Here is a 54,188-nt window from a genome sequence, read left to right as displayed (position 1 = left end):
GGTGAACAGGGCGGCGAACCCGCCCGATCCGTCCGAGGTGAAGCTCGACAGTTGAAGGTCCGTATAGTCGTTCCAGAAGACGGCGGCGTTGGCGGTCAGACGACGATCGAACCACGTCGACTTCACCCCGCCCTCATAGGCCCACAGGGTTTCGGGATCGAAGGGCGCGGCGCCCGCCGCATCGTTGGAACGCCCGTCAAAGCCGCCGGATTTGAAGCCCCGGCTGACGCTGACATAGGCCAGGACATCGTCCGACACCTTGTAGTCCAGCCCCAGTTTGGGCGACCAGGAATCCCAGTCCTGGCCGGTGTCGATGTCGGTCAGCAGCAGGCCCGGATCGTTGCGGCCCGGAATGGCCGTCGCGCCCGGATACAGGGTCTGGGTCCGCGCGAAGCTCTTGTCCTCATAGGTGTAGCGCAGGCCGCCGGTCAGGCTGAGACGGGGGGTCAGGTCGTAGGAGGCCTGGCCATAGGCGGCGTAGCTCCTGTTGTGCTGGTCGTTGATCGAGCCTGTGACCAGGCCGATGACCGGACCGACCAGGCCCGAGAAGGTCACGTCGGTCTCGTCGAAATAAAAGACGCCGGCGACGGCGTTCAGTCGATCGCCGGCGTAAGTCAGCTGGAACTCCTGGCTGAACTGGCGCTGGTCCTCGTCCACATAGACGCCGAAGATGCTCAGCGGCGTGGCGTCGAGGTCCAGGTGGGTGGCGTAGTCCATCGTGCGATAGGCCGTGAGGGACTTGAACGACCACGCCTCGTCCAGCGCCCAGTCAGCGGTCAGGGCCGCGCCGAAGGTGTCGAGGTCGTTCCGGTCGCCGAAGTCGGCGTCGACCTTGAACGGGTCGTCCAGTGTGTCGGGATAGAGGCCGAAGACGTTCGTCGCCCGCGCCGGGGTGCGCGACGAATCCGGTCGGTCGCGCGAACCATCCACGTTCAAGCGGAACGACAGGTCGTCGCTGGGCCGATACTCCAGCGAGACGCGGCCGGCGATCTGGTCCTTGTCGCCGTCGTCCCGTCCGGTGAAGGCGTTGTCGGAATAGCCGTCGCGGCGCGCCAGCGAGACCGCCGCCTTGCCCAGCAACGTCCCCTCGGCGTTCAGCCCGCCGCCGACGCTCAGCCGCGCCTCGCGCAGGTCATAGTCGCCCACCGTGGCCTCGGCCCGCGCGTTGAAGTCGGCCGTCAGCGGGGTCGAGACGAATTTGACCGCCCCGCCGATGGTGTTGCGGCCGTACAGGGTGCCCTGTGGTCCGCGCAGGACCTCGATCCGGTCCACGTCATAAACCGACAGGAAGGCGCCCTGCGCCCGCCCCAGATAGACGTCGTCCAGATAGATGCCGACGCCCGGATCGGCGAAAGCCAGGCTGTCCACCTGGCCCACGCCGCGCACATAGACGACGGCGTTGGACGCATCCCCCTCGTGCAGGGTCAGGTTGGGAACCGAACCCTGCAGGTCGCCGATGTCGGACGCTTGCAGATTTTCCAGCGTCTGGGCCGACAGGGCGGTGACCGCCACCGGCACGTCCTGCAGCCGCTCGTCGCGGCGGCGCGCGGTGACGACGATGTCATCCACCGTCACAGCCTGGGCCTGGTCGTCGGGCGTCGCCTCCTGCGCCAGCGCCGGGCCGGCGCCCAGGGCAAGCATCAGGCCCAGCGCCGATGCGCCGGCGGACAACAGGGTGCGGCGGCGCGTCTCGCGCGTGTTCAGATGGGTCACGTCTCGATTCCTCCCCGGTCGCCGCTGACGGGCGATCTCGAGGGCGATGACGCCACAGGGGCAGGGCGAGAACCAGCGCAGAGTTGCGCGCGAAACTGTCCGCAAATTCTGCGGCTAACCCAGCGCGGCCTTCACCAGGTCGCGCGTGCGTTGAAGATGGCCGACCATCAGCGCCTCGAGCTTGGGCGTGGGCCGAACCAGGGCGGCGCGGCCGTCGTCTCCGGCGCGTTCCTTGACCAGAAAGCCGTCGTCCACCGCCCGCTTGATCCGCTCCTCGCGCGTGCGATTCGAGCCGCTCTTCATCTGCTGGCAGGCCTGGCTCATCGTCATGGGACGACCGCGCCAGTTGGCGATCATGCACCCGACCAGCAGGTACCAGAACTCCTGGGTGAAATAGCCTGGACGGCTCTCGAAAGTCTCGTCCCAGTCGCGCGCATAGGCCTCCAGCGCATGCGCCCAGCCGATAATATCTTCGTTCGGCGGACCGTCCATATCGCCATCTTCACGGAGTCGCCCAAGAAATCCAGCCTTCCCGATCCAGGATGTCGCGACAGGCGGGGCGGGGGAGCCGGCGCTGGCGAGAAGGAGGATGATTTCTGCGGCGTTGATGCGATCGTCGCTGGCCTGGCCGACGCCAAGTGTCGATCAAACCTTGGCGTTTCAGCTTCGCAAACCCCCGCGAAAACCGAAGCAGTCCAATCCGGTCAAAACACGCTGAGCTGCAAGGCTCGGGAGGCCGTGGCGGACAGAGAGGGATTCATACCTCTGTCCATGGTTGCTCACAGCTGTAAAAATTATCAATAAATACAGTTCTTAATCCGGAATTCGTCTAAGACCGTCCAGGGCTAATCTCCTATAGACAGGAAATTGTTTGGGGCGAGATTTGGGGCGGGGTATGATCTGACATGGCCTCGATCAATCTGCTCACCCATAAGTTCGTCCAAGCCGTCACTGAGCGGGGGAAGCATCGGGACGGTCCCAATCTGTACCTCAGAGTGGGTGACGGTAAGCGATGGGTGTTCATCTACCAGTGGCAAGGGAAGTCGGTGGAGATGGGTCTTGGATCGGCCAGTGAGGTAAGGTTGGCTGAGGTTCGCGAACTGGCGGAAAAGGCGAGGGCGTCTCTGCGGCAGGGGGTAGACCCTAGGTTGGCGCGCAAAACCGTTGCATCAGGCGCGAAGACTTTTTGGGAGGTCTATGAGGCGTACCGGGAGACCAAGGTCGCGGCGCTCTCCAATGCGAAGCACCGTCAGCAATGGACGAACACGTTGACGACGTATGCGGCCCCCTTGAGGGACCAGCCTGTCGATAGCATCACTACCAATGACGTTCTGGCAGTGCTCAAGCCGATCTGGGGCGCCAAGCCTGAAACCGCATCGCGGGTGCGGGGACGTATCGAGGCTGTGCTGGATGCGGCCAAGGTTATGGGGCTGAGGGCTGGCGAGAATCCCGCTACCTGGAAAGGCAACCTGTCCCACCTTTTGCCGGCCCCTAGGAAGCTCGCGCGCGGCCATCATAGGGCGTTGCCGTTCGTGGACGCTCCTGGCTTCATGAGGGCGCTCAGGGGGCGTTCAGGCGTGGCGGCTAAGGCATTGGAGTTCACCGTTCTTACGCTTCTCCGCACGACGGAGGTCATCGGAGCGCGTTGGGACGAAATCGACTGGGAGAAAGCGGTTTGGTCGGTGCCGGCTTGGCGCATGAAGGCGAAAAAGCTGCACCGAGTTCCTCTGACGCTGGAGGCAATTGCCCTGTTGCGTGAGCTACAGCCCCTTGGAGGGGAGTATGTGTTTCCAGGCCAGGAACAGGCGACCCTCTCAACCGCCGCAATGGATGCCGTTCTCAAACGGATGAAGGTTGACGGCACGGTGCATGGTTTTCGCTCAACGTTTCGGGATTGGGCCGGTGAAACTACCGATCATCCGAGGGAGGTTATCGAGGCCGCTTTGGCTCACGAGATCGGCAGTGCTGTTGAGCGAGCCTATCGGCGCGGCGACGCTTTGGAAAAGCGCAGAAGGCTCATGGAGGACTGGGGCGGCTATCTGTACGGGTGATATCACGAGCGCGTGATTGGGTGCGGATGAAAATTGCGCCAAATCTCATGCATATGGCTTTTCCTTTCGCCCTGTGAGGGCTTTTCTCGCCATTGTGGAAGTTATTTTATCTCACTCTTTCTAAAATTTCTGAGGGCGTCTCTAGAGTTATTAGTAAGTACTGGAAATTCAAAGGTGTTGCTGGCGTAGAAATTCTGGATATTTGTCTTGGTCCTGCCGGGCAGCGATGTGTCGCGCGGCTATTTTAAGGACCTGTGATGCCAAACAGAATTCGTTTCAACGTAAGCCTGTACACTCTTTTCAACTCATCTACATATCATGTCGCTCTAAGTGACAATGAATTGTCGTTTGTGTTCGATTGGCTTGAAGATCATCGCTCGAGAACGGCGAATCCTAATCTCAATGATAAGGCGATCCAGCGGCTAGACTGGTTCGCCACGCGCTTTGAAGGGGAGGTCTATATTCCCGAGCGTCACTTGAATCGCTTCTATGAGCAGGTGGAGGCGAACGCTGGGGGTGCAGACTGCTTGAAGGAACCTGTCGCTTCGACGGTTCGGCACATGAAGGCGGCTGAGCGTCATCGGTTGCGGGGCGATCAGATTCAACGCATCCGTCGTCAGCAGCTTCAGGTGGGCGGACAATGAACGAAGCTCATTCCCACAAACTTGCCTACAGTCTTCGCGAGGCGAGCGAGGCCACCAGCCTGAGCCGTTCCACCCTCTACAATCTGGCGAAAGACGGAAAGCTGTCCATTCGCAAGGTTGCAGGCCGGTCCATCATCCTTCGGGACGATATTATGGCTTTGATCGGCCAGTAGTAGGCCGGCTTCGGGGGGAGGGGCAGCGACCTCCTTCTCTCCATGCTTGGGCCTCGCCCAGGTGCTTTCCCGACAGGATCGACTTCAATGATTGGCAGCACGTCCGTGCTTCAGCCGTGGGATGACGCTTGCCCGAACCTCATCGCCTTCTGTGATGCTCTTCGCGAGCGTTTGCGGGAGGTGGATGGGCGGAGGCGCGCTCGCACATCTAGAGACGCCGAAGCTTACGTTCGAACCCTCACCGCATTCGCGGCATCCATTGCAAATGTTGCACTGAGACAAGTTCCGCCTGCTGTGGGCGTTCCTATTAGCTTCAATGAACGGGTCTATATTGGCTCCCAGATCAGCGTCACTGCTCTGAGGACTATCCGTGATGGCTTGGAAGCTCTCGGCTTGGTCCAGGTCACGCGAGGATTTTATGATCGGGAGGGGCGAGGCAAGTCCAAAGCTACCCAACTCCTGCCGACGGCAGAGTTCGCTGAAATGGCCCGACAGTGTGGTCTTCGCGTTTGGGATGTGAACCGTCCGCCTTGCGACGTAATTTGCATCAATCAGGCGGTTCAACCTGTCAGCCCCATGCCGAATGATGTTGCTGCTAGTGGGGAGGTCGTCCGCGCTTTGAACGCGCTGAATGCTCGGCACTCCCTGTCCCTGCCTGATGATGCGGCCCGGCGAGTGATCGCGATTATGGCCGGCGGGCTAGGCAAGGGGGGCTCTCCGATTGCGACCACCGGCTATGACGCATGCGCCATCTACCTCAAGCGCATCTTCAAGTACGACTGGCGGCGGGGAGGGAGGCTCTACGGCGGGTTCTGGCAGAGCCTTCCGCGCGAGGAGCGAGCAAATCTGTTGATCGACGGCGAGGCTACGGCTGAACTCGACTATGTAACGCTCCATCCTCGTATCCTGTACGCTGGGGTTGGTAAGGCGTTGGATTTCGATCCTTATTTGGTCCCCGGCTTCGATATTCCGAGGGAAATGGGAAAGAGGACCTTTAACCGGCTTCTGAACGGTTCCTGGGATGCGCGAGTGCTTCATCCTCTGGCGTTTCGTCCCGAAGACCGTGCCTGCTTTTCGTGCAGGGAGCAGTTTCGATCCTATGTCTCGTCAATGAGGGAGGGGTTGTCGGATATTGGGCATTGTCTTGGTTCCGGTCGCGGTTTGGAGCTTCAGCGTCGAGATTCTGAACTCGCCTTGGATGTGATATCTGGGAGTATAGGTATTGGTATCCCTATTTATCCAATCCATGACAGCTTCGTAGTTCGTGTGTGTGATGCAGGACGGGTTAATGTTTTGATGAATGATTCTTTCGAAGGTATGTTTTATCAGCGTGCATATGTAAGGCTCGTATCTTCGTAATGCTGTATATTAACTCATTATGTCTCTTTCCCCCTCCGGGAGGCTTCTCCATTACTAACGGGCGTAAGGTTCGCCACACGAGGTCGAATTTTGGCGCGCGTTCAACCCTAGTCCAGAAAGAGGCGTGGGGGGTGTGATCGCCGAGTTTCAATTCGCCTTGTCATAGCGGCGCATAAAGCCTTGCCATAACGACGAATTGGCAATTCAATGTGGTCGAATGGGGAGGGGTGAAATGACTAGTGTTCTAGAGCGGCTGAACTCGACCAAAAAGACCTCAGGGCGAGATGCTCTGACGATTACATTGCGACCTGCGCATCTGATCGGATGTTTGGCTTTGATAGCTATTGCCGGGGGGGCGTGGGGCCTGGGTATGAGGATGGGGTACGTATACGCGAAGGAAGATGTGGCTTACGTCCTGGAGACGTCGAATCCTTTGGCGGAGAAGGCTCTACCAAAGTGGCGTGCGTGGGCTGATGCGAATGTCGATTACGCGCCGCCAGCCGACCTTGGGATGATCTTCGATCTGACGGAACGTCTAATTCCTGGCACGGGCGGAATGACGACCGGCGATGTTTGGAATGGTTATCAAGAGCGGGTGCGTCGTGTCTTTTTCCAGCGTGAGGTGAAGGCGCTGCCCGTTGCAGGGCCTGCGCCTCGTGCTCCGGATGCTAGCATTGCGCCAGACGCGCATCTTGCTCGGCCAGCGGCTTCTGCTTCAGCTAGAAAACGTTCACCTGAAGCATTGGCAGTCCGAACTAGCGATGAGCCGGCATCAGGCTACTGATCCTAAAACCCTCAATATTTAATAGGGCGGTACGCTTGCGTGATTTCCGCCGATCCTGGGCTTGGAGGCGACCATGCCATTAGCAGATATCACCAGGTACGCAGTGGAAGCGGCTCTCAAGGAGTACGATGCGCTTGGCGGCGAGCAGTTCCTTGCGAGGTATGGGTTTGCGGACGCGAAACGCTACTGGATCGTTTGGGAGGGGCGTCGATACCCGTCTAAGGCCATCGCAGGGGTGGCGCATCGGTTTGTGGGCGGTGAGCAGTTGCTTCCGTCAAGCAGCTTCACTGGCGGTGAGGCGTCTGTAGTTCGCAAGCTTAGACAGTTGGGATTCGAGTTGGATATACTGCCCCGGAATCCCGATTGGAGCCGCGATGAGATTGTCCTCGCGCTCGATCTATATTTCACCAATCCGGACGCCATCCCCGGCAAAGCTAGCAAGGCGATCACCGATCTGTCCGCTCTGCTCAACGCCATGCATGAGGCTATCGGCACTGAAGCGGGCGATACCATCCGAAACCCCAATGGGGTCTACCTCAAGCTCATGAATCTACGGTCGCTTGATCCCGCTTATACGGATCAGGGAAAAGTCGGCATGAAGTCTGGTGGCAAGTTGGAGAGAGTTCTTTGGGTTGAATACGCCGGGCGACGTGCTGAGCTTGCCGTAGATGCCGCAGATATCCGTGAGGCTATCGCCAAGCTAGGGGGAGCGGAGGCTAGGGGGAGTGACCAGGCGGAGCCGTATGAAGGCGAAGAAGGGGGTGTGGTTATCCGGCTCCATCGAAGTTACGAGCGCGATTCACGCCTAATCGCTGAGAAGCGAAAGCAGGCTCAGAAAAATGGCGGGGCGGTGTGCGAGGTCTGTAGCTTCGATTTCGGAGCCAGGTATGGAAGCTTGGGGGCGGACTACATCGAAGTTCACCACACCAAGCCGGTGCATTTGATGAAGCCGGGATCAAAAACGAAACTCGCCGACCTCGCCCTGCTCTGCGCCAATTGTCATCGGATGGCGCACCGCAAACGGACCCCATTGGGGTTGGACGAACTGCGATCTGCGCTCAGGCAACCTTCGGCAGGGTAGGGGGTGTTCAGGCTGAGTCAGCGCCCTCCTTCATCGACGCCGGCTAATCGCATCATGTCGCCTATGCGCGCTCGACGGACTGTGCAGTGAGCAACCACGCGATCATAGGAGCGCCTGCCTGCTCTGCATGAAGCTGTTTGTCCCATGGTTAGACGGCGGAGCGCTTCTCGTGCGGCGCGTCCATTTGGCTCGCGAAGTTCAGGTGCATTGAAGTCGGCTAGCCTGACTTCAACCAACCCGCTGGCTGTCTTTACGCACAGACTATCTCCGTCTCCGACGTATTCCACGCGCCCCTGAAACAACGTTCCTGGCCTTGGCAGAGGGGCTTCGCATGGATCGGCTAGCACAGGGGTCGATAGCGCAGCCATGCCGCCTCCGATGATCGCAGCAGCTAGCAAGCGGATCATGTCCTGGCGGCGTTGGTGAGCCATGCAACGGCCAGTGCCACGATCACCAGCAAGAGCGGGCCTAGGCAGCCCCAGGCCGCTCCATTTCCTACTTTCCAATCGTCCGGCCATTCTTTGTTGCCCATGGCTTCCGTCCAGCTTCTTGGATCAGTTTCAGCCCTAAGGGTTTCAAAGGTGTTCTGCGGCTAGCGCCTGCGGCGTGTATCTAAATCGACCGTTTCCGATACGTCGTGCTTAAGTGTATCGAAAACTAGCTTGACGACAATTTCGATCCAGTATCAAATTCGATACAGAATTCCGATGCAGGAGAAATCTGAATGGCGCGCACTTTCGCTTATTGCCGGGTAAGTACGGCTGATCAGACCACCGAAAACCAAATTCAGGAGATTGTGGGCGCTGGCTTCGCTGTTGATGCCCATCGCATCGTCTGTGAGACCATTTCAGGCTCCGTGGCCGCTATGGAGCGCCCCCAGTTCGCAAAGCTGTCAGACCGGCTTGAGCGGGGCGATCTGCTGATAGTCACCAAGCTGGACCGGCTTGGCCGTAACGCCATGGATGTGCGAGCTACGATCGAGAGGTTGGCTGGCGCAGGGGTGCGAGTCCATTGCCTTGCTCTAGGTGGCGTTGATCTTTGTAGCCCTGCCGGTCGCATGACGATGGGTGTCATTGCCGCTGTCGCCGAGTTTGAGCGCGATCTGTTGGTAGAGCGCACCCAGTCGGGATTGAAGCGAGCCAGGGAGGAAGGAAAGGTCCTAGGTAGGCCAGCATTGCTGTCTGTTGCGCAACAGGAAGAGGTGAGGGCCAAAAGGGCTGCTGGCATCACGCTGGGAAATTTGGCCAAAGAGTACGGCGTGACGCGCTCGGCAATCCAGCGTGTCGAAAAGCGCCTCGTTCGAGGCTAGTTCTGTGGCGTGTCGGCGCATCGAGCGAAGCTTTTGATGGTCGCGACGATAAGTCGGCCCAACGTTGACCTTTGGGTGAACATCGATTGGTATCTGCCCCTCAAGTGAGGGGGGGAGATATGTCCGATAGTGCGACTAGCGTTCTGAATGAGATTTCGGGCGCATTGGACGGGTTGGCAACTCAGGTTGTCAATGCGGTTAATGATGATCGTAGTTTCATGGAGATGTGGGGTTGGAATCTTCCGGCAATAAATTGCTATGAATTTGCCGATCGAATAAGAGGATCTAAACCCGTTATCCAAAATATAGATGTTTCTTCTATAACTGATGTTGATTTGGAGAAGCTTCGAAGAATACCTGGTAGAATTCAATACATACAAGGAAGCTCTGTTCCCAACCTGCCGGGAAGTAGCTCTCTTAATGTATACATCGTAATTGATAGCTTGATCGATAGTATTGAATCTATACTTTATCCATATCAGGCTCCATCATTAAATCTGCAAGCCATCGAAGATAGGAAGCTGCTTCCTGCAAGCCAGTTACGTGTCCTTAGGCGGACTGCGGACGCTATTTCGCGTCTCGATGCCGAGCAGGGCGACCTAGCTGAAAAAGTCGAGGCGATCAGATCGGCGCACCGTGTTGCCGAGGAGCTTCCTGCTGATATTCAAAGTCTTGCTGATGCAAAATCTCAGTACTCTGGCGCTCAGAATGACCTTTTGAGGCTTACTGAGAAGGCTAAATCAAGTCTGAGTGAGATAGATGAGATTAAGCAGAAGCTTGTGTTGTCCGATGAGGAGGCTCGTAATGTTATAGATAGAGCAAACTCCGCATATAGCGCGGCGACAACAATTGGATTGGGCGCAGCTTTCGCTGATAGGGCTGCAAGATTGCACTTTAGCACTCTTGTGCTTGGTGTTGTTTTGTTGGTTGCTCTAGGCGCTGGGGCTTTTATCACGTATATGCGCGTAGAGTTTGTGCATGAACTTATGCGTAATCCTAATGTTAACTACAACGTGTTGTGGTTGAACGTAACGTTTACAGCGCTCAGTGTTTCTGCGCCTGTGTGGTTGGCCTGGTTGTTGACTCGTCAGATTGGTCAGCGTTTCAGGCTCGCGGAAGATTACGGTTATAAGGCCGCCGTAGCTAAGGCGTACGAGGGCTATCGTGCTGAAGCTGCTCAGATTGACGCCGAGTTGACCAAAAAGCTGTTTGGCATTGCGCTGGAAAGGTTGGGGGAAGCGCCCCTTCGCCTTGTCGAGAAAGACAGTCCTGGGTCGCCCGTGCATGAAGCTCAGGGGCCAATCCGCCGCCTTTTAGATAGGCGCAGCTCAACTAGAGAAATCGTTCAGGCCGTCCCTAGCGAGATCATCGGGGCCTGACCGAGAAGGGGCTACCCCTTTGGGTGGCCTCTCAATTTTTGGCCCGTCGAGCGAGAAGCCAGCGATATTTGCAATCGGAGGGAGGGCGCTCGGTCTGCTGGGTTAGATTTTGGGGCGCAATTAGGGGCGGGTTTTGATCAATCTACATCAAGCTATTGAATAAGCGTCAAAACCTAGGCGTCGGTGGCGGACAGAGAGGGATTCGAACCCTCGGTAGGCTTTCACCTACACACGCTTTCCAAGCGTGCGCGATCGACCACTCCGCCACCTGTCCGTTTCCACGACGTCGCCGTGTCGCCGCCGGACGGTCGATCCAGCGGAGGCGAGGCTGATAGAACAGCATGACCCCCTCGGCAAGCGCCCTGTGAGGGCCCATATGGGGGAAAGTCGATTTTGCCCCCGAATTCTGCGAGATTTTTCAGATGCTGTTCCAAAAGACCGCCGAACTGCCGACCGTCGAGACGGCGCTGCCGGGGCGCGAGGCGCCGCTGGCGACTGATGAGACCCATTTCGTCCTGGGCCATGCGCTGAAGGGGCCGCATCCGGACGGGTTCGAGACGGCGGTGTTCGCCATGGGCTGTTTCTGGGGCGTGGAGCGGGTGTTCTGGAAGCTGCCGGGCGTCTGGGTCACGTCGGCGGGCTATGCGGGCGGGATCACGCCCAATCCGACCTATGAGGAGGTCTGCTCGGGCCGGACGGGGCACACCGAGGTGGTGCAGGTCGTGTTTGATCCGAAGGCGATTTCCTACGGCGACCTGCTGAAGGCCTTCTGGGAAAACCACGACCCGACGCAGGGGATGCGTCAGGGCAATGACCAGGGGACGCAGTACCGCTCGGCGATCTACACCTTGAACGCGGCGCAGCAGGCGGAGGCGGAAGCTTCGCGCGACGCCTATCAGGCGGCGCTGACGGCGGCGGGACGGGGGACGATCACGACGGAAATCGAGCCGGCGGGTCCCTATTATTTCGCGGAGGACTATCACCAGGGTTATCTGGCCAAGAACCCGGCCGGCTACTGCGGCATCGGCGGGACCGGCGTGGTCTGCCCGATCGGCGTGGGCGTGGAAGCCTAAGATGGACCGCGCGGGGGTAGGCAGGGTTTGTCTGGCGTTGCCGGGGGCGACACTGGACCATCCGTTCGGCGACGACCACGACGCCTATAAGGTCGGCGGCAAGATGTTCGTCATGGTGGGCGCGACCGGCGGGGTGTCGTTCAAGGTCTCGGACATCGCCTATGAGGTGCTGACCGAGAGCGGCCATGCGCGGCCGGCGCCCTATATGGCGCGCGCCAAGTGGGTGAACCTGCCGCAGATCGACGACTGGGCGGACGAGGAGCTGGCGGACCATATCCGGTCCGCCCACGCCATCATCGTCGGCAAGCTGACGAAGAAGGCGCGGGCCCGAGCTGGGGCTTTAGGCGGGCGAAAACGGCAGAGGGCGGCGTCGCCCCCTCCACCGCTACGCGGTCCCCCTCCCCACAAAGTGGGGAGGAAAGTGTGACTACTTTGCCTTCTGCTCGGCGATCCAGCGGTCCATGCGGGCGTCGAGCAGGGCCAGCGGCAGGGGGCCGTCGACCAGGAGGGCGTCGTGGAAGGTGCGGACGTTGAAGCGGTCGCCCAGTTCGCGTTCGGCCTTCTGACGGATCTGGCGCAGGCGGATTTCGCCGATCTTGTAGGCCGTGGCCTGACCGGGCCAGCCGATGTAGCGCTGCAGTTCGGTTTCGATGTTGTGCGGGGCCAGGGCCGAGTTGTCGCGGAAGCAGGCGCGGGCCTGTTCCGTGGTCCAGCCCAGCCAGTGCAGACCGGTGTCGGCCACCAGGCGGCACGCGCGCCACATCTCGTAGCTGAGGCGGCCGAAGCGCTCGTAGGGCGTGCGATAGATGCCCATCTCCTCGCCCAGGAACTCGGAATAGAGGCCCCAGCCCTCGGTGAAGGCGGTCACGTCGGCGCCGCGACGGTAGTAGGGCTGATCCGCCGCCTCCTGCTGCAAGGCGATCTGCAGGTGGTGGCCGGGGACGGCCTCGTGGACGGTCAGGGCGGGCAGTTCATAGAGCGGGCGCTGGTCCAGCTTGGACGTATTGACGATATAGCCGCCGGCCACGCCGTTCTGCATCGAGCCGGCGTTGTAGCGGCCGGTGGTGTAGGTCTCCTCGATCTCGCGCGGGACGGGGCGCACGCCGTAGGGCAGGCGCGGCAGGGTCCCGAACAGGGCGGGCAGACCGTCGTCGGCGCGCTTGGCGATCTCCGACGCCTTTTCCAGCAGTTGTTCGCGGCTGGTCGCGTAGAATTGCGGATCGGTGCGCAGGAAGTTGAGGAAGCCGGCGAAGTCGCCAGTCCAGCCGGCGGCGCGCATTTCGTCCTGCATCCGGGCGCGGATGCGGGCGACCTCGTCCTGGCCGATCTGATGCACCTGATCCGGGGTCAGGTCGGTGGTCGTGTCGCTGCGGACGAAGAAGGCGTAGAGGTCGCGGCCGCCGGGGCGATGGGTCAGGCCCGGCTCGGCCGGGGCCTTGGGCAGGTAGTCGTCGCGCAGCATGGCCAGCCAGGCCTGACGGCGGGCCGTGATCGGGCCGTCGATCAGGGCGCGAGCGCGCTGGCGCAGAGCCTCCTGATCTGCCGCCGGAATATTGGCGGGCAGGGCGGCGAAGGGCTTCATCAGCACGTCGCCGTCAGGATTCGAGGCCAGGTCGCGCTGAGCCTGGCCCAGGGCGCTTTCGACCACCGATTTCGCCTGGATCAGGCCGGTCGACAGGCCGCGCCGGGCGTTGGCGATGCCGGCGTCGTAATAGGCGGGGGCGGCCTCCAGTCGGGCCAGCCAGGCGTCGGCGTCGGCGCGGCTGGCGATGCGGGTCGAACTGGCGAGATAGGATAGGGTCTGGCCGGGGCCGCCCTCGGAATCGAAGGCCAGGCGCGACGGGTCCAGCCCGATCCGCTCCAGGTCGCGGGCGATCAGATAACGGGTGAAGGCGTGGTTGAGCCGCTGGTCCGTGTCGAGGGCGGCGGGGGCGATGGCGTCGAGCCGGGCCAGCAGGGCCTTGAGCGGGGCCTGACGCGCCAGATCGCCGGCGCGGCTGGGGTCGGGCAGGCGCGACAGGGCGTCACGGTCGCCGTCCATGCCCGAACTGATCGGATCGACGCGGCGCAGATAGGCTTCGTAGTCGGTCAGAACCCCGGCCAGAGCCTCGGCGGCGGGCGTGGCTGCAGCAGCAGCGGGGCGCGTCTGGGCGCTTTCGGCCAAGGCGGGCGTCGCCGCCATGAAGGCCGCCAGAGCCGCCCCGATCAGAAGCCGACCCGTCAGATGATGCTTGTCCATACTGTCCTCCCTCAAGCGGGAGGGAGGAGACAGGCGCGCGGGGCGACGGTCAAGCTGTGTCGGCGGGCCCCAGCCGCCCAGTTTCAGCCGCAGAGGGCGAAGAAACGGTCGATGTTCTGGTCCGAGCCGCGCTGGGCCACGAAGGGCGTGCGGTAGTCGGGGCCGTAGGTCGCCAGCCAGCCCAGCTTGCGGAAGCGCAGGAAGACGGGGTCCGAGGCGCGGGCCAGGGCGGTCAGGTCCAGCCCTTCGTGCATGGCGGAGGGTTCGGCCTTGGCGGGATAGGTTTCTGTGTCGCCGCCAGATTCCAGGGCGATGACGCGCGGATGGCCCTCGGCGACGGTCTGCAGGATTTGCAGGGCGCCGGAACCGGGGCGGCACGACAGGTCCAGAGGCACGTCGTCGGTCTCGGCCATGCCGTAGGACAGGCTGGCCTCCTCGGCGTCCTCGTTCAGGTGCCAGTCGTAGCCGGGCGTGGCGTCCGGCGCGCCGCTGGAGGCGGCGACCAGGTTGGACGCGACCGTCGGCGCGCAGGCGGTGAGCGCAAGCGCCGCGACGGCGGGGGCGATCCAGACGACAGGACGCATGGGAGATCCTAGCCAGTGCAGAGTTCGGCGAACCGGCGCAGCTTGGACAGATTCGCCCGATCAATCTCCATGGACGAAGTCTGCTCTCCGACCGCGACCTGCAGACGTCCATTGGCCAGGAAGGCCGCGAAGACCGGATGGTCAGCGCGCAGGAGGGTCTGGAAATGGCCGCGCCGGGGACGGACTTCGGCGTTGGCGGAGGCGGCGCCCGAGGTGATGGTGGCGAGGCCTTCGGCAGGGGGCGCGCCATAAAGGGTCACGCGAACGATGCTGGAGCCGCGCGCGCATTCCAGGGTCGAGCGCAGGCGCGGGGTGTCGGGAACCTCGTTGGCGAGCACCAGCGGACCGTTGTCGGCGTAGAGCGTCCAGGTCCAGCCCTCGGCTGCGGGCGTGGGCGCGGTCTGAAGCGCCAGGGCCAAGGAGGCCGCCTGCGCAAGCCCGATCAAGGCGGTCATGATTCAGCCCCGGCTGATAGGTTCGGGCGGACTTTGATCAGGCGTGGCTGGAAGTGCAATAGCCGAGGAAGTTCTGGACCAGGCGGCGCTCGGCGCGATTGGCCCTGATCTGCTGGTCGCCGGCCTCGGTCTGAACGGCGATGCGCCCGCTGCGCGCCAGCCCTGTCAGGGCCGTGTCCGTCAGCGGCAGGCGAGACTCGTAGGCCTCGCCGTCGGACAGGGGGTCGATCGGCTGCGGCCCCAGGGCGGCCGGCGTCAGGGCGGGGCTGCGCGGCTGGGCGTCGCCATAGACCACCGCCGTGCGATCGCCGGGCGAGCAGGTCAGCATCAGCGCCACCTGATCGGAATCGGCCAGGCCGTAAGCCAGCTTGGCCATCGAGCCTTCATGCAGCAGGTGCCATCCGGCGAGGCCCTCGCTGGGGGCAGGGGCGCTGGTCAGGGCTTGACCAGCCAGGGCGGCAAGACCCAAGGCGGCGGCGACGGGAAGCAGGGACTTCGACATTACAAATCACTCGCGTTCGACGGAGCAAACGCGGGTCGCTTGTTAAGGGTTCACCGCCCCGCTTGGCCGCGCGCGATTCCGTGAACGCCTGTCGCCGGAATCGCACGCTTCGTTGAACGCCGGTCAGAAGGGGCTGAAGCGCTCCACCAGGGACTGGGCCGCCGGGGTGGCCTGCATCCGGCTGATGTCGCCGCGGCCGCCGTAGCTGATGCGGGCCTCGGCGATCTGGGTGTGGGCGATGGTGTTGGCCGAGGAGATGTCCTCGGGCCGCACGATGCCGGCGACGGTCAGTTCGCGGACCTCGCGGTTGGTGCGCACTTCTTGCCGACCCTGGATGACCATGTTGCCGTTGGGCATGACGGCGGTGACGACGGCGGCGACGGTCAGGCTGACGCGCTCCGAACGGTTGACGCTGCCCGAACCGGCGGCGTTGGCCTCGCCCTCGGTGCCGACCATCTTGGCCGGGTCGAAACCGCCGGGGAAGGCGCGGCCCAGGCTGTTCTCCAGGCCGAAGAAGTTGGTGACGCCGCCCGAGGCGCTGTTGGTGCGGGCGCGCTGGGTCGAGTTCTGGGTCTGGGCGCGGTCGTTGATGTCGATGTTGACGGTCAGGATGTCGCCGACGCGGCGGGCGCGCTGATCGCCGAAGAAGCTGCGGGCGCCGGTGCGCCACAGGCTGTTGGCCGAGGCGGGGGTCGGGGCCGGCAGATAGGCCTGTTCGACCGGGACCAGGGCGGCGGGATAGCCGATGGGGGCCAGTTCCGGCCCCTTCACCGCCTCGATGGCGGTGGAGCAGGCGCCGAGAGACAGGGCGGAGGCGGCGACGGCGAGGATCAGAACTTTACGCATGACAGGATCTCTCTGCGTTCTCAGCGGGCGGCGAACTGTTGCGGATTGGCGCGGGCCGTCTGGGCGGCGGGGCCGGCGACGGCGCGGCCGGGGGCCACGGCCACGGCGTCGATGGTGCGGCCCGACTGGAGGTTCAGCACCGGCACGGCCTCGCCCGCCGAGGCGTTGCGGACGGCCTTGCCGGTGACGGTCAGTTCGACGCCGCCGGCGATGTAGGCCACCTCGACCATGTCGTTGCGGGCGATGACCTGGGGCGAGGCCAGGTCGCGGCTGGTCACGGCCGCGCCGGCGCGCAGGGCGCGCTTGGCCGACAGACCGACGACCTGATCGGCGTCCTGGGGACCGCCGGCCGGGGCCTGGTGCGCCTGGACCGTGGACCAGACCACGTCCTCGGGCTGGACGATGTCGCCGGCGGCCAGGCTGCGGGCGTAGGTCAGGACCTCGACCGTGGCGCCGGGGCGCGAAGCCGCGCTGGCCCCTACGCTGGCGACAGCGGGGCGGGCGGAGGCCTCGGCAGGAACGGCGCCGCCTTCGCGCACCACGATGCGGCGCAGGCCCTGGGGATTGCTCCACTCCAGACCGGCGCGGCGGGCGGCGGCCTGAACCTGGCCGGCCTCGAAGACGACCGTGGCGCCGGCGCGCTGGCCGACCACGACGTTGGCCGCGGCGCCCGCGTCGTCGAACAACTCGCCCAGGGTGACGCGGCCGTCGGCGTCGGTCGGATCGGGCAGCAGGCTGACGGGGCCGGCCAGGGCCGAACCGGCGAAGGCGGCGGCGACGAGCGCCAGGGTCAGGGTGCGGATCATGGCCATGACCTAGCTCTTCACCTGGGCCGAGACGGACAGCATTTCGTCGGCGGTGGAGATGACCTTGGAGTTCATCTCATAGGCGCGCTGGGCGACGATCAGGGCGGTGATCTCGCTGACCGCGTCGACGTTCGAGGCCTCGGTATAGCCCTGCATCAGGGTGCCGTAGCCGGGCTCGCCGGGCGCGCCGACCGTGGCCGGACCCGAGGCGGCGGTCTCGAGCAGCAGGTTGTCGCCGATGGCTTCCAGGCCCGCTTCGTTGAAGAAGTTGGCGATTTCCAGCTGGCCGACGACCTGGGGCGCGGTCTGGCCCTGGGTCGTGACCTGCACCTGGCCCGACTTGGAGATGGAGACGTCGACCATGTCCTGGGGAATGCTGATGGCCGGTTCAACCGCATAGCCGTCGTCCGTGACCAGCTGGCCCTCGCCGTTGACGGTGAAGTTGCCCGCGCGCGTATAGGCCAGCTCGCCCGAGGGCAGAGTGACCTGGAAGTAGCCCTTGCCGTCGATAGCCACGTCGTAAAGGTTGCCGGTGCGGCTGGGGCTGCCCTGTTCGGTGATGCGGTAGACGCTGCCGGCCTTGACGCCCGCGCCGATCTGGATGCCGGTCGGGACGACGGTGCCCTGGGTCGAGGACTGGGCCCCCATGCGCTCGACGTTCTGATACAGCAGGTCCTGGAACTCGGCCCGCTGACGCTTGAAGCCGACCGTGTTCATGTTGGCGATGTTGTTGGAGATGACCTCCACGTTCAGCTGCTGGGCCAGCATCCCGGAGGCGGCGGTTCTGAGAGCGCGCATCGTTCAGCGTTCCTTCTAGCCGACCCGGCCCAGCCGCTCGACCGAGCGGCGCGACAGGTCGTTGGTGTTCTCGATCATCTTGCTGATGCGCTCGTAGGCGCGGCTGATCTCGATGAGGTTGGTGATTTCCAGCAGGGTGTTGACGTTCGACCCTTCCAGCATCCCCTGGCGGATCTGCGCGTCGGGGGCGTCGGTCGGCTGGGTGTTGGAGCTGTTGCGATAAAGGCCGTCGCCGCTCTTTTGCAGCACCGACAGGGCGTCGAAGCGCACGGCGTTCAGGCGGCCGACCGGCAGGCCCTGCTGGCTGATCGTGCCGTCCGCGCCGACGCTGACGGCGCCGCGCTCGGGATCCAGGGTGATCGGGCCGCCGTCGGCGAGGACCGGCAGGCCCTGCTTGGTGGTCAGGACGCCTTCGGCGTTGGTGGTGAAGCCGCCGTCGCGGGTATAGGCGGGGCCGGTCGGCGTCTGCACGGTGAAGAAGGCGCCTTCGCCCTCGATGGCGAAGTCCAGCGAGCGCCCGGTCTGCTTGATCGAGCCTTGGCCGAAGTCGCGGCCCACGCCCTTGTCGAGGACGAAGCTGGCCGACGGGCGGATGTTGTCGTTGCGCGCGCGCTGACCGACCTCGGTCCCGACCATCAGCTGTTCGACCTTGAACCCGGTGGTGTCGGCGTTGGCGACGTTGTTCGCCACGATGTCCAGCTCGCGGCGAAGCGTCATCTGACGGGACAATCCGATGTAGGCGGCGTTTTCCACGAGTGCGGCTCCTTCGCCGATCTCGTCGCAACGACCGTGCCAACAGGGTTAATCCAGTCACAGCGGGCGTTTGAGCTGAATTGGCCCCTGCGGCGCCCGGCAGGATTTGCCGATTGTAAACGCCTCGTTAACCAAAAACGCCGCATCAGGAAGTCTGTGAGGATCGGGGCGACGTGCGGATGCTGAAGCTGAAGCTGGGCAAGAAGAAAGACGCGGCGCCGGAAGGCGACGACGCCAACCTGCCCGCCGTGTCCGAAGGCGAGGGCGCAGAGGGCGAAGGCGCGCCCGCCAAGAAGAAGCTGCCGCTGCTGTTCATCATCATTCCGGCGGCCCTGGTCGTCCTGGGCGGCGGCGGGGCGGCGGCCTTCTTCCTGATGAAGCCCAAGCCGGCTGAAGCCGAAGCCGCCGGCGATCACGGCAAGGCGGAGAAGAAGGACGAAAAGGCCGAGAAGAAGGGCGGCGATCACGGCGGCGGCGGCGAGGGCGGCGAGGCCGACCCGGCGCTGGGCAAGATTTCGGCGGGCCCCGACGGCGTGACCTTCTACACCCTGCCCGACATGATCGTGAACATTCAGTCGGCCGATGGACGCCCGACCAATATGAAGCTGAAGCTGACGCTGGAGATGAAGGACGCCGAGCTGGCGACCCATCTGCAGAGCGAGGCCCCGCGCATGCGGGACATGTTCCAGAGCTTCCTGCGTGAACTGCGTCCCGAGGACCTGGCTGGGTCGGCGGGTTCCTATCAGCTGCGCGCCGAGATCCTGCGCCGGGTCAACCTGGTCGCCGCGCCGGGCAAGGTCGACGCCGTGCTGATCGAAGAAATGCTGGTGCAGTAGGCATGACCGACACCCTGGCGGCCGATAACGAACTGGATCCCTTCGGCGGCGAAGCGGACATGGGCGCGGCCCTGTCCGAGCGCGTGCTGAACCAGGACGAGATCGACAGCCTGCTGGGCTTCGACATGGGCGACGGCGACGACTCCGAACGGAGCGGCATCCGCGCCATCATCAACTCGGCCCTGGTCTCCTACGAGCGCCTGCCGATGCTCGAAATCGTCTTCGACCGCCTGGTGCGGTTGATGACGACCAGTTTGCGGAACTTCACCTCGGACAACGTCGAGGTCAGCCTCGACACCATCAGTTCGATCCGTTTCGGCGACTATCTGAACTCCATCCCGCTGCCGGCCATCCTGGCGGTGTTCCGGGCCGAGGAGCTGGACAACTACGGTCTGCTGACGGTCGATTCCAACCTGATCTATTCGATCGTGGACGTGCTGCTGGGCGGGCGTCGCGGCACGGCGGCGCTGCGGATCGAGGGGCGGCCCTACACCACCATCGAGCGGGTGCTGGTGCAGCGGATGGTCGAGGTCATCCTGAACGACGCCCGCGCCGCCTTCGAGCCGCTGACGCCCGTGCATTTCAATCTGGACCGGCTGGAGACCAATCCGCGCTTCGCCGCCATCGCGCGCCCGGCCAACGCCGCCATCCTGGTCAAGCTGCGCATCGACATGGAAGACCGCGGCGGTCGGGTGGAACTGCTGCTGCCCTATTCGACGCTGGAGCCGATCCGCAAGATGCTGCTGCAGCAGTTCATGGGCGAGAAGTTCGGCCGCGACAACATCTGGGAAGGCCACCTGGCCACCGAGCTGTGGACCACGGAAACCGAGGTCCGCTGCGTCCTGGACGAGCAACAGATCCCCCTGTCCAGGGTGCTGGATCTCAAGGTCGGCGACACCCTGATGCTGAACGCCACGCCGGATTCCGAAGTCTCGGTGCGCGCCGGCTCCATTCCGCTGACGACCGGCAGGATGGGGCGCAAGGGCCAGCATATCGCCGTCCGTGTCGAAGGCCCCATCACCACCGACGCCGCCGCCCGCATCTCCAGGGAGAACAGCTGACATGACCGGCATCATCCTCGACTCCCTCCTCATGCTGCTGCTGGTCGCGGCCATCGGCTACGGCATCAAGCTGGAGAGGAAGCTCAAGGCTCTGCGCGAGGGACAGCTGGCCTTCGCCGGCGCCGTGACCGAGCTGAACGCCGCCGCCGGCCGCGCCGAACAGGCCCTGGCCACCCTGCGCGCCTCGGGCCAGGAGACGGACCTGCTGCACGACCGGATCATCAAGGCCCGCGCCGTGAAGCAGGAGCTGGAAGTGCTGATCGCCCGCGCCCCGGCCGCGCCGCGTCAGGCCGAGCCGCAGCCGGCAGCCCCGGTCGAGGCGCCGCTGGAGCTGAAGGTCCCGGCCTCGGCCGTCGCCCCCCTGCTGGACGACGAGGCCCGCGCCCGCCGCATGGCCTCGCTGATGGAGCGGATCGAGGGCGCGCGCGCCGTGATGAAGGCCCCCGCCGCGCGCCCGACGGCTCCGGCTCCGGCCGCCGCCGACCGCTTCGCCCCGGTGATGCAGGCCCTGGCCGCTAACCATGCTGCGCAACAGAGCCTCAACCGTGCGCGTCGTAGCCTGGACGAAGATCTTTTCGCTGCTTGATCATAAGGGCCCCTATGTCCGAGGCGCGGCCTCGGACGACTTGAGGGGCGAAGTGTCTTTCCAGCCCCTATGCCTGTGCGGCGTTTGAACCGCCTTACCGAGTGCCACCGATGAGCAAGCTGCCCCGCCTTCTGCCCCTGATCGCCATCGCCATCGGCGGGGTCGTGGCCGTGCGCGCGGCGGGCGTGGCGCCGGAACTGTTCCAGGGCGCGACCGCCTGGGCCCAGGAGGCCGTGACGGCCGAGACGCCCGGCGAGGGCGGCGGGGCGGCGGCGGCCAAGCCCGTCCCGGCTGTCTGCGCCCTGACGCCGGAGCAGCTGGCCCAGCAGGCGGGGATTTCGCCGGCTGAACTGCGCATCATCCAGTCCCTGTCCAAGCGCCGCGACGCCCTGGACGCCCGCGACGCCGACTTCGCCACCACCCTGCCGCTGATGGTCGCCGCCGAGCAGAAGCTGGACGCCAAGCTGCAGGCGCTGGAAGCCCTGAAGGGCGAGATCGCGGCCCTGGTCGGCCAGGTCGACGAGAAGGAAAAGGCCGAGAACGACCGTCTGGTCGCCGTCTATTCCGCCATGCGGCCCAAGGAGGCGGCAGCCGTCTTCAACTCCCTGGACGACAGCGTGCGCCTGCCCGTCGCCGCCGCCATGCGGCCCCGGACCCTGGCCGCCATCATGGCCCAGATGCCGCCCGCCGGCGCCCGCGAGCTGACCGAGAAGCTGGCCAAGCGCTTCCAGGCCCAGCAGTTCGCCGCTCGCGCTGCGGCGGCCACGGCCGGCGCTGCGCCTGCGACCCCCGCAGTCGTGCCGACAGCGGCGCCGGCGCCGACCCGCACGGCGGCGCCTGCCGCCGCCACGCCCGCTGCTGCGGCTCCGGCGACCCCGGCCGCCCAACCGGCCGCCCAGCCCGCGCGTCGTCCGACGCCGCGCCCCGCCGCCCAGCGTCCGGCCCCGCGTCCGGCGCCCAAGGCCGCTGCGCCCGCCGCCGCGCCTGCCGAGGCCGGTCCGCGCCCCTATACGCCGCCCGCCGCTGCGGCCGCTCAGCCCGCCGCGCCGCGTCAATCGGTTCAGTAGAACCGCCTCGAGCAAGGGCGCGGTTGGCATAGCGTCCGCGCGCCGCTATTCAGCGCGCTTCGATTTTCGCGAGAGCCCTCCATGTCCGACGCCCTGCCTGACCGCCTTTCGGTCGATCCCGACAGCCCCTTCCACGACGCCGACCTGCTGGCGCGCGGCATCGGCATCCTGTTCAAGGGCGAGGAAAAGACCAACGTCGAGGAATACTGCGTCTCGGAAGGCTGGGTCCGCCTGGCCGTCGGCAACCGCGTCGACCGTCGCGGCAAGGCCCTGACCGTCAAGCTGCAAGGCCCGGTCGAACCCTTCCTCAAGGGCGAGTGAGATTGGCGGGGTCCGAGGCTTTCAGCCTTGGACCTCAACCGCTAGGGTCCCGCCTCATTTTGTGAGTCTGGGAGGCGCTCCATGTCGTTCAACGCCCGTCTGATGGCCGCCAGCGCATTGGCGCTCGGCCTGATCGCCACGCCGGTCCTGGCGCAGGACGCCAAGACCATCCGCGCCGCCGAGCAGGTGCGCGACACGGCGCTGCAAGGCAACATCGCCCTCGACTACGTCACCCAGGTCACGACCCGCTTCGGCGCCCGCCCGGCCGGTTCGCGCTCGGAACAGGCGGCCGCCGACTGGGCCGCCGACTACATGCGCGCCCACGGCTTCCAGAACGTCCGCATCGAACAGTTCCCGCTGGTCGGCTGGGAGCGGGGCGAGGAGAGCGCCGAACTGCTGGGCGCCCGCCCGCAGAAGCTGGTCGCCGCCGCCCTGGGCCATTCGATCGCCACCCCGGCCGAAGGCATCGAGGCTGACGTGGTCTTTTTCGACGGTCTGGACGCCCTGCTGGCCGCGCCCGCCGGCTCGCTGACCGGCAAGATCGCCGTCGTGGACGGCGGCCAGATGGTGCGGATGCAGGACGGCTCGGGCTACGGCTCGCTGTCGCGCGTTCGCGGCGTTGGCCCGACCGAGGCGGCCAAGCGCGGCGCGGTCGCCTTCGTCATGCGTTCGGCCGGTTCGGACGACCACCGGATGCCGCACACGGGCACGACCCGCTATGTCGAGGGCAAGGTGCCGCTGCCGGCCTTTGCCCTCAGCGCGCCTGACGCCGACCAGGTGGCGCGGCTGGTGAAGATGGGCGAGCCGGTGCGGCTGCGCCTGAAATCCACCGCCCACACCTATCAGACCCACAGCCAGAACGTGATCGGCGACATCGTCGGCGCGACCCGTCCGGACGAGATCATCGTCCTGGGTTCGCACATGGACAGCTGGGACCTGGGCACCGGGGCCATTGACGACGCGGCGGGCGGCGCCATCACCCTGGCCGCGGCCAAGCTGATCGCCGAGCAGGGCCGTCCGGCCCGCACCGTGCGCGTGGTCCTCTATGGATCGGAAGAGGTGGCCCAGCCGACCGACACCGGCAACGGCGGCGGCGCCTATGTCCGCAACATCGGCACGGGCGTGGAGAAGCACGTGATCGCCGGCGAGAGCGATTTCGGCGCCGACCGCGTTTACGCCCTGGGCCTGCCGCCCGGCGCGCAGACGACCGACTTCGCTAGGATCGCCGAGCGCGTTCTGCGCCCCCTGGGGGTGCTGCCGGGCGAGGCTGAGCTGTTCGGCGGCGTGGACATCGGGCCTCTGGCGCGCGCGGGCGTGCCGGTCTTCGGCCTGCGTCAGGACGGGACGCGCTATTTCGACCTGCACCACACGGCCGACGACACCCTGGACAAGATCGACCCGGCGCAGATGACCCAGAACGTCGCCGCCTGGGCCGCCCTGGTCCGGCTGATCGCCGATTCCAACGTCGACTTCCGGGCGACGCGCCCCGCCGCCCCGCAGGCGGCGCGTTAAGGGAGCAAGACCGCGAGCGTGGCGAAACTGGTAGACGCAGCAGACTTAAAATCTGCCGACCTCGGTCTTGCGGGTTCGATCCCCGCCGCTCGCACCAACTCTAACGATTTTCTGAGAGGGGACCCCGACCTGCATCGAGAGATGCTGGCGGCGGCCATGCTGCAACGATGAAGAAGCGCCCGCTCAACGAAATCCTTCTGTGGGTCATCCTGGTCATCGGAGCGATCGGCGCTGTGCTGTCGGCTCTGGCCATATTCGCGGCCTTGGGCGTTAGCCTCTATGCGGCTCTGTTTGGCTGATCCTGTCCCTTGTCTTGGCGCCGCTACGCTAGGGGGGTAGTCACCCTGCATCCTGTCGTGTTTCCGGTGTTCAAGATGATCCGCAGCCGTGTTCTGGCCCCGACCCTGGCGCTCGCCCTTCTGGCCGGAGCGGCGCTTCCGGCGATGGCGCAGCAGGCGGCGCAGCCCGTGGCGGCGACCGCTTCGGTCGAGCGCGCGGCGCCGGCCCTGGTCGTCACCCTGGTGGTGGATCAGTTGAGCGCCAACCTGTTCAACCAGTATCGCGGCCAGTTCACCAGCGGGCTGAAGACCCTGGCCGATCAGGGCATGGTGTCGATCAACGGCTATCAGACCCACGGCGTCACCGTGACCTGCGCCGGGCATTCGACCGTCCTGACCGGCGTCCATCCGGCCCGCAGCGGCATTCCCGCCAACGACTGGATCGACACCACGACGGGTCAGGAAGTCTATTGCCTGGCCGCGCCGCAGAACACGCTGGCGCACGGCAAAAACACCGACAACGGCCCGGTCGGCCCGGACCAACTGAAGGCCTCGACCCTGGGCGACTGGCTGAAGGCGGTCAGCCCGCAGAGCCGCGTCTTCGGCATTTCGGGCAAGGATCGCGGGGCCATCAACCTGGCGGGGCACAAGGGCGACGGCGCCTTCTGGCTGACCGAGGGCTTCGGCTTTACCACCTATGTCGAGCCGGGCCAGTCGGCCGAGGCCAGGCTGGCGCCGGTCGCGGCGATCAATGCGCGGATGATCGACCGCTTCAGCCGCAACGCCCCGGTCTGGAACTATCAGCATGAAGGCTGCCGCCGTCTGGAAGGCCAGTGGGTCATCGGCGGCCAGACCTTCAACTCGACCCTGCCGCCGGCGGAAGACACCCTCGAGGGCTCGCCCCTGCTGGACGAGCTGACGCTGGAAGGCGCCGCCGAACTGCTGGACAATCAGCAACTGGGCCGTCGCGGCGTCACCGACATGCTGGGCGTCAGCCTGTCGGCCACCGACCGGATCGGCCACGGCTATGGCACCCAAGGCCCCGAGATGTGCGAGCAGATGCTGCGCCTCGACGCGGCCCTGGGCGTCTTCCTCGACAAGCTGTCGACGGTGCCGGGCGGCGTGGTCGTGGTCCTGACCGCCGACCACGGCGGGTCCGACTTCCCCGAGCGGTCCTCGGTCGAGGGCTATCCCGCCGCGGGCCGCGTGGATCGCGCCCTGATGCCGCGCGTCAATGATGCGCTGAAGGCGCGGTTCAACCTGGACGCCAATCCGCTGGTCTCCTCGGCGGGCGGGCTGATCGTGGTCGGGGCGGACCAGAAGTCGCTGGCCGAGCCGCTGCGCAGCCAGGTTCTGGCCGCCGCCGTCGAGCTGCTGAACGCCGAACCTCAAGTCGCCCTGGCCGTGTCGCGCGACGAACTGCTGGCCGAGCCGGTTCCGGCCTCTAGCAATCCCGAGGAACTGAGCGTGCGTCAGCGCCTGCGTCTGTCGGCGGTGGCCGGGCGCTCGCCCGACATCATGCGCGCCTATCAGCCGGGCTTGACGGGGGCGGGCCGGATCGGCTCGGCCATCTCCAGCCACGGCTCGCCCTGGGACTATGACCGCCGCGTGCCGATCATCTTCTGGCAGCCGGGCGCCCGTGGTCAGGAACGCTTCCTGCCGATGCGCACCATCGACATCGCCCCGACCCTGGCCCACCTGATCGGGGTCAAGCCGGCGGACGACGTGGACGGCCGCTGCATGGACCTGCCGCAGTTCGCAGGCGGCCGTTGCGAGGCGCCCAAGCCATAAACTCGTGTTTCGGGCCGGGGGCGCGGCCTTACGTCACCGGCGTTTCATTGGCACAAGGGGGCAAAGCCTTTGAAATGAGGCGACGGCCCCTAGAGCCACGAGGAAACACATGAACAGAGCCCGCTGTGCGCGCATCGTCGCGACCCTTGGACCCGCGAGCCGTGCGCCGGCGACCGTCAAGGCGTTGGCCCAGGCCGGGGTGGACGTCTTCCGCCTGAACTTCAGCCACGGCTCGCACGAAGACCACGCCGCCGCCTTCAAGGCCGTGCGCGGCGCCGAGATGGCGCTGAAGCGTCCGCTGGGCGTCCTGGCCGACCTGCAGGGGCCGAAGCTGCGGCTGGGCCGCTTCGCCGACGTCGAGATCGCCATCAAGCCGGGCCACAAGATGCGGTTCGACCTGAACCCTGAGCTGGGCGACGAGACGCGGGTGCAGATGCCGCACCCGGAGATCTTCAAGGCGCTGCGCACCGGCATGCTGCTGCTGATCGACGACGGGCGCATCCGCCTGCGGGTCGGCGATCGCACCGACGAATGGGCCGACGTGACGGTCGAAAGCGGCGCCAAGCTGTCCGACCGCAAGGGCGTGGCCGTGCCCGAGGCCGTCATTCCCGTGTCGGCCCTGACGCCCAAGGACCGCGAGGACCTGGCCTTCGCCCTGCGCCTCGGCGTGGACTGGGTGGCCCTCAGTTTCGTGCAGCAGGCCGAGGACATGGCCGAGCTGAAGCGGATCGTGAACGGCAAGGCGGCCTGTATGGCCAAGATCGAAAAGCCCCAGGCCCTGAACGATCTGGAGAGCATACTCGACTACTGCGACGGGGTCATGGTCGCGCGCGGCGATCTGGGCGTCGAGATGGAGCCGGAAGAAGTGCCGGTGGCGCAGAAGAAGATCCTGCGCGCCGCCCGCCAGCGCGGCGTGCCCGCCATCGTCGCCACCCAGATGCTGGAGTCGATGACCAGTTCGCCGGCCCCGACGCGGGCCGAGGCGTCCGACGTGGCCAACGCCGTCTATGAGGGCGCCGACGCTCTGATGCTGTCGGCGGAGACGGCCTCGGGCGACTATCCGATGGAGGCGGTCGCCATCATGAACCGCATCATGGAGCGGGTGGAGCAGGACCCCCTGTGGCCCGGCCTGATGGACGCCGAGCACGCCGGCATGGACATCCACGACGTCGACGCCCTGGTCGCGGCGGCGAGGAAGGCGGCGGAGGCGGCCTCGACCGCCTGCATGGTGGTGTTCACCACCCTGGGCGGCACGGCGCGGCGCATGTCGCGCGAGCGGCCCTTGCAGCCGGTGCTGGCCCTGACGCCCAAGCCCGAGACGGCGCGTCGTCTGGCCCTGGTCTGGGGGCTGGAGCCGCGTCTGGGCGAACAGCCGACCTCGCTGGAAGGCCTGACCGACGACGCGGTCGAAAGCGCCATGATCTATGGGCTGGCCGAGGCCGGTCAGCGCATCCTGATCCTGGCTGGAACGCCTTTCGGCGCGCCGGGGGCCGCGAATCTGTTGCGTCTGGCCCATGCTCCGGCCCATGCTCCGGGAACTGTGAAACGCGGTCGGGGCTGAGGTAGTGATCCTCCCCTGTGCAGCGTCAGCGAAACGGGGGAGGGGGACCGCGCAGCGGTGGAGGGGGCGACCCCGAGACGCAAGCTAGGCTTCCGCCCCCTCCACCATCCTTCGGATGGTCCCCCTCCCCCGCAAAGGGGCGGGGGAGGATCGGAGAACGAATGATCAAATACATCGGCTCAAAGCGTGCGCTTCTGGGCCATGTCACGGGTGCGGTGCGCGCCGCCCTGCCGGACGGCGGGACGGTGTGCGACCTGTTTTCCGGCTCGGCCCGCGTCGGTCACGCCCTGAAGGGGCAAGGGTTCCGCGTCTGGTCGAACGATCACAACGCCTATGCCCACACCCTCGCCACGGCCTATGTCCAGGCCGATCGTGAGCGCTGGGCGGACAAGGCCGAGACGGTTCTGGCCGAGTTGCGGACAGTCACGCCCGAGGCCGGCTGGTTCACCAAGGCCTTCTGCGAGGACGCCCGCTTCTTCCACCCCGACAACGGCGCCCGCATCGACGCCATGCGCGCTCGGATCGAGGCGATGGGGCTGGAGCCGGAGCTGGAGGCTGTGGTTCTGGTCGCCCTGATGGAGGCGGCGGATCGGGTGGACTCAACCGCCGGGCTGCAGATGGCCTATATGAAGCAGTGGGCGCCGCGCGCGTTGAAGCCGCTGGAGTTGCGGTTGCCCGACCTGTTGCCCGGCGTGGCGGCGGGGGCGTGCAAGGCGACGCAAGGCGATGCGGTCGAGATCGCCGATCAGGTCGAGGCGGATCTGGTCTATCTGGACCCGCCCTACAACCAGCATTCCTATCTGGCCAACTACCACTGCTGGGAAAGCCTGGTGCTGTGGGACAAGCCCGAGACCTACGGCGTCGCCAACAAGCGGGTGGACGTGCGGACCCGCAAGAGCCCGTTCAACAGCCGCCCGGGCATCGGCCCGGCCCTGCAGTCCGTGGTCGAGCGGCTTCAGGCGCCCAACCTGATCGTCAGCTTCAACGACGAGGGCTATCTGAGCCGCGACGATCTGACGTCCATGCTGTCGGCGCGCGGCCATGTGCAGGTGGTCGAGATTCCGCGCCCTCGCTACGTCGGCGCCCGCATCGGCATCCACAATCTGAAGGGCGAGAAGGTCGGGGCCGTCGGCCGTCTGCGCAACGTCGAGCACCTGTTCGTCGTGACCCAGAAACCACTGAGCCTGCCCGTCGCCGCCTGACGGGGAACATTCTCGCGGGGGTCGGGTTATCGGCAGCATGAGTATGCCGACCCATCGCCCGTCCCATAAATTGGCGCACCACCGCCGAGCTTCGACCGGACTTCCCAACTGGGCGATCATTCTGGCCGTCGCCGCGGTCGTGGTGGTGATCGGGCTGCTGGTCGGCGGCGCCCTCGGGATTTAGGCGCTTTCCAGCAGGGCCTTGATCGGGCTCCAACTGCGGCGGTGCGCCGGGCAGGGGCCGAGGGTCTTCAGCGCATGCTGGTGGATGGGGGCGTTGTAGCCCTTGTGGCTGGCGAAGCCGTAGCCGGGATAGGTCGTGTCCAGGTCGATCATCAGCCGGTCCCGCGCCGTCTTGGCCAGGATGGAGGCCGCCGCGATGGACAGGGACAGGCTGTCGCCCTTGACCACGGGGGTCACGGCGCAGGGCAGCTTGAAGCGGTAGTTGCCGTCCACCAGGGCCACCGCGGGCTGGACGCCCAGACCCTCAACCGCGCGGCGCATGGCCAGGCCGGTGGCGTGCAGGATGTTCAGTTCTTCGATCTCCTCGACCGTGGCGAAGCCGACGCACCAGGCCAGGGCGCGGGCCTTGATCTCGGGCTCCAGCGCGGCGCGGCGCTTTTCGGTCAGGGCCTTGGAGTCGTCGATGCCGGGCGGCAGGTCGTCGGGGTTGAGGATCACCGCCGCCGCCGAAACCGGCCCGGCCCAGGGACCGCGCCCCGCCTCGTCCACGCCGCAGACGTGGCCGCCGTCGCTGCCTTCGCGCGCCAGAATTTCCAGCGCCAGCGTCGGGAAGGCGCGGACGATCTTGGGGGCGGCGGGTTTAGACGGGCTCATCGCGCGTCAGTGCCACGAACCTCCGCGTGACGGAAGCCGGTCGTCTGGCGGCTGTTGTTGGGTGAGCGGGGGCTAGGCTAACGGCGAGCCATGATCACGGAGCCGATATGCCCGCCGATCGGCAGCAAACGGATTCTCACGCTGGCGGCGCCGCTGAATCCTGCGCGCGTCCGATCCGCAAGCGTGAAAGTCATCCTTACGCCGTTGTCGGTCAAGACCACGGCCAGCTTGCCATCCCTTATGCGGCATTCAGCGGGATCACCGCTGACGACACAGGTGAGCCGGCCATTGGCCTGAGTTGTGATCGTCAACGGAAAGTCGAGTTGCTGACCCCCGTCCTTGGACTTGAATGTGATGCTGAGATCTTGCCGCTCGGCGGGCGTAATCGCCAGGGTCCACGCGCCGAGCACGTCCCGGTTTGTGATGGGCGCCGTGCTTTGAGCGAAGGCTGCACTGCTGACGGCGGCAGCCGTCAGAACAGAAGCCAAGATCGCCTGTCGCTTCGTCATGCCGCCCCCGAACAACAATCTGCCGGCAGCATTGAACAATCACGAAGGAACGGCACGTGAATTATCGGAGAGCTTTGGGCGGTGGTCGGCGCCGCCTCATGGGCCTCACTGCGCAACCTCGGAGTGACGGAAACAGGTCGTCTGGTGGTCGTTGACCATGCCGACCGCCTGCATGAAGGCGTAGACGATCACCGGGCCGCAGAATTTGAAGCCGCGCGCCTTCAGCGCCTTGGCCATGGCGACGCTTTCCGGCGTCTGGGTCGGGGCCTCGCGGAAGTCGGTCCACTGGTTCACCTGGGGTTGGCCGTCGACGAAGGACCAGAGCCAGGCGGAGAAGTCCTCGCCATTGTCCCTCATCTCCAGCCAGAGGCGGGCGCCGTTGATGGCGGCGTCGATCTTGGCGTTTGAGCGGATGATGCGCGGGTCGGCCAGCAGCCGGGCGCGGTCGGCCTCGCCGTAGCGGGCGACGATCTCGGGATCGAAGTTGTCGAAGGCCTCGCGCATGCCCTCGCGCTTTCTCAGGATGGTGATCCAGGCCAGGCCGGCCTGAAATCCGTCCAGCACCAGCTTCTCCCACAGGGCGCGGGCGTCGTACTCGGGCACGCCCCATTCCTCGTCGTGATAGGCGATGTAGAGCGGGTCGGTCACGCCGCACCAGCCGCAGCGGCCTTCGGCTTTGTCGGATTCGGTCATGGAGCGATGTTGCTGGAATGTTCCGGCGGCGCAAGGGGAAAGCCTGCTCCGCTCATCCCGGCGGACGCCGGGATCCAGTGCTTTGGCTGCACGCGCGAGGCTGGAAATCAAAGCGCGTTTTTATACCGTGGTGCCTGAGGTTCTTACTGGATCCCGGCGTCCGCCGGGATGAGCGGGGAAAGAGGGCAAGCAAAAAGGCCCGGCGTCGCCGCCGGGCCTCTCGTCGTGTCGAGTCTGCCGCTTAGAGACGTTCGACCGTGTAGCCGCGCGCCTTCAGCATCTCCACGACGTTGTCCTGATCGGCCAGGTGGGCGACGCCGACGGCGATGAAGGCGGTGCCAGAGCCCTGCAGCATGGTCTCGATCTGGTTGGTCCAGTCGGTGTTGCGCACGATCAGAGCGGCCTGGTGGATTTCCTCGTGGACGTCGCGGGTGTCCATGCGGTTCAGGCGACCGATCTCGGCGGTGTCGCCCTTCAGCCAGGCGGCTACGGTCTGATCCAGATGGGCGACGACGCTGTCGCCGCTGCGGACATAGTTGTTCAGGTAGGCCACCTGGGCCTCTTCGCTCATGCCGGCGATCAGGCGGACCTGACGGTCGGCGGTCTCGAGGCCGTGGATGGTCTTGCCCGCCGTTCGCGCACGATCCACCAGCACCTTGTCGGCGCCCGCCTCGGCGATGAAGCCGGCTTGCATCGGCCCGGACAGGGCGATCACGAAGGCCGCCAGCCAGGGGCGGTAGGCGTCCAGCGCGGCCCCGGTGGCGCCGTTGGCCTGGGCGGCCTTGTCGAAGGCGGCGAAGTCGGCGGCGGACAGGACGGACGACAGGGGGCGATCGGGGCTGGCGCCGTACTGCTGGATCACCGGCACGACGGCGGACTGATCGTCGTGATTGGCGATCTCGACCCAGATGTCCGAGGCGGAGGCGAAGGCGGCGTCCACCCGGTCCGAACCCCAGGCCGTGCCGGGGCGCAAGATGTGGATGGTGCCGAACAGATAGATGGTCGAGTCCTGATCCTTGACGACCCACAGCGGCGGGCCGGCGCCTTCGGCGCGGGGGATGGCGGCGACGGCGGGAGCAGGAGCGGCGGCGTCCTGGGCGTGGGCGGCGCCGGGGAAGGCGGCCAGCGCGGCGCTGGCGGCCAGGGCGGCGCAGGCGCCGATGGCCATGCGCGAGACGTGGTTGGCCGTACGGCCCATGCGGTTGGCGAGGGTCATTGGGTCGTCCTTGGATTGTGGGGTGTTTCGAGAGGCCGATCAGGTCGGCGGCAGCGTCAGCCGGGAGGGCCGGAAGGTCGGATCAGCGGGCGGTCGACACGGCGGTGGCGATGACGGCGGCGGGCTGGGCCTGGCCGAAGGTCGGGACAGCCTCGACCGCCGTGGTGATCAGCAGGGCGCCGCAGAGGCCCAGGGCGAAGCCCGAGAAGCGGTCGACGGCGACGGAGTAGAGTTTGAACATGGGTCTGGTCCTGAAAATGAGATGAGGGGCTTAGCGGGCGGCGATGGAGGCGGGGGGAGCGTCGAACCAGGCGGCGGCCTGGCTGGGGCTGGGGAGGGTCATGACGGCGAGGAAGATCAGCAGGCCCCCGCAGACGCCCAGGGCGAGATCGGAGACGTGTTTGGCCGCTTGGCCCATGCGGTTGGCGCAGGTCATTGGTTAGTCCTTTGAATGTCGGTGTGTTCTTGAGGGGCGGCGGGCGCTGGGCCTGCCGGGATCACTGACCGAAGATGGCTTCGATCGGTCGGCCGAAGAGGCGGGAGATGCGGAAGGCCAGAGGCAGGGAGGGGTCGTAGCGGCCCTTTTCCAGCGCCTGAACGGTTTGACGGGAGACGCCGAGTTGTTCGGCGAGGTCGGCCTGGGTCCAGTTGCGCTCGGCGCGGCAGACCTTGAGGCGGTTCACGAAATCACTGCTCATCGGCGGGCCATCCACCAGCCGCACCAGGCGATGACGTAGCCGACGGCCTGGGCGGCGATAACGGCGAGCGCGCCGACGGCGATCAGGACGGAGTCAGTGTGCGCGACGTCGTGCGGCGGCAACTCTATGCCGGCCAGAGATGCGGCCACGATGCCGGCGCCGCCGATGACAAAACCCAGGTTGCCGCCCCACCACCAGGCCCACTTGTGGGCTTCCTGGGCGGCCTCATCCAGACCGCGCCACCAGTAGAGGCTGTGCAGGGCCAGGAAGACGGCCAGGCCAGCGGCCAGGACGACCACGCCGATCGACGGGGCCTGACCCCAGGCCGCGGGCCAGAAGGGGGTGGCGGCGGTGGCGCTGACGCCGACCGCGGTGAGGGCGCACAGGCCGACCGTCAGGTCGTCCATCTTCTTCTTGGCGGCGGCGGTCGTCTTGGTTGCGGTGTTCATGACAAGCTCCCCTGTCGTTGTGACAAGTGAACTTTACCAACACTGTGTTTTGCGTCAAGCGACTTTTACATCATGACAAGCAGATTTTCCTTTTCGCCGAAATTAGCCTTGAAAATCAGGGATCCAGACGGGCTTTTCGACGCGCACGGGGCGTCCGTTGACGCTCAATTCGCCCTCCAGACGGTCCAGACGCATGAGGGCGATGGCGCGGCCGTCGGCGCCGGTCATGACCTCGCCGGCGCGAAGTTCGCCGTTCAGCACCTCGACGCCGCGCTCGGGGGCGGGGCCGTCGAAGGCGATGGCCATCATACGGTTCTTGATCGTGCCGCGCCGCTTCATGCGCGAGGTGGTCTCCTGACCGATGAAGCAGCCCTTGTGAAAGTCGATGCCGTTCAGCAGGTCGAAGTCGGCCTCGATGGGATAGGTCTTGTCCAGCAGCGTGTCCGCCGTCGGGTCGGGCACGCCCAGGGTCAGACGGTGCGCCTGCCAGTCGGCCTCGGTCGCGTTCGTCTCGCACTGATCGCCCCAGCGGCGCCCGCCCAGGTCGGGCAGGCGGGGGTCGGCGACGAAGCCCTCTAGCGTCTGGTTCCAGGCGACGAAGACGGCGTCGGGGATGGGCATGACCTCGACGCTGGAGCGCAGCTTGTACATCGACAAACGCTGGACCAGGGCGTCGCGCCGCTCAGTTGCGACGTCCAGCACCACCCCGTTCTCCTCGCCCCACAGGAACAGGTCGAACAGCAGCCGACCGGGCGGGGACAAGAGGGCGCCGAAGCGCAGCGCTCCGGGTTCGAGCGTCTCCACGTCCTGCGTCAGCAGATTGTGCAGGAAGGGACGGGCGTCAGGGCCGGTGACGCGGATCAGGGCGCGGCTGTCGAGGCGGGCGATGGACATACGGCCAAGATAGGGAGGGGAGGGCGGCTACACCACCGCATACCGCGCCGTGACGCCGTCCGGCTGGAAGTCGTGCTCGGCCAGCCTGTCCAGCGAGGCGATGACGCGGGCGACGAAGCCTTCGGGATCGCCGTCCTCGATCGCCGGGCGCAGCCAGTCGGTGACGACGGCGCGGGCCGGATAGGTCCCGACCGGGCCGGGCACGCTGAGGGCCACCTCGATCCCTTCGGCGATCCAGCCGGCGACCGTGGCGAAGAAGTCCATGCCGGCCAGGAAGTCCGAGCGGCGCAGGACATAGAGGGTGATCTCGCCCCTATCGACGCCGTCGGGACGGATGATGACGCCGCTGCGGTCGGGCCGCCAGTCGTCGGACAGCTCGACCGCCCGCCACAGGCAGAACCAGACGCGGCAGGTCTGGGGCCGCACCTCATGCACCGAACAACCCGCCCCATCGACGCAATAGCCGCACAACTCGCCCGTCGGCTTGGCCAGTTCGGGCAGGTTCAGCGGGATCACGCGACAGCACTCGACGCAGCCGCCGCAGGTCCGGTCAGGAAGAAGGGGGAGGCTCATGCGCAGGGTGTAGCGCAAGGCGAGCGGAAATGCGCGGGCCGCTCGCCTTGCGCCAACAGAGCGCGAACGTCCGGTTAGGCGAGTTCGGCGTCGGTGACGCTGTCCCGGAATTCGTCAGCCGGAACGAAGGCGGCGCCTTCATGGTCCAGCACCCACATGCCGATGAAGGCGGCGTGCTCCGGGTCGAGATCCTCGTCGATCAGGTCGCCGTCGTAGAGGCCGATATTGCTGTAGTCGAAGTCCAGCAGCAGCTGACCGGCCATGCCGACCATCTCTTCGGCCATGCGGCGCGAGTAGCCCAGGGCTTCGCTGACATCGACGAACTCGTCGGAAAGCGTGTTGACCTCGGCCGCCTCGCTGCCTTCGGTCGCGCTGGTGGTGACGATGGTATAGGCGGGCATGGGCGTCTCTCTTGGAACTGTATCCCCCCACCTAACCCGTTTGCCGACGGGCGCCGCCTAGTTTCTGCAAAACTGAACCGTTCGTGACCGGGGGCATGGCGACGCCCCCTCCGCAAGATCAATCGCGGAGGCCCCGGTCGTTCCTCTTGGTGGCGCGGTAATGCTTCTGCAGGCCCGCGAGGCGACGGCGTTCGGCGTCCTTGGCGACCCGTTCAGCCTTTTCCTCGGCGGCCGCCAGTTCAAGCTTCAGCTTCTGGAAGTGGCCCCAGCGCTCGGGGTCGAGTGCGCCGCTTTCAAGCGCCGCGCGCACGGCGCAACCGGGCTCGTTGGCGTGGCTGCAGTCGTTGAAGCGACAGTCCTGGGGCAGGCGCTCGATGTCGTCAAACACCGTGTCGAGGCCCTCTTCGGCGTCGATCAGACCGACTTCGCGAATGCCGGGCGTGTCGATGATCATCCCGCCGCCAGGCAGGAGGATCAATTGGCGGTGGCTGGTGGTGTGGCGCCCCTGGTCGTCGGCCTCGCGGATGGCCTGGGTCGCCATCCGGTCCTCGTTCAGGAAGGCGTTGACCAGGCTGGACTTGCCCACGCCGGACGAGCCGATGAGCACGCAGGTCTCGCCGGGCTTGACCTGGGCGAGCAGGGCGTCGAGGCCGAGGCCTTGCCGGGCCGAGACCATGAGCACCGGACAGTCTGTCGCCAGGGCCGCGATCTCGGCGACCTGAGCCTGCGGATCATCGCAGAGGTCGGACTTGGTCAGCACCACAACCGGCCGGGCGCCGCTCTGCCATACGGCGGCGAGATAGCGTTGTATCCGGCGAGGGTTGAGGTCGGCGTTCATCGAGGTGACGACAAAGGCGACATCGATATTGGCGGCGATGATCTGCAGCCCGCGCGAGCTGTGCGCCGCTCGACGGATAAAGGCCGTACTCCGCGGCAGGATGGCCTGGATGACGCCGGTGCGTTCCTGCGGGGTCTGCGACAGGGCCACCCAGTCGCCGACAGCGGGGTGGCCGATTTCCTTGGCCTCATGCAGCAGGCGGCCGGAAGCCTTGGCCCGCAGCTCACCCTGATCCGTGACGACCAGATAGCCGTCCCGTTGCTGGAGAACGACGCGCCCGGGCGTGTGGCCGGCGCGCGCGTGCGGCGCAAAAGCCTTCGCCAGCAGGTCAGACCATCCGTATTGCTCGATCAACTCAGACGCATCCCTATCGCGGACAAGCTGGCGCCGACTCGCGTATGAAACTCTCTATGAGGCCGCCGGCCCGCTGCGACCAGCATCCTCGTGACGCTCTCTCATCGCATCTACGCTGAATTCCGTAGAGAATCCCTCTAGGCTTATTTCATGCATGGGCGTTTCCCGATCCTCTATATCGCCGAGGCGGACGCTGAAGAGGCGGTCCTCTCGTCGGGGATGCTCGCCCATCTGGTCGAGGCCATTCCGCACGCCACCTTCACCGTCGTCGGTTCGCCGGCCAGCGCGCCGCTGTTCGCCGACCTGCCGCGGCTGGAGCGGCTGATCGTTCTGGACCGCGACGGGCGCTGGGACTGGATCGCCCTGTGGAACCAGGTGCGCGAGACCAACTGGGGGCTGGTGGTCGACATGCGCGGCTCGACCCTGTCGGGCAAGCTGCGGCGCCAGAAGCGGGCGGTGAAGGGCAAGGTCCTGCCGGACGTGCATCTGGTCGAGCAGGCGGCGCGGGTGCTGCAACTGGACGAGATTCCGGCGCCCAGGCTGTTCGTCGGGCGCGATGCGCAGGAAGCCGCTGACGCCCTGATCCCGCCGGGTACCGGCCCGATCCTGGCCATCGGGCCGGGCGTGGACTGGATCGGCAAGCGTTGGCCCGCCGACCGTTACGCCAAGGTGGCCCTGTCGCTGTTGGGCGAGGACGGGCCTCTGGCCGGCGGGCGGCTGATGATCGTCGGCGAAGAGGCCGACCGCGACGCGGCCCATTCGATCCGCTTCGCCGTCAAGCGCGAGCGGGTCATCGAGCTGCAGGGGCGGCTGACGCGATTGCAGACGGTGGCGGCCCTGTCGCGGGCTGATTTCTATATCGGCGGCGACTCGCTGTGGACCCAGCTGGCGGTGGCGGCGGGCGTGCCGGCGGTGGGCGTGTTCGGTCCTTCGGACGAGGTGCTGCGTCGTCCCTGGACCGGGGTGGCGGTGCGCGGCCCGCGCAGCCTGCAGGAGTTCATCGACCTGGACCCGCGCCTGAACCAGCACATCCAGCACATGATGGACCTGCCCTATGAGCGGGTGCTGAAGGCGTCGAAGAAGCTGCTGGTGCAACTGGCCGACTAGTTCACCCACTATCTCCCTTCCCCCTCGAGGGGGGAAGGGCCGGGGATGGGGGTGTTCGCACGATCTCGCCTGCACAGGCGCATGAGGCGCCTCCTGCTCTTTACCGGGAAGCCGCTTGCCTTCACCCCCACCCAACCCTCCCCCCTCGAGGGGGAGGGCTTTGACGAAGTCCTCCGTCGGCTTGCGCGTTCGGGCGCCCAGCGCGCATAAGCGCCTCGACCTCAGGAGATGCCAATGACCCAGACCTATGACCTGATCGTGCGGGGCGGCGAAGTCGCCAACCATGCGGGACGCGGCAAGGCCGACGTCGGCGTCATCGACGGCCGCATCGCCTTCATCGGCGACCTGTCCCAGGCCTCGGCGGGCGAGGTGTTCGACGCCACCGGCCTGACCGTCCTGCCGGGCGTCATCGACACCCAGGTCCATTTCCGCGAGCCGGGTCTGGAGTGGAAGGAAGATCTGGAGACCGGCAGCCGCGCGGCGGCTCTGGGCGGGGTCGTCGCCGTGTTCGAGATGCCGAACACCAATCCCAACACCACCGATCCCGACACCATGGCCGACAAGCTGGTGCGGGCCAGGGACCGGATGTGGACGGACCACGCCTTCTACGTCGGCGGCACGCATGAGAACGCCGAGCATCTGGCCGATCTGGAGCGTCTGCCGGGCTGCTGCGGGGTCAAGGTCTTCATGGGCGCCTCGACCGGCGACCTGCTGATCGCCGACGACGAGGGGGTGCGCAAGGTCCTGTCGAACGTGCGCCGCCGCGCCACCTTCCACTCCGAGGACGAATACCGACTGGTCGAGCGCCGCAGTCTGGCCCGCACCGGCGACTGGACCAGCCACCCCGAGGTCCGCGACGCCGAGAGCGCCATCATGTCCACGCGCCGTCTGGTCGGACTGGCCAAGGAAACCGGCGCGCGCATCCACGTCCTGCACGTCACGACGCGCGACGAGATGGAGTTCCTGCGCTTCCACAAGGATGTCGCCACCGTCGAGATCACGCCGCAGCACCTGACTCTGGTCGCGCCCGAGGCCTATCAGCGGCTCGGCGCCTATGCCCAGATGAACCCGCCGATCCGCTCGCAGGAGCACGTCGACGCCCTGTGGCTGTGGGGCATGCAACAGGGCGTGGCCGACGTGCTCGGCTCGGACCACGCGCCGCACACCAAGGAAGAGAAGTCCAAGCCCTATCCGGCCTCGCCGTCGGGGATGCCGGGGGTGCAGACCTTGGTGCCGCTGATGCTGACGCACGTCGCCGAGGGCCGTCTGTCGCTGGAACGCTTCATCGACCTGACTTCGGGCGGAGCGCAGCGGGTGTTCGGCACGGCCAACAAGGGACGGATGGCCGTCAGCTATGACGCCGACCTGACCATTGTGGATTTGAAGGCGAAGAAGACCATCACCCACGACCAGCAGGCCAGCCGCTGCGGCTGGACCCCCTTCGACGGCTTCGAGACGACCGGCTGGCCGGTGGCGACCATCGTGCGCGGCCGGGTGGTGATGAAGGACGGTGAACTGATCGGCCAGGCGCATGGCCGTCCGGTGCGGTTCCAGGAGACTCTGGCGGGGTGAGCGCGCCGCGCCCGATACTCGGCCTGATCGGCTTCGGCGCCTTCGGGCGGCTGACGGCGCGACATCTGGCACCCTGGTTCGACATCCTCGCCCACGATCCGGCGGCGAGCGACGGCGAGGGGCTGGCCCGGCTGACGACGCTGGAGGAGGCCGCCGCCTGTCCGGTGGTGGTGCTGGCCGTGCCGGTCGGGGTTCTGGTCGAGACGGTTGCAGCCATCGCGCCGCATGTGACGCCGGACGCCCTGATCCTCGACGTCGGCTCGGTGAAGGTGAAGCCGGCGCAGGTGATGCTGGAGGGGCTGCCCGAAGGCGTTCAGATCGTCGGCACCCATCCCCTGTTCGGCCCGCAGAGCGGCAAGGACGGCATCGCCGGCCTGCGCATCGCCGTCTGCCCGGTGCGCGGCGACAAGGCGGCGTGGCGGGTGGGGGCCTTCTGTCGCAAGGCGTTGGGGCTGAAAGTCTTCGTCGTCACGCCCGAGGATCACGACCGCGAGGCGGCGACGGTGCAGGGCCTGACCCACCTGATCGCCAAGGTCCTGCTGGCCATGGAGCCGCTGCCGACGCGGATGACCACGGCCAGTTTCGAGCGCGTCATGCAGGGCGTCGACATGGTCCGCCACGACAGCGCGGCCGTGTTCCGCGCCATCGAACACGACAACCCCTACGCGGCTGAGGTGCGTCGGCGGTTCTTTGATCTGGCCGAACAGGCAAGGGCGGAGTTGGACGGCTGAGCCTTCCTTCTCCCCTTGAGGGAGAAGGTGGCAGGCGGAGCCTGACGGATGAGGGGTGCGAGGAAGCTGGGTTCGCGGCCGCCTCTTCAACGTTGAGCCGACACCCCTCATCCGGCCCTGACGGGCCACCTTCTCCCTCAAGGGGAGAAGGGGTCCTACTTCAGCACAAACGTCGCCACCGCCTCGACCACGCCGGGGGCCAGCGGCAGGGCCGGGTCCATGTAGGTGGCGACATTGGCGGCGCGCTCGGTCGGCGCGGTTTTCAGCACGTGGTTGACGCCGTCCCAGACGACCAGCTCGGCGCGGGGCTGGGCCGCCTTGATGGCCTCGGCGTCGGTCAGGCTGACCTGAATATCCGTCGTGCCCTGGCCGACGAAGATGGGGCCGTCGTAGGCGGCGGCGAGCTTGGCCGGGTCCAGCGTCAGCCATGAGATCAGGTAGGGCTGGACCGAGGGGCGGAACAGGGCGGCCAGTTCGGCGGGCGGATCGGCCACGGTGCGGCCAGCCTCCAGCTCGGCCAGGACCTCATAGGCGCGGGTCTTCAGGGGTTCGGGCAGGCCTGCCGCCAGTTGCTCGCGCAGCACCACGCCCGCCGGGCGTCCGGCGCCGGACAGAAGGACCAGGCCGCAGACCTTGTTGTCGCCCTCTCCGTTGCGGTTTGGGGCGACGGCGGCTAGGGCGATGAGCGCGCCCTCGCTGTGGCCGATCAGCCAGGCGCAGGGACGGCCCGTCTTCGCCGCCGCCTCGGCGGCCCAGGCGCGGGCGTCGTCGGCATAGGTGCTGAAACGCAGGTCGGCCTCGGCCGGACCCGCCGCCGCGCTCTCGCCGATGCCGCGCTTGTCGATGCGGACCGTGGCGACGCCGCGCTGAGCCAGACCCTCGGCCAGCAGGCGGTAGGGGGCGGCGCGGACGCCGAACTGGGCGCTGTCCCCGTCGCGGTCGGTGGGACCGGAGCCGGGCAGGATGACGGCGGCGACGCGCGTCTGGCCCTCGGGCGTGAGCAGGGCGCCGTGCAGGGGCGCGGGGCTGGAGGCCAGTTCGACGGGCGTCGAAACCGGCGAGAGCAGTAGGGCGGCGGCGAGGGTCAGCATGCTTGTCTCCGTCGTCAGGGTTCAGGGATCAGAAGGGTTGGCGGTCGGGATCGGTGCGCCAGACGCGCCAGCTTTCGAAGATCGACCAGACGGCGGCGATCAGGACGCCGGTGATCATCAGGCTGAAGCCCAGGGGCTGGGGCGCGAAGGGCGCGGCGATCAAGCCCGCCAGACCCAGCCAGAAGAGCAGGCGGCCCGCCAGGCGGTTGGAGCGCTCCCATGCCAGCTTGCTCTTGTAGGTCCACGGCGTGCGGACGCCGACCGCCACATTGGGGCCGACGCGGCCCAGGAAGGCACCGATCGCCAGGAACAGCAGAGCCATGAGCGCCATGTGCAGACCTTGGCTCGGCGGGGTGGCGGTGAGCAGGGGCAGGGCGATCAGGGCCGTGCATCCGGCCAGAGCCAGCAGGCTGACCAGTTGTCCCGCTTGCAGGCTGCGGCGACGGGCGAGGTCTTCGGCCCTGCGCGCGTAGACGGCGCATCCGCCCAGGGTCGCCGCCGCAACGATCGCCAGGAGGCCGACCATCCAGGCGACTTGTTCGCGCGGCGCCCAGCCGTCCGCCTCTCCGGCCAGATTGAAATGGATGGGAATCGGCGTCGTTGGGCCGGCGATTCCGATCCAGACGGCCAGCGACAGTATGGCCGCCGTCAAGGCGATGGAGGCGGCGTCCAGCCAGCCCAGTGCGTTGGTCTTCATGATCTATTCCTCCTCCTCGTCCGTCTTGCCCGTTCCGCTCAGGTCCATGAGGAAGGCCAGGGCTTCCTCCACCGCCGAGATCTCCAGCCGATAGCGGATCGACTGGCCGTCGCGTTCGGTGCTGACCAGTTCGGCCTCCTTCAAGGCGTTGAGATGCCCCGTGACGGTGGGCCAGCTCATGTCGAAGGCGGCGGCGATTTGGCCCGAAGACAGGGGGCCGGACCGCAGCATGGCGATGATGCGGCGCCTCACCGGATGCGACAGGGCTTTGAACAGGCTGTTCATAGGAGAAGAGCTAATTAGTGCTTTGCCTAAATTCAACCCTTGTTCGTCGAAGTCTGCGGCTGGCCCTTCGGAAGGGGCGGAAACTGGTGGTCGACGGCGGGCTGGTCAGGGACTAAGCCTGCCTCGAAATTCCTGAAGGCGGAGCGGACATGAGCGGCACGATTCTGATCACCGGCGCGACGGCGGGCATCGGTCAGGCGGCGGCGCGCCGCTTCGTCGGCGCCGGCTGGAAGGTGGTCGCCACCGGCCGTCGTCAGGATCGTCTGGACGCCCTGGTCGCCGAACTGGGCGCGGACAAGGTCCACGCCGCCGCCTTCGACATGCGCGACGAGGCCGCCATCGACGCGGCGCTGGCGGCCCTGCCCGAAGGCTTCGGCGACATCGACCTGCTGCTGAACAACGCCGGCCTGGCCCTGGGCACGGCCGCGGCCCAGGACGCCGACCTGGATCAGTGGCGGCAGATGATCGACACCAACATCACCGGCCTTGTGACCATCACCCGGCGTCTGTTGCCGCGCCTGATCGCGCGCAAGGGCGCCATCCTGAACATCAGTTCGGTGGCCGCCAACTATCCCTACAAGGGCGGCAACGCCTATGGCGGGACCAAGGCCTTTGTGCGCCAGTTCTCGCTGGGGCTGCGTTCGGACCTGCACGGCACGGGGGTGCGCGTCACCTCGATCGAGCCGGGCATGACCGAGACCGAGTTCACCCTGGTCCGCACCGGCGGCGATCAGGCCGCGTCGGACACCCTCTACGGCGGCGCCCAGCCGATGACCGGCGAGGACATCGCCGAGACCCTGTTCTGGGTCGCCACCCTGCCGGCGCATCTGAACATCAACAGCCTGGAGCTGATGCCGGTCAGCCAGTCCTTCGCCGGCTTCCAGGTGGCGCGCGGCTAGGTTCGCCGCACGCCGGTCGCGTTTTCGGCCGGTTCGCCCTATAGGACGCGGCGATCGCCCGAACCGCCGCGCCCTTGAGGTCATGACGCAACATCCGCCGCACAGACTGTCCGTCGCCCCGATGATGGACTGGACCGACCGCAACTGCCGGGCGTTTCACCGCGCCCTGAGCAGCCGGGCGCTGCTCTATACAGAGATGGTCACGGCCCTGGCGGTGATCCACGGCGACCGCGAGCGGCTGCTGGGCTTTGACGCGGTCGAGCATCCGGTGGCGCTGCAACTGGGCGGGTCGGACCCGGCGCAGCTGGCCGAGGCGGCGCGGATCGGCGAGGCCTACGGCTATGACGAGATCAATCTGAACGTCGGCTGCCCCTCGGATCGGGTGCAGTCGGGCAAGTTCGGCGCCTGCCTGATGCGCGAGCCGGAACTGGTGGCCGACTGCATGGCGGCCATCAAGGGCGCGGTCAGCGTCCCCGCCACCGTCAAATGCCGCATCGGCGTCGATGATCAGGACCCCTTGGCGAGCCTGTTCGCCACGGTCGACGCGTCGGCGGCGGTCGGGATCACCAGCTTCGTCGTCCATGCGCGCAAGGCTTGGCTGAAGGGCCTGTCGCCCAAGGAAAACCGCGATGTGCCGCCGCTGGACTATGATCTGGTGCGCCGTCTGAAGCGCGAGCGGCCGCATCTGACCATCTGCATCAACGGCGGCATCGGCGATCTGGATCAGGCCGAGGCCCATCTGGACGACGCCGACGGCGTGCAGTTGGACGGGGTCATGCTGGGCCGGGCCGCCTATCATGAGCCGGCCTTGCTGGGGCAGGTGGACCGCCGCGTCTTCGGTCTGGATGTCGAGGACGTCGATCCCTTCGCCGCCATCGAACGCTACCGTCCCTATATGGCCGGGCGGCTGGCCGAGGGCGCGCATCTGGCGGGCATGGCGCGGCATATGCTGGGCCTGATGCACGGCCGGGCCGGGGCGCGCGCCTTCCGCCGCATCCTGACCGTCGAGGGCGTCAAGGCCGGGGCCGGGCTTGAGGTCGTGGACCGCGCGGTCGAGGCCGTGCGCGAAGCCGAGGCGCGGCAGGCGCGGCTGGGCCAGTCCGAAGAAGCGGCCTGAGTTTCTTTCTCCTCCCCACTGTGTGGGGAGGTGGCGCGGCGCTGAAGGCGACGTGACGGAGGGGCTGCTTGGTCCGCCGTCATAGGCCCCTCCACCGCTACGCGGTCCCCCTCCCCGTTGCATGGGGAGGAAAGAGATCGAGGCTGACGGGGCGACATCAGACCGCTATGCCCAAGCTATGAGCGCTCTGCCCCTGTCCGAACTGGCCATGATGTTCGCCGCCCTGATCGCGGCGGGCGCGCTGGCGGGGGTGATCGGCGGCCTGTTCGGGGTCGGCGGCGGGACGGTGCTGGTGCCGGCGCTCTTCTATGCGTTTTCGGTGCTGGGCGTGGGGGGCGAGAGCAATCTGCACGTCGCCATCGGCACCTCGCTGCTGACCATCGTCGCCACCTCGCTGCGGTCGCTGGCGACGCACCGGGCGCACGGGGCGGTGGACGAAACGGTCTTGAAGACCTGGACGCCCTGGGTGGCGTTCGGCGGCCTGGTCGGGGCGGCGATCGCGGGCTTCACCTCGATGGAGGGGCTCGCCGTCGTCTATGGCGTCTGCCTGCTGCTGATCGCCATGCAGATGGGGCTGCTGCCTGAACACGTCACCCTGAGAAAAGACCTGCCGACCGGCTGGGGACGGCGCGGGGTCGGGACGGGCATCGGCCTGCTGTCGGCCATGATGGGCGTCGGCGGCGGCAGTTTCGGCGGCATGACCATGACCCTGTGCGGGCGGCCCATCCATCAGGCGGTGGCGACGGCCTCGGGCTTCGGTCTGGCCATCGGGGCGACGGCGGCCCTGGGCTTCGCCGTCTTCGGCTGGGACGCGCCGGGGCGGCCGCCGCTGTCGCTGGGTTACGTCAACGTGCCGGCGGCGGTGATCATGGGGCTGCTGACGGCGCTGACCGCCCCCTATGGCGCGCGGCTGGCGCACCGGCTGAATCGCAAGGTGCTGAGAAAGGCCTTCGCTGGCTACCTGCTGCTGACCGCCCTGTCGGTGGTGTGGAAGGCGTTGTAGGCGCCACTACGTAGATTTCCGCTGTCGGACGATAAGGCTTTGGCGAACTGCGGCACATAAGAAACGGAGCTACAGTCCCCCCTCCGTGAGCGTAGAAATGCTGCAGAACCTGTCGGTCCCCAAGAAGCTGATGCTGTCCTTCGCCGCCGTCATCGGCGCCTGCGGGATGGCGACCATGGTCGTATTGTGGAGCGTGGCTGCGCTTCAGCGCGCCGACGCCGCCGATGCGGCCTCGAACGAGATCTTCAAGGCGACGGACCTGATCCTGGCTTCGGCGGTCGAGCAGCAGAACGCCCTGCGCGGCTATGTCGCCACGCGCGATCAGGAGTTCATCGGCAAATATGAGGATGCAGGTCAGGTCTTCACCGCGCGTCTGGCCGATCTGGCCGCCGCCGACGCGACCGCCGCCTATCGCCCGGAGCAGGATGCGCTGAAGGCGGCCGACATCGCCTTTCATGGCAGCGCTCAGGGTGTGATCGAACTGGCGCGCGACCCCGCGACCCATGCCCAGGCCCTGGCTCACCTCAAGGACGCCGCTCGCCTGTCGGACCTGCGCGCCGCCATCAAGGCCATTCAGGAGAAGGAAGGCGTCCTGGCCGCCGCACGCGCCGAGGCCAAGACGTCGGCCTACATGGGGGCCTACTGGAGCTTCGCCATCGGCGGCGCCCTGGCCCTGGTCATCGCCCTGGGCGCCGTTGCCTGGCTGATCGGCGCGCTGAGCCGCCCGATCGAGGCCATGACGCGGGCCATGGCGCGGCTGGCGGGTGGCGACCTGAGCGTCGCCATCCCCGCCGTCGGCCGTCGCGACGAGATCGGCCACATGGCCGACGCCGTCCTGACCTTCAAACAGAACGGCGAGGAGAAGGTGCGCCTGGAAGCCGAGACCGAGGTTCAGCGCGCCGCCGCCGAGCGCGCCCGCCTCGCTCAGGCTGAACGCGACGCCGAAACGGCGCGCCAGCAGGCCGAGGTCGTGGACGGCATCGCTTCGGGCCTCGACCGTCTGTCGAACGGCCAGCTGGCCTTCCGCCTGAACACGCGCTTTGCGCCCGAATACGAAAAGCTCCGCGCCGACTTCAACGGAGCCATGAGCAAGCTGCAGGACGTGATGAGCGCCATTGTCGACCGCTCCAGCGCCATCGGCGCCAGCGCCCATGAGATCAGCCAGGCGTCGGACGACCTGTCGCGTCGCACCGAGCAGCAGGCCGCTTCGCTGGAAGAAACCGCCGCCGCCCTGGAACAGATCACCGCCACCGTGTCGCGCTCGGCCGAGAACGCTGTCGAGGCCGGCAGCGTCGTCAAGGCCGCCCGCAGCGAAGCGGTTCAGGGGCAGGCCGTCGTGGGTCGCGCCGTGACCGCCATGGGCGAGATCGAGCGTTCCTCGAACGAGATCGGCAACATCATCGGCGTCATCGACGAGATCGCCTTCCAGACCAATCTGCTGGCCCTGAACGCGGGCGTCGAAGCCGCCCGTGCGGGCGACGCCGGTCGCGGCTTCGCCGTCGTGGCCTCGGAAGTCCGCGCCTTGGCCCAGCGCTCGGCCGAGGCCGCCAAGGAGATCAAGACCCTGATCTCGGACTCCAGCCGTCAGGTCGGCGAGGGCGTGCAACTGGTCGGCGACACCGGCGAGGCCTTGAAGCGGATCGGCGGCCAGATCGAGCGCGTCACCGCCATCACCGGCGAGATCGTCGCCTCGTCGCAGGAGCAGTCCAGCGGCCTGCAGCAGGTCAACATCGCCGTGGCCCAGATGGATCAGGTCACTCAACAAAATGCTGCGATGGTCGAGGAATCGACGGCGGCCAGCCATTCGCTGGCCCAGGACGCGCGTGAACTGGACCGGATGATGGGGCAGTTCTCGCTGGAAGACGCGGCGATGGACGCCCGCGGCCAGCAGCAACGCCTGGCGCGCTTCGCAGCCTGAGAAGGCCGGCTGCGCGACTGAAGTCATGGCCCTCTCCGGTTCGCCGGAGAGGGCCTTTTCACATCAGGCCGCCTGTTTCAGCACCAGGGCGTCAAGCGCCTGAACCAGGTCGGCCAGGATGTCGTCCTGATGCTCCAGCCCGACCGACAGGCGGATCAGGCCGTCGGTGATGCCCGCGACGACGCGGGCGTCGGGCGTCATGGCGGCGTGGGTCATGGTGGCGGGGTGGGCGATCAGGCTTTCGACGCCGCCCAGGGACTCGGCCAGGGTGAAGATGTCCAAGCCCTCGATCAGGTCGCGCACGGCGTCGGTCCCGCCGTTCAGTTCGAAGCTGAGCATGGCGCCCGGCCCCGACTGCTGGCGCAGGGCCAGGGCGTGGCCGGGGTGGGAGGTCAGGCCCGGATAGTGGACGGCCTTGACCGCCGGATGCTGCTCCAGCACCGCGGCGACCAGGGCGGCGGTCGCCTGCTGGCGCTCGACGCGGGTGAACAGGGTGCGCAGGCCGCGCAGGGTCTGGTAGGCGTCGAACGGCGAGCCGGTGACGCCCAGGCAGTTGGCCCACCAGGCCAGTTCCGCGTGGTCGGCCGGATCCGCCGCGATCACGGCGCCGCCGACCACGTCGGAGTGGCCGTTGATGTATTTGGTGGTCGAGTGGACCACGATGTCGGCCCCCAGCTCCAGCGGGCGTTGCAGGGCGGGCGACAGGAAGGTGTTGTCGGCCACCACCTTGGCCCCGACGGCGTGGGCGCGACGACAGACATCGGCCACGTCCACCACGCGCAGCAGCGGATTGGACGGGGTCTCGATCAGCACCAGCTTGGCCCCGTCGGCCAGGGCCGCGTCCAGCGCCGCGCCGTCGTTCTGATCGACGAAGGCGACGCGGAAATGACCCTTCCTGGCGCGGGCGCACAGCAGCCGGTGGGTGCCGCCGTAGCAGTCGTGCGGCGCGATCAGCAGCTCGCCGGGGTTGAGCAGCGACAGCGGCAGATCGACCGCGGCCATGCCGGTGGCGGTGATGACGGCGCCGGCGCCGCCTTCCAGTTCGGCCAGGGTCTCGGCCAGGACGTCGCGGGTCGGGTTGCCCGAGCGCGAATAGTCGTACTTCCGCTTCTGGTCGAAGCCGGCGAAGGAATAGTTGGACGACAGGTACAGCGGCGGCATGACCGCGCCGTGGGCCGTGTCCGTATCCACGCCCGAACGGGCGGCGATGGTGCGGGGATCGGCGGGGCGGGCGCGGCTCATTGATCGATGTCCTTCAGTACGGAAGTCAGGATTTCAGCGACCAGAACGTCTTCCTTGAGGAAGGCGTCGTGGCCGTAGAGGGAGGGGGATTCCACGAAGCGCCAGAGGTTGGGCAGGCGCGCGGCCAGCTCCTTCATGTCGTCGATGGGGCACAGGCGGTCGCTGGTGAAACCGACCAGGGTGACGGGGGCGCTGATGGCCTCGGGCTCGACCCGGTGGCGGTCGATGGAGTCCGACAGGGTCAGCCAGCGCGACGGCGTGGTGCGGTCGCGATAGGCCCGGCCGCGCGCCGTCAGATAGTCGCAGACGGGATAGGCCTGACCGGCGTGGCTGGGGGCTTCGGAATCGAAGCGCTCGCCGAACTCGTCGGGGGTGCGATAGGTGGTCATGGCCAGTTCGCGGGCCAGGCCGACGGCCTGATCGACGCGGCCGGTCTCCAGGCCCAGCTGCAGGATGCGGCGCTGGATCCCGCGCCAGGCCGTCGCCAGCGGGTGAGGGCGGTGGGCGGCGGACACCACCACCAGCTGCTCGGCCCAGTCGGGGAAAAGCTCGCCGAAGGCCAGGGCGATCATGCCGCCGTAGGAGCAGCCGATGAAGGCCGCGACCTTCTCGACGCCGAGATGATCCAGCAGCAGGGCCAGCAGCCGCGCCTGATCCTGGGTGGTGATGGTCAGCGGGGCTTTCGGATCCTTGACGCCTTCACCGAATTCCGGCGCGAAATCAAAGGCCAGGACGCGGAAGCGGGTCAGGTCGATGGGGGCGCGGACGCCCACCGCGCCCGACCACCAGCCCAGGCCCTTGGTCTCGGTGCGGTGGACATAGCGGTCAGCGGAGATGCCGCCGGCCACGACGATCAGGGGGGCGTTGGCCTTGCCGTGCAGACGGCCGACGATCTGCTTCTGGTTCAGGGTTCCGCCGAAATCCAGGGGGAAGCCGTCGGGGATGGGGACGAAGACGTCATGGGCCCCGTCGCGCTGCAGCAGCTCGGACGGACGGCGCGCTGAATCGGCCCGACAGGCGGGCTCTTCGGCGGGGGCGATGGGGTCGATCAGGGCCAGGGTCATGGGTCTCGGTCACTCAGCAAAACGGCTCGCCAAGGAACCCATGCAGTGACAGACCGTGGAGCGTCGCCTCGTCGATGCTCCACCCATCTCTCGCGGTTTCCAGGTCGCCCTGAAAACCCCGCAGGAGTTGGCACCGTTTCGGGCGGAACCCGATGGTTGCCCCGGCGTCAAAGGGCCTAATCCCTCAGCCGGTCTTGATGAGTGACCTTACGTTGCGGATGCGAAGGGCGCCGGTCAAGCGGAAAAATTCACCTCATTTTGGCGATGATGCGCGGCACGGAGGTGAAATCGCGCTTTTGTGGGCCGCTCAAGCAAAAATTGTTCTTTCGGGGGTTGACGCGGTGCGGGGTCGTGGAACACCCTGAGGCCAGATTTCAACCGGACGCCGCCTGTGCTTGACCGCCTCGCCCTCTCGCAGATGACCCGCTTCGCCGCCTCGGCGACGGGCCTCGTCGCGTCCATGATTACGACCACCGGTACCACCACCATGCCCTCGCGGGCGGGGACCGGATGATGCGCGCCGCCTAGGCGAGAAACGCAAAAACCGATCACCCCGCCCGGACCCCCGGGCGGGTTTTTTTATGGCCCGAGCCCACCCCGAAATCCTCCCCAGACCCCGCCTTCAGGATCACCCCAATGCCCGCCTCTCTCGCTCTCGTCGCCGATAAACAGAAACAGCAAGCGGCCCCCGTCGTCGCGCCGGCCGCCGACGTGGTGGTGCTGAAATTCGGTTCGTCCGTCCTGCGCAACGCCGCCGAGGCGCCCGCCGTGGCCTCGGAAATCTACAGCCACGTCCGCGCCGGGCGGAAGGTGGTGGCGGTGGTTTCGGCCCTGTCGGGCCACACCGACCGGCTGCTGGCCGACGCCCGCTCGCTGGGTCTGGATCACGAGAACGAACTGCTGCCCGCCTATGTCGTGCTGGGCGAGGAGAAGGCGGCGGCCCTGGTCGCCATCGCCTGCGACCGGGTGGGTCTGGACGCGGTGGGTCTGTCGGTGCGGGAACTGGGCATCGTGGTCGAGGGACCGGCGCAACACGCCCGCCCGGTCAGCCTGAAGGGCGAGCACCTGCATGACGCCCTGGCCGAGCACGAGGTGGTGGTGGTGCCGGGCTTCGGCGGGGTGCGGGCGAACGGCCGGGTGGCCCTGCTGGGCCGCGGCGGATCGGACCTGACGGCGGTGGTTCTGGCGGCCGAGCTGGGGCTGGACCGGGTGCGTCTGGTGAAGGACGTGGACGGCCTCTACGACCGCGATCCGGCCTGCGAAACCGGCACGCCGCTGCGCTATCGCCGCGCCAGCTGGGAGACGGCGCGTCGTCTCGGCGGGGCCTTGGTTCAGCATGACGCCATCGACCTGGGCGAGGCGCGCGGGGTCGAGATCGAGGTCGCCGCCCTGGGCCGCGCCGAGGGCACGGTGGTCGGCGAGCGCGGGGCCCCTCCCGGCCCGGTGCAGTCGAACGCGCCGCTGCGCGTGGCTCTGGCCGGCTGCGGCGTCGTCGGCGGCGGCCTGTTGAACCGTCTGCTGCCCGACAAGCGCTATGAGGTGGTCGGGGTTCTGGTGCGCAATCCGGGCAAGGCGCGCGACGTGTCCGCGCCCGCCGAGCTGTTCACCAATGATGTCGAGGCTCTGCTGGCGCAGAAGCCGGATCTGGTGCTGGAGGCCCTGTCGGAAGGCGAGGCCGGCCACGCCCTGATCCGTCGTGCGCTGGAAGCCGGCTGCGACGTGGTCAGCGCCAACAAGCAGGCCGTGGCCCGCGACCCGGCCGGCCTTCAGGCCCTGGCCGCCGCCAACGGCTGTCGTGTCGCCTGGTCGGCCTCGGTCGGCGGCGGCGCGCCGATGATCGAGACCTTGCGCGCCGCCCGCGCCGCCGGTCCCGTCGCCGGGTTCGAGGCGGTGCTGAACGGCACGGTCAACTTCATGCTGCAACGTCTGGGCGAGGGCGCGGCCTTCGCCGACGCCCTGGCCGACGCCCGCGCAGCGGGCTTCGCCGAGGAAGACCCGTCCTCGGATCTGGAGGGCCACGACGCCGCCGCCAAGGTGAAGCTGCTGTCGTTCGAGGCCTTTGGCCGCGCCCCCGCCGACCTGCCGCGCGACGAGCTGTCGGCCGAGACGCCGCTGGGCGAGCTGCCGGTGCGCCAGATCGGCGCGTGTCATGATCGCGACGGTGGTCTGGAGGCCTCGGTCCGGCTTGACGGCGACCTGAAAGACGCGCTGTTTCAGTCGCTGAACGGAGAGCGCAACGCCTTGAAAGTCTATGGTCAGGACGGTCGCGTCTGGACGTGCAAGGGGCGCGGCGCCGGGCGCTGGGCCACGACCGAGAGCGTGCTGGCCGATGTGGCCGACGTGGTGCGCGCCCGTCGCGCGGCGGCGGAGCTGGCCTGAACATGGCTGTCTTCACGCCCGTCACGCCGGATCAGGCCGCCGACTATCTCATGCGTTACCCCCTGGGCGATCTGGTCGCGCTGACGCCGATCGCCGAGGGGGTCGAGAACACCAACTACAAGCTGGAAACGACGACAGGCGCCTATGTCCTGACCCTGTTCGAGGGGCGGACGGACGCGGCCTCGCTGCCGTTCTGCCTGGGTCTGACCCGGCATCTGGCGGCGCGCGGTTTCCCCACGCCGTCGCCGGTGGCGGACCGTCAGGGCGAACTGATCGGTCATCTGAACGGCCGCGCCGCCGCCGTCCTGAACTGGGCGCCGGGCGCCTGGAAGCGCCAGCCCTCGGACAAGGAGCAGTATCGCGCCGGACAGGTGCTGGCCCTGCTGCACCTCGACGCCGCCGACTTTACGCTGGAGCGCCAGAACCCGGTCGGGCCAGAGGCCTGGGCGGCGCTGGCCGCACGCTGCGATGGCGCGGCGAAAGGCGTCGACCGCAAGATGCTGGATCAGATCAAGGCCCTGCTGCCGCGTCTGGCCGAGCCGTGGAGCGATCCCGCCCTGCCGCGCGGGGCGATCCACGCCGACTACTTCCCCGACAACGTCCTGTTCGCCACGAACGAGCACGGCAAGAGCGACATCGGCGGGGTGATCGACTTCTATTTCGGCTGCACTGACGTGCTGGCCTACGACCTGGCCATCGCGCTGAGCGCCTGGGGCTTCGACGCCGAGGGGCGGCCGCTGCACTCGGCCCTGCGCGCCTTCCAGAAGGGCTATGAGTCGGTGCGTCCCCTGACGCCCGCCGAAGCCGCGGCCCTGCCGGGGCTGGGGGCTGCGGCCGCGGTGCGCTTCACCCTGACCCGTCTGCACGACCGCCTGTTCCACGACCCCGCCAACCTGGTTACGCCCAAGGACCCGGCGCCCTTCTTCCGGCGGCTGGACTACTGGAAGGCGGCTGAGGCGGTTTAGCGAGTTCGGCGCCGGCCCAATCCCGTGTTGACCCCGGCGCCGAACAGGCCCCTTGGAGAGGGATGGCAACCGAAACCGTCTATATCGTCCAGGCCTATGTTCAGGGCAAAGGCAGCGCCCTTCGCGCCGAGCCGCAGGTCGGCTGCAAGGACGCCGAGGAAGCTCGCCGCAAGGCCGAGCGGCTGGCGCCGCTGCGCCTCGGCGTGGTCGCCTTCTCCGTCTCGGCTGACACCGAAATGGGCGACTACGACGAGCACCCGAGCATCATCTTCAAGGCCGGACAACTGCCGCCCCCGTTCAGCGACGAGGGGTGAGGGCGGGTTTCGGACCCGTCACAAGAGACGGTCTGATGGTTACCTAGACAGTCAATGAGGTTGCGGGCTTACTGCGGCGTCCTTGGAGGCGGTCGCGATGTCCTATCTGCGTTCTTGTCTTGCGCTTGTGTTGGCGAGCCTGCTTCCGACGACCTCGGCGCTCGCCCAGCCTGACGAGGCCATGGTGACGATCACTGTGGACGGCGATCCGTATTACACCCTGCCGCATTCCATCATGATCGAACCGGACGTCAACCGGCTCGCGCGGACCCGGCAGGAGGTTCAGGCCCGAAGGTGGAGAGCGACGCGAACGTCGGACGGCCGCGTCGACCGGATTTCATCGGATGAATGCCCGGCGCTGCGCACCGTCGCGCTGTCGTTCGGCGACTTGCCGGCCATGCCGATCTCGCCGACCGCGTTGAGGACGGCGTCCGATCCCCTTCCGCCGACGATGAAGGACGGGTTCGCCACTCGTCTTGAGTTTCAGGCCGTGGCTGTGGACGGGGCTAGGGCGCTCGTGCAGATCAAGCAGGGCTTGTGGCCCTATAATGCCTGGGGCCATAGAGCCGTTTCGGCGCTGCTGCCCTGTTGGGGAGGGGCGGCGCTGATCCCGCCGCCGTCGCCGGACTTGTCGGCGGCCGATATCCTGTTGCGTCTGGATCTCACCTCGTTCCGAAACTCGACGGGGCCGGCGCGCGCGGCTGGCCTCAAGCATCCGCGTGACTGGTCCTTTACGGCGCTGGCGACAGCGGACGGGGTAGCGACGCTGGAGCGGCCAGGGGATTGGGCGATCAGTCTGCGCATCATCCGATGGACGCCCGAGGGCGTCATCGCCTGTTTCGGTGATCGCGCCAGGAACGGCGGCTCATACGCAGCTCAGTCGGCGCTTCGAATCGTTAGCGATGGCCTGGCCGGCTATCGCGTTGCTGACGATGCCGTCAGCGAGGGCAGTTGCCCGCCGTTTCCCGGGCAAGGCTGAGTTCGAGTCACCACCGTCAGCGCCGCTTTGGCCGTATCGCACGTCGTCCCATGCAACGATCTCGTCGCGCGGGATTTTGAGGCAGGGGGCAGGCGAGGAGGCTTTGGATGGCGGCGCGCGCGAATGCATGGCCCGAACTGTCGGCGGCGGCGCTGTGGCCGACGATGGAGACGCTGCAGTTGTGGACGCAGATCGTCGGCAAGACGCGGCTGTCGCAGACGCCCTGGCTGAACCACGGCTGGCACGTGACGCTGCGGGTCTCGGCGCGGGGGCTGACGACCGGCCTTATTCCGCATGGCGGCGTCGGCTTTTCGATGGAGTTCGACTTCATCGCCGGGGCTCTGGTCATCCGCGTCAGCGACGGGGGCGAGCGCCGGATCGTGCTGAAATCCGGGACGGTGGCCGACTTCTACAACGAGACGCAGGACGCCCTGACGGCGCTGGGCGTGGCCTGTCATATCGACCTGACGCCGGACGAGATGGCCGAGGCGACGCCCTTTCCGCTGGACGAGCGGTTCCGTCCCTATGATCCCGAGGTCGCGCGTGACTACTGGCGGGCGCTGGTGCAGGTGGATCGCGTCTTCAACCTGTTCCGCACC

At 66.9% G+C, this 54,188-nt stretch carries 59 protein-coding genes, 2 tRNA genes and 1 riboswitch (2 of these 62 only partly in view); of the genes, 33 read left to right on the top strand and 28 right to left on the bottom strand.

Annotation, left to right across the window (positions count from 1 at the left end; translation table 11 throughout):
* Together AC3IS2_RS11290 and AC3IS2_RS11285 are read right to left on the bottom strand one after the other, a co-directional pair.
* Positions 1–1,713: the 5' portion of a TonB-dependent receptor gene (locus AC3IS2_RS11290; protein ID WP_489197882.1), read on the bottom strand. 498 nt of this gene lie to the left of the window's left edge; only the first 1,713 of its 2,211 coding nucleotides appear in the window; its start codon is at positions 1,711–1,713; its stop codon lies off the left edge, out of view.
* Between the two features lie 114 nt (positions 1,714–1,827).
* Positions 1,828–2,205, bottom strand: coding sequence for a hypothetical protein (locus tag AC3IS2_RS11285; protein ID WP_489197881.1), 378 nt, complete (start codon positions 2,203–2,205; stop codon positions 1,828–1,830).
* Between the two features lie 413 nt (positions 2,206–2,618).
* Here AC3IS2_RS11285 and AC3IS2_RS11280 point away from each other — a divergent pair, with 413 nt between their 5' ends.
* From AC3IS2_RS11280 to AC3IS2_RS11250, 7 genes are all read left to right on the top strand, one after another.
* Positions 2,619–3,764, top strand: a complete 1,146-nt coding sequence (locus AC3IS2_RS11280) for a tyrosine-type recombinase/integrase (RefSeq protein WP_489197880.1) — start codon at positions 2,619–2,621, stop codon at positions 3,762–3,764.
* A 257-nt stretch (positions 3,765–4,021) separates the two neighbouring features.
* Entirely contained in the window at positions 4,022–4,408 is a 387-nt protein-coding gene (locus AC3IS2_RS11275; protein WP_489197879.1) for a hypothetical protein, read from the top strand.
* Complete coding sequence (locus tag AC3IS2_RS11270) at positions 4,405–4,581, top strand: helix-turn-helix domain-containing protein (protein WP_489197878.1); 177 nt, start codon at positions 4,405–4,407, stop codon at positions 4,579–4,581. Before AC3IS2_RS11275 ends, AC3IS2_RS11270 begins: the two co-directional genes overlap by 4 nt.
* A 393-nt stretch (positions 4,582–4,974) precedes the next feature.
* Positions 4,975–5,940: a hypothetical protein gene (locus AC3IS2_RS11265; protein WP_489197877.1), complete on the top strand. Its 966-nt coding sequence runs from the start codon at positions 4,975–4,977 to the stop codon at positions 5,938–5,940.
* Between the two features lie 857 nt (positions 5,941–6,797).
* Complete coding sequence (locus AC3IS2_RS11260) at positions 6,798–7,805, top strand: HNH endonuclease (protein WP_489197876.1); 1,008 nt, start codon at positions 6,798–6,800, stop codon at positions 7,803–7,805.
* Between the two features lie 724 nt (positions 7,806–8,529).
* The gene (locus tag AC3IS2_RS11255) at positions 8,530–9,114 is read left to right on the top strand and encodes a recombinase family protein (protein ID WP_489197875.1); all 585 of its coding nucleotides are present in this window, start codon (positions 8,530–8,532) and stop codon (positions 9,112–9,114) included.
* Between the two features lie 119 nt (positions 9,115–9,233).
* Positions 9,234–10,493 carry a hypothetical protein gene (locus AC3IS2_RS11250; protein WP_489197874.1) on the top strand — a complete coding sequence of 420 codons (1,260 nt, stop codon included), beginning with the start codon at positions 9,234–9,236 and terminating at the stop codon, positions 10,491–10,493.
* Between the two features lie 184 nt (positions 10,494–10,677).
* On the opposite strand, the gene AC3IS2_RS11245 is transcribed toward AC3IS2_RS11250, so the two are convergent.
* Positions 10,678–10,767 (bottom strand) — tRNA-Ser (locus tag AC3IS2_RS11245).
* A gap of 148 nt (positions 10,768–10,915) precedes the next feature.
* On the opposite strand from AC3IS2_RS11245, the gene msrA reads away from it, so the two are divergent.
* The gene (msrA, locus tag AC3IS2_RS11240; protein ID WP_489197873.1) at positions 10,916–11,566 is read left to right on the top strand and encodes a peptide-methionine (S)-S-oxide reductase MsrA; all 651 of its coding nucleotides are present in this window, start codon (positions 10,916–10,918) and stop codon (positions 11,564–11,566) included.
* 1 nt (position 11,567) lies between these two features.
* Entirely contained in the window at positions 11,568–11,993 is a 426-nt protein-coding gene (locus AC3IS2_RS11235; protein WP_489197872.1) for an MmcQ/YjbR family DNA-binding protein, read from the top strand.
* Here AC3IS2_RS11235 and AC3IS2_RS11230 read toward each other — a convergent pair whose 3' ends face one another.
* The 8 genes from AC3IS2_RS11230 to flgF form a co-directional block, all read right to left on the bottom strand.
* Positions 11,994–13,805, bottom strand: a complete 1,812-nt coding sequence (locus AC3IS2_RS11230; protein ID WP_489197871.1) for a DUF885 domain-containing protein — start codon at positions 13,803–13,805, stop codon at positions 11,994–11,996. It lies immediately after the preceding gene.
* 83 nt (positions 13,806–13,888) lie between these two features.
* Positions 13,889–14,389: a hypothetical protein gene (locus tag AC3IS2_RS11225; protein ID WP_489197870.1), complete on the bottom strand. Its 501-nt coding sequence runs from the start codon at positions 14,387–14,389 to the stop codon at positions 13,889–13,891.
* 8 nt (positions 14,390–14,397) lie between these two features.
* The gene (locus AC3IS2_RS11220) at positions 14,398–14,844 is read right to left on the bottom strand and encodes a hypothetical protein (RefSeq protein ID WP_489197869.1); all 447 of its coding nucleotides are present in this window, start codon (positions 14,842–14,844) and stop codon (positions 14,398–14,400) included.
* Between the two features lie 37 nt (positions 14,845–14,881).
* On the bottom strand, positions 14,882–15,346 hold the full coding sequence (locus tag AC3IS2_RS11215; RefSeq protein ID WP_489197868.1) for a hypothetical protein: 465 nt from the start codon (positions 15,344–15,346) through the stop codon (positions 14,882–14,884).
* A 123-nt stretch (positions 15,347–15,469) separates the two neighbouring features.
* Entirely contained in the window at positions 15,470–16,192 is a 723-nt protein-coding gene (gene flgH / locus AC3IS2_RS11210) for a flagellar basal body L-ring protein FlgH (protein ID WP_489197867.1), read from the bottom strand.
* A 20-nt stretch (positions 16,193–16,212) separates the two neighbouring features.
* Positions 16,213–17,004 carry a flagellar basal body P-ring formation chaperone FlgA gene (gene flgA, locus AC3IS2_RS11205; RefSeq protein WP_489197866.1) on the bottom strand — a complete coding sequence of 264 codons (792 nt, stop codon included), beginning with the start codon at positions 17,002–17,004 and terminating at the stop codon, positions 16,213–16,215.
* Positions 17,005–17,007: 3 nt separating this feature from the next.
* A complete protein-coding gene (flgG, locus tag AC3IS2_RS11200) occupies positions 17,008–17,796 on the bottom strand; it encodes a flagellar basal-body rod protein FlgG (RefSeq protein ID WP_489197864.1) in 789 nt (262 codons plus the stop codon).
* Positions 17,797–17,811: 15 nt separating this feature from the next.
* Positions 17,812–18,549, bottom strand: a complete 738-nt coding sequence (flgF, locus tag AC3IS2_RS11195) for a flagellar basal-body rod protein FlgF (protein ID WP_489197863.1) — start codon at positions 18,547–18,549, stop codon at positions 17,812–17,814.
* 179 nt (positions 18,550–18,728) lie between these two features.
* Here flgF and AC3IS2_RS11190 point away from each other — a divergent pair, with 179 nt between their 5' ends.
* From AC3IS2_RS11190 to AC3IS2_RS11135, 12 genes are all read left to right on the top strand, one after another.
* Entirely contained in the window at positions 18,729–19,385 is a 657-nt protein-coding gene (locus AC3IS2_RS11190; RefSeq protein ID WP_489197861.1) for a flagellar basal body-associated FliL family protein, read from the top strand.
* A gap of 2 nt (positions 19,386–19,387) precedes the next feature.
* On the top strand, positions 19,388–20,446 hold the full coding sequence (gene fliM, locus AC3IS2_RS11185; RefSeq protein WP_489197859.1) for a flagellar motor switch protein FliM: 1,059 nt from the start codon (positions 19,388–19,390) through the stop codon (positions 20,444–20,446).
* A 1-nt stretch (position 20,447) separates the two neighbouring features.
* On the top strand, positions 20,448–21,032 hold the full coding sequence (locus AC3IS2_RS11180) for a DUF6468 domain-containing protein (RefSeq protein WP_489197858.1): 585 nt from the start codon (positions 20,448–20,450) through the stop codon (positions 21,030–21,032).
* Between the two features lie 110 nt (positions 21,033–21,142).
* Positions 21,143–22,099, top strand: coding sequence for a MotE family protein (locus tag AC3IS2_RS11175; RefSeq protein WP_489197856.1), 957 nt, complete (start codon positions 21,143–21,145; stop codon positions 22,097–22,099).
* 81 nt (positions 22,100–22,180) lie between these two features.
* The gene (locus AC3IS2_RS11170) at positions 22,181–22,420 is read left to right on the top strand and encodes a DUF3297 family protein (protein ID WP_105564633.1); all 240 of its coding nucleotides are present in this window, start codon (positions 22,181–22,183) and stop codon (positions 22,418–22,420) included.
* A gap of 81 nt (positions 22,421–22,501) precedes the next feature.
* Positions 22,502–23,932, top strand: a complete 1,431-nt coding sequence (locus tag AC3IS2_RS11165) for a M28 family peptidase (RefSeq protein WP_489197854.1) — start codon at positions 22,502–22,504, stop codon at positions 23,930–23,932.
* Positions 23,933–23,944: 12 nt separating this feature from the next.
* Positions 23,945–24,029, top strand: a tRNA-Leu gene (locus AC3IS2_RS11160).
* A gap of 70 nt (positions 24,030–24,099) precedes the next feature.
* Positions 24,100–24,231, top strand: coding sequence for a hypothetical protein (locus AC3IS2_RS11155; protein WP_489197852.1), 132 nt, complete (start codon positions 24,100–24,102; stop codon positions 24,229–24,231).
* Between the two features lie 75 nt (positions 24,232–24,306).
* Positions 24,307–26,001 (top strand): alkaline phosphatase family protein, encoded by a 1,695-nt coding sequence (locus AC3IS2_RS11150; RefSeq protein WP_489197851.1) that lies wholly within the window; start codon positions 24,307–24,309, stop codon positions 25,999–26,001.
* A 109-nt stretch (positions 26,002–26,110) separates the two neighbouring features.
* Positions 26,111–27,562, top strand: a complete 1,452-nt coding sequence (gene pyk / locus AC3IS2_RS11145) for a pyruvate kinase (RefSeq protein ID WP_489197849.1) — start codon at positions 26,111–26,113, stop codon at positions 27,560–27,562.
* Positions 27,563–27,723: 161 nt separating this feature from the next.
* Complete coding sequence (locus tag AC3IS2_RS11140; protein WP_489197847.1) at positions 27,724–28,764, top strand: DNA adenine methylase; 1,041 nt, start codon at positions 27,724–27,726, stop codon at positions 28,762–28,764.
* A 37-nt stretch (positions 28,765–28,801) separates the two neighbouring features.
* On the top strand, positions 28,802–28,948 hold the full coding sequence (locus tag AC3IS2_RS11135) for a hypothetical protein (RefSeq protein ID WP_489197845.1): 147 nt from the start codon (positions 28,802–28,804) through the stop codon (positions 28,946–28,948).
* Here the strand turns inward: AC3IS2_RS11135 and rnhB are convergent.
* From rnhB to rsgA, 12 genes are all read right to left on the bottom strand, one after another.
* Entirely contained in the window at positions 28,945–29,601 is a 657-nt protein-coding gene (gene rnhB / locus AC3IS2_RS11130; protein ID WP_489197844.1) for a ribonuclease HII, read from the bottom strand. The two genes, AC3IS2_RS11135 and rnhB, sit on opposite strands and share 4 nt — an antisense overlap.
* Before the next feature lie 77 nt (positions 29,602–29,678).
* Positions 29,679–30,110 (bottom strand): hypothetical protein, encoded by a 432-nt coding sequence (locus AC3IS2_RS11125; RefSeq protein WP_489197843.1) that lies wholly within the window; start codon positions 30,108–30,110, stop codon positions 29,679–29,681.
* 105 nt (positions 30,111–30,215) lie between these two features.
* A complete protein-coding gene (locus tag AC3IS2_RS11120; protein ID WP_489197842.1) occupies positions 30,216–30,803 on the bottom strand; it encodes a DNA-3-methyladenine glycosylase I in 588 nt (195 codons plus the stop codon).
* Positions 30,804–31,044: 241 nt separating this feature from the next.
* Positions 31,045–32,019 (bottom strand): TraB/GumN family protein, encoded by a 975-nt coding sequence (locus AC3IS2_RS11115; RefSeq protein WP_489197841.1) that lies wholly within the window; start codon positions 32,017–32,019, stop codon positions 31,045–31,047.
* Positions 32,020–32,101: 82 nt separating this feature from the next.
* Entirely contained in the window at positions 32,102–32,260 is a 159-nt protein-coding gene (locus tag AC3IS2_RS11110; RefSeq protein ID WP_489197840.1) for a hypothetical protein, read from the bottom strand.
* 30 nt (positions 32,261–32,290) lie between these two features.
* On the bottom strand, positions 32,291–32,455 hold the full coding sequence (locus AC3IS2_RS11105; protein WP_489197839.1) for a hypothetical protein: 165 nt from the start codon (positions 32,453–32,455) through the stop codon (positions 32,291–32,293).
* Between the two features lie 61 nt (positions 32,456–32,516).
* Positions 32,517–32,717 carry a helix-turn-helix transcriptional regulator gene (locus tag AC3IS2_RS11100; protein ID WP_489197838.1) on the bottom strand — a complete coding sequence of 67 codons (201 nt, stop codon included), beginning with the start codon at positions 32,715–32,717 and terminating at the stop codon, positions 32,517–32,519.
* Entirely contained in the window at positions 32,714–33,166 is a 453-nt protein-coding gene (locus AC3IS2_RS11095) for a hypothetical protein (protein ID WP_489197836.1), read from the bottom strand. Before AC3IS2_RS11095 ends, AC3IS2_RS11100 begins: the two co-directional genes overlap by 4 nt.
* Positions 33,167–33,268: 102 nt before the next feature.
* Positions 33,269–34,060 (bottom strand): CAF17-like 4Fe-4S cluster assembly/insertion protein YgfZ, encoded by a 792-nt coding sequence (ygfZ, locus tag AC3IS2_RS11090; protein WP_489197835.1) that lies wholly within the window; start codon positions 34,058–34,060, stop codon positions 33,269–33,271.
* 27 nt (positions 34,061–34,087) lie between these two features.
* Positions 34,088–34,633, bottom strand: coding sequence for a hypothetical protein (locus AC3IS2_RS11085; RefSeq protein WP_489197834.1), 546 nt, complete (start codon positions 34,631–34,633; stop codon positions 34,088–34,090).
* 74 nt (positions 34,634–34,707) lie between these two features.
* The gene (locus AC3IS2_RS11080) at positions 34,708–35,034 is read right to left on the bottom strand and encodes a hypothetical protein (RefSeq protein WP_489197832.1); all 327 of its coding nucleotides are present in this window, start codon (positions 35,032–35,034) and stop codon (positions 34,708–34,710) included.
* A 118-nt stretch (positions 35,035–35,152) separates the two neighbouring features.
* Complete coding sequence (rsgA, locus tag AC3IS2_RS11075) at positions 35,153–36,226, bottom strand: ribosome small subunit-dependent GTPase A (protein ID WP_489197831.1); 1,074 nt, start codon at positions 36,224–36,226, stop codon at positions 35,153–35,155.
* Positions 36,227–36,376: 150 nt separating this feature from the next.
* Here rsgA and AC3IS2_RS11070 point away from each other — a divergent pair, with 150 nt between their 5' ends.
* The 3 genes from AC3IS2_RS11070 (at position 36,377) to AC3IS2_RS11060 (ending at position 39,636) form a co-directional block, all read left to right on the top strand.
* Positions 36,377–37,333: a glycosyltransferase family 9 protein gene (locus AC3IS2_RS11070; RefSeq protein ID WP_489197829.1), complete on the top strand. Its 957-nt coding sequence runs from the start codon at positions 36,377–36,379 to the stop codon at positions 37,331–37,333.
* Positions 37,334–37,567: 234 nt separating this feature from the next.
* Positions 37,568–38,905 carry a dihydroorotase gene (locus AC3IS2_RS11065; protein ID WP_489197828.1) on the top strand — a complete coding sequence of 446 codons (1,338 nt, stop codon included), beginning with the start codon at positions 37,568–37,570 and terminating at the stop codon, positions 38,903–38,905.
* Positions 38,902–39,636 (top strand): prephenate dehydrogenase/arogenate dehydrogenase family protein, encoded by a 735-nt coding sequence (locus AC3IS2_RS11060; RefSeq protein ID WP_489197826.1) that lies wholly within the window; start codon positions 38,902–38,904, stop codon positions 39,634–39,636. Before AC3IS2_RS11065 ends, AC3IS2_RS11060 begins: the two co-directional genes overlap by 4 nt.
* 155 nt (positions 39,637–39,791) lie before the next feature.
* On the opposite strand, the gene AC3IS2_RS11055 is transcribed toward AC3IS2_RS11060, so the two are convergent.
* Genes AC3IS2_RS11055 through AC3IS2_RS11045 form a run of 3 tightly spaced genes read right to left on the bottom strand, consistent with a single transcriptional unit; the run spans position 39,792 to position 41,709 of the window.
* Positions 39,792–40,727: an alpha/beta hydrolase gene (locus AC3IS2_RS11055; RefSeq protein WP_489197825.1), complete on the bottom strand. Its 936-nt coding sequence runs from the start codon at positions 40,725–40,727 to the stop codon at positions 39,792–39,794.
* Between the two features lie 28 nt (positions 40,728–40,755).
* Positions 40,756–41,424 (bottom strand): SdpI family protein, encoded by a 669-nt coding sequence (locus AC3IS2_RS11050; RefSeq protein WP_489197823.1) that lies wholly within the window; start codon positions 41,422–41,424, stop codon positions 40,756–40,758.
* A gap of 3 nt (positions 41,425–41,427) precedes the next feature.
* Entirely contained in the window at positions 41,428–41,709 is a 282-nt protein-coding gene (locus AC3IS2_RS11045; protein WP_489197822.1) for a metalloregulator ArsR/SmtB family transcription factor, read from the bottom strand.
* A gap of 149 nt (positions 41,710–41,858) precedes the next feature.
* On the opposite strand from AC3IS2_RS11045, the gene AC3IS2_RS11040 reads away from it, so the two are divergent.
* The 4 genes from AC3IS2_RS11040 to AC3IS2_RS11025 all read left to right on the top strand — a co-directional run bounded on the left by AC3IS2_RS11040 (position 41,859) and on the right by AC3IS2_RS11025 (position 46,646).
* The gene (locus tag AC3IS2_RS11040; protein ID WP_489197821.1) at positions 41,859–42,608 is read left to right on the top strand and encodes an SDR family NAD(P)-dependent oxidoreductase; all 750 of its coding nucleotides are present in this window, start codon (positions 41,859–41,861) and stop codon (positions 42,606–42,608) included.
* Positions 42,609–42,690: 82 nt separating this feature from the next.
* On the top strand, positions 42,691–43,725 hold the full coding sequence (gene dusA / locus AC3IS2_RS11035) for a tRNA dihydrouridine(20/20a) synthase DusA (RefSeq protein WP_489197819.1): 1,035 nt from the start codon (positions 42,691–42,693) through the stop codon (positions 43,723–43,725).
* A gap of 178 nt (positions 43,726–43,903) precedes the next feature.
* On the top strand, positions 43,904–44,728 hold the full coding sequence (locus AC3IS2_RS11030) for a sulfite exporter TauE/SafE family protein (protein ID WP_489197817.1): 825 nt from the start codon (positions 43,904–43,906) through the stop codon (positions 44,726–44,728).
* A 97-nt stretch (positions 44,729–44,825) separates the two neighbouring features.
* Entirely contained in the window at positions 44,826–46,646 is a 1,821-nt protein-coding gene (locus AC3IS2_RS11025; RefSeq protein ID WP_489197816.1) for a methyl-accepting chemotaxis protein, read from the top strand.
* Positions 46,647–46,709: 63 nt separating this feature from the next.
* Here the strand turns inward: AC3IS2_RS11025 and metB are convergent, their stop codons facing one another.
* Complete coding sequence (gene metB / locus AC3IS2_RS11020; RefSeq protein ID WP_489197814.1) at positions 46,710–47,888, bottom strand: cystathionine gamma-synthase; 1,179 nt, start codon at positions 47,886–47,888, stop codon at positions 46,710–46,712.
* Positions 47,885–48,952, bottom strand: coding sequence for a homoserine O-succinyltransferase MetX (gene metX, locus AC3IS2_RS11015; protein ID WP_489197812.1), 1,068 nt, complete (start codon positions 48,950–48,952; stop codon positions 47,885–47,887). Before metX ends, metB begins: the two co-directional genes overlap by 4 nt.
* A gap of 80 nt (positions 48,953–49,032) precedes the next feature.
* A riboswitch (SAM riboswitch) is annotated at positions 49,033–49,156 on the bottom strand.
* 432 nt (positions 49,157–49,588) lie between these two features.
* On the opposite strand from metX, the gene AC3IS2_RS11010 reads away from it, so the two are divergent.
* The 5 genes from AC3IS2_RS11010 to AC3IS2_RS10990 all read left to right on the top strand — a co-directional run.
* On the top strand, positions 49,589–51,331 hold the full coding sequence (locus tag AC3IS2_RS11010; protein ID WP_489197811.1) for an amino acid kinase family protein: 1,743 nt from the start codon (positions 49,589–49,591) through the stop codon (positions 51,329–51,331).
* Positions 51,332–51,333: 2 nt separating this feature from the next.
* Positions 51,334–52,296, top strand: coding sequence for a homoserine kinase (thrB, locus tag AC3IS2_RS11005; protein ID WP_489197809.1), 963 nt, complete (start codon positions 51,334–51,336; stop codon positions 52,294–52,296).
* 62 nt (positions 52,297–52,358) lie between these two features.
* The gene (locus AC3IS2_RS11000; RefSeq protein WP_489197808.1) at positions 52,359–52,610 is read left to right on the top strand and encodes a hypothetical protein; all 252 of its coding nucleotides are present in this window, start codon (positions 52,359–52,361) and stop codon (positions 52,608–52,610) included.
* A gap of 97 nt (positions 52,611–52,707) precedes the next feature.
* Complete coding sequence (locus AC3IS2_RS10995) at positions 52,708–53,589, top strand: hypothetical protein (protein WP_489197806.1); 882 nt, start codon at positions 52,708–52,710, stop codon at positions 53,587–53,589.
* Positions 53,590–53,696: 107 nt separating this feature from the next.
* Positions 53,697–54,188, top strand: partial view of a DUF5996 family protein gene (locus tag AC3IS2_RS10990; RefSeq protein WP_489197805.1) — the 5' portion only. Its footprint extends 453 nt past the window's final position; 492 of the gene's 945 nt are visible here — the first part of the coding sequence; the start codon lies at positions 53,697–53,699; its stop codon lies beyond the right edge, outside the window.

The organism is Brevundimonas sp. KH_025 (genome assembly GCF_057839885.1).
Note: the sequence above shows the minus strand (reverse complement) of the source record. Positions and strands in the feature narration are given on the sequence as shown.

Bases quoted from the DNA above. Each gene is read 5' to 3' on its own strand.
- AC3IS2_RS11140 (WP_489197847.1), top strand. From the start codon at position 27,724: ATGATCAAATACATCGGCTCAAAGCGTGCGCTTCTGGGCCATGTCACG.
- AC3IS2_RS11220 (WP_489197869.1), bottom strand. From the start codon at position 14,844: ATGACCGCCTTGATCGGGCTTGCGCAGGCGGCCTCCTTGGCCCTGGCG.
- thrB (WP_489197809.1), top strand. From the start codon at position 51,334: ATGGCTGTCTTCACGCCCGTCACGCCGGATCAGGCCGCCGACTATCTC.
- AC3IS2_RS11285 (WP_489197881.1), bottom strand. From the start codon at position 2,205: ATGGACGGTCCGCCGAACGAAGATATTATCGGCTGGGCGCATGCGCTG.
- ygfZ (WP_489197835.1), bottom strand. From the start codon at position 34,060: ATGTCCATCGCCCGCCTCGACAGCCGCGCCCTGATCCGCGTCACCGGC.
- AC3IS2_RS11065 (WP_489197828.1), top strand. From the start codon at position 37,568: ATGACCCAGACCTATGACCTGATCGTGCGGGGCGGCGAAGTCGCCAAC.
- AC3IS2_RS11235 (WP_489197872.1), top strand. From the start codon at position 11,568: ATGGACCGCGCGGGGGTAGGCAGGGTTTGTCTGGCGTTGCCGGGGGCG.
- AC3IS2_RS11055 (WP_489197825.1), bottom strand. From the start codon at position 40,727: ATGCTGACCCTCGCCGCCGCCCTACTGCTCTCGCCGGTTTCGACGCCC.
- AC3IS2_RS11230 (WP_489197871.1), bottom strand. From the start codon at position 13,805: ATGGACAAGCATCATCTGACGGGTCGGCTTCTGATCGGGGCGGCTCTG.
- flgG (WP_489197864.1), bottom strand. From the start codon at position 17,796: ATGCGCGCTCTCAGAACCGCCGCCTCCGGGATGCTGGCCCAGCAGCTG.
- flgA (WP_489197866.1), bottom strand. From the start codon at position 17,004: ATGGCCATGATCCGCACCCTGACCCTGGCGCTCGTCGCCGCCGCCTTC.
- AC3IS2_RS11070 (WP_489197829.1), top strand. From the start codon at position 36,377: ATGCATGGGCGTTTCCCGATCCTCTATATCGCCGAGGCGGACGCTGAA.
- AC3IS2_RS11110 (WP_489197840.1), bottom strand. From the start codon at position 32,260: ATGTTCAAACTCTACTCCGTCGCCGTCGACCGCTTCTCGGGCTTCGCC.
- AC3IS2_RS11165 (WP_489197854.1), top strand. From the start codon at position 22,502: ATGTCGTTCAACGCCCGTCTGATGGCCGCCAGCGCATTGGCGCTCGGC.
- flgH (WP_489197867.1), bottom strand. From the start codon at position 16,192: ATGCGTAAAGTTCTGATCCTCGCCGTCGCCGCCTCCGCCCTGTCTCTC.
- AC3IS2_RS11095 (WP_489197836.1), bottom strand. From the start codon at position 33,166: ATGAACACCGCAACCAAGACGACCGCCGCCGCCAAGAAGAAGATGGAC.
- AC3IS2_RS11025 (WP_489197816.1), top strand. From the start codon at position 44,826: ATGCTGCAGAACCTGTCGGTCCCCAAGAAGCTGATGCTGTCCTTCGCC.
- AC3IS2_RS11040 (WP_489197821.1), top strand. From the start codon at position 41,859: ATGAGCGGCACGATTCTGATCACCGGCGCGACGGCGGGCATCGGTCAG.
- AC3IS2_RS11135 (WP_489197845.1), top strand. From the start codon at position 28,802: ATGAGTATGCCGACCCATCGCCCGTCCCATAAATTGGCGCACCACCGC.
- rnhB (WP_489197844.1), bottom strand. From the start codon at position 29,601: ATGAGCCCGTCTAAACCCGCCGCCCCCAAGATCGTCCGCGCCTTCCCG.
- AC3IS2_RS11105 (WP_489197839.1), bottom strand. From the start codon at position 32,455: ATGACCTGCGCCAACCGCATGGGCCAAGCGGCCAAACACGTCTCCGAT.
- AC3IS2_RS11085 (WP_489197834.1), bottom strand. From the start codon at position 34,633: ATGAGCCTCCCCCTTCTTCCTGACCGGACCTGCGGCGGCTGCGTCGAG.
- AC3IS2_RS11175 (WP_489197856.1), top strand. From the start codon at position 21,143: ATGAGCAAGCTGCCCCGCCTTCTGCCCCTGATCGCCATCGCCATCGGC.
- AC3IS2_RS11115 (WP_489197841.1), bottom strand. From the start codon at position 32,019: ATGACCCTCGCCAACCGCATGGGCCGTACGGCCAACCACGTCTCGCGC.
- msrA (WP_489197873.1), top strand. From the start codon at position 10,916: ATGCTGTTCCAAAAGACCGCCGAACTGCCGACCGTCGAGACGGCGCTG.
- AC3IS2_RS11125 (WP_489197843.1), bottom strand. From the start codon at position 30,110: ATGACGAAGCGACAGGCGATCTTGGCTTCTGTTCTGACGGCTGCCGCC.
- AC3IS2_RS11255 (WP_489197875.1), top strand. From the start codon at position 8,530: ATGGCGCGCACTTTCGCTTATTGCCGGGTAAGTACGGCTGATCAGACC.
- AC3IS2_RS10995 (WP_489197806.1), top strand. From the start codon at position 52,708: ATGTCCTATCTGCGTTCTTGTCTTGCGCTTGTGTTGGCGAGCCTGCTT.
- AC3IS2_RS11190 (WP_489197861.1), top strand. From the start codon at position 18,729: ATGCTGAAGCTGAAGCTGGGCAAGAAGAAAGACGCGGCGCCGGAAGGC.
- AC3IS2_RS11010 (WP_489197811.1), top strand. From the start codon at position 49,589: ATGCCCGCCTCTCTCGCTCTCGTCGCCGATAAACAGAAACAGCAAGCG.
- AC3IS2_RS11260 (WP_489197876.1), top strand. From the start codon at position 6,798: ATGCCATTAGCAGATATCACCAGGTACGCAGTGGAAGCGGCTCTCAAG.
- AC3IS2_RS11045 (WP_489197822.1), bottom strand. From the start codon at position 41,709: ATGAACAGCCTGTTCAAAGCCCTGTCGCATCCGGTGAGGCGCCGCATC.
- AC3IS2_RS11080 (WP_489197832.1), bottom strand. From the start codon at position 35,034: ATGCCCGCCTATACCATCGTCACCACCAGCGCGACCGAAGGCAGCGAG.
- dusA (WP_489197819.1), top strand. From the start codon at position 42,691: ATGACGCAACATCCGCCGCACAGACTGTCCGTCGCCCCGATGATGGAC.
- metX (WP_489197812.1), bottom strand. From the start codon at position 48,952: ATGACCCTGGCCCTGATCGACCCCATCGCCCCCGCCGAAGAGCCCGCC.
- AC3IS2_RS11170 (WP_105564633.1), top strand. From the start codon at position 22,181: ATGTCCGACGCCCTGCCTGACCGCCTTTCGGTCGATCCCGACAGCCCC.
- fliM (WP_489197859.1), top strand. From the start codon at position 19,388: ATGACCGACACCCTGGCGGCCGATAACGAACTGGATCCCTTCGGCGGC.
- AC3IS2_RS11155 (WP_489197852.1), top strand. From the start codon at position 24,100: ATGAAGAAGCGCCCGCTCAACGAAATCCTTCTGTGGGTCATCCTGGTC.
- AC3IS2_RS11180 (WP_489197858.1), top strand. From the start codon at position 20,448: ATGACCGGCATCATCCTCGACTCCCTCCTCATGCTGCTGCTGGTCGCG.
- AC3IS2_RS11030 (WP_489197817.1), top strand. From the start codon at position 43,904: ATGAGCGCTCTGCCCCTGTCCGAACTGGCCATGATGTTCGCCGCCCTG.
- AC3IS2_RS11100 (WP_489197838.1), bottom strand. From the start codon at position 32,717: ATGAGCAGTGATTTCGTGAACCGCCTCAAGGTCTGCCGCGCCGAGCGC.
- AC3IS2_RS11225 (WP_489197870.1), bottom strand. From the start codon at position 14,389: ATGCGTCCTGTCGTCTGGATCGCCCCCGCCGTCGCGGCGCTTGCGCTC.
- pyk (WP_489197849.1), top strand. From the start codon at position 26,111: ATGAACAGAGCCCGCTGTGCGCGCATCGTCGCGACCCTTGGACCCGCG.
- AC3IS2_RS11150 (WP_489197851.1), top strand. From the start codon at position 24,307: ATGATCCGCAGCCGTGTTCTGGCCCCGACCCTGGCGCTCGCCCTTCTG.
- AC3IS2_RS11250 (WP_489197874.1), top strand. From the start codon at position 9,234: ATGTCCGATAGTGCGACTAGCGTTCTGAATGAGATTTCGGGCGCATTG.
- AC3IS2_RS11215 (WP_489197868.1), bottom strand. From the start codon at position 15,346: ATGTCGAAGTCCCTGCTTCCCGTCGCCGCCGCCTTGGGTCTTGCCGCC.
- AC3IS2_RS11270 (WP_489197878.1), top strand. From the start codon at position 4,405: ATGAACGAAGCTCATTCCCACAAACTTGCCTACAGTCTTCGCGAGGCG.
- AC3IS2_RS11280 (WP_489197880.1), top strand. From the start codon at position 2,619: ATGGCCTCGATCAATCTGCTCACCCATAAGTTCGTCCAAGCCGTCACT.
- AC3IS2_RS11120 (WP_489197842.1), bottom strand. From the start codon at position 30,803: ATGACCGAATCCGACAAAGCCGAAGGCCGCTGCGGCTGGTGCGGCGTG.
- AC3IS2_RS11275 (WP_489197879.1), top strand. From the start codon at position 4,022: ATGCCAAACAGAATTCGTTTCAACGTAAGCCTGTACACTCTTTTCAAC.
- AC3IS2_RS11050 (WP_489197823.1), bottom strand. From the start codon at position 41,424: ATGAAGACCAACGCACTGGGCTGGCTGGACGCCGCCTCCATCGCCTTG.
- metB (WP_489197814.1), bottom strand. From the start codon at position 47,888: ATGAGCCGCGCCCGCCCCGCCGATCCCCGCACCATCGCCGCCCGTTCG.
- AC3IS2_RS11000 (WP_489197808.1), top strand. From the start codon at position 52,359: ATGGCAACCGAAACCGTCTATATCGTCCAGGCCTATGTTCAGGGCAAA.